Origin of the sequence: Pseudomonas sp. MYb541, assembly GCF_037479595.1 — a bacterium.
GTDB classification, from domain to species: domain Bacteria; phylum Pseudomonadota; class Gammaproteobacteria; order Pseudomonadales; family Pseudomonadaceae; genus Aquipseudomonas; species Aquipseudomonas canadensis.
Window position 1 is genome coordinate 1 of the sequence record NZ_JBBGYS010000016.1, and the last position, 55,094, is coordinate 55,094.

The following is a 55,094-nucleotide window of genomic DNA, read 5'->3' on the forward strand; positions in this document are numbered from 1 at the left end:
TGTAAGAGCGGAACCATAAGTAGCCGTTACCGAAGAAATGGATATGTACACAACCAGAAATTGCCCCCCACCCAATCCAAAATGAAGCTTTCATGACAAAAGTTCGGTAGTCCCCGGCCACTCCCGTCTCCTCTGTGTAACGCGCTTGAGCCCACCAGAACGTTGGGCTTTTCAGCCGCAAGCAGGATGCCAGGAGTGGGGCGATGGGAACTATGGAACGTTACTCGAAAGTGGGCATGCAGGAGCTCGACCAGCGCCTGTCAAAGATCGTCGAAGCGGCGCGCAAGAAGCCGGTGTCGGTCTATCGCTACGGCGCACCCTGGGTCTGGATCGTCTCCCAGGACGACTGGCAAGGCGCTCGCAAGGAAGTGTCCAGCTACATCCCGGCAGGCCACTCCCTGGTGCTGCTGCGCCCACAGATCGACGAAGTGCTCGACCAGCATCGCGACTGGCTCACCGCCGAACCCGCGATGTCGATCGCCCCGCACACCGTGCTGCAGATCCTCCTGCTGCAACTGCTGTACTCGGTGCCCAGCGAACAACAGCTGCACGAACAGCTGAACTACAACCTGTTGTTCCGCTGGTTCGTCGGCCTGGACCTCAATCAAAAGGTCTGGAGCATTCACGTACTGACCCGCGACATCGCCACGCTGCTCAACAACCCGCGTGCGGTGCAACTCATCCAGAAAATCATCGGTGACGTGTTTTGTGGCGCCTTGCTGCACATGCCGGAGTTCTCGTTGAACTTCGCCCTGTTGCACACCTGGCTGGCACGCCACGGCAGCACCTCGATCACCAGCAATTGAGCCAGCCGCACGCCGGGCGTCCGGCGATGGCGCACAAAATCAGACAGTCAGGGGGCGGTGTGGAGCATCTGTTCAAATTAACGTTGGCGCTGTGTTGCGTGACGCTGGGGAGCTTGGCGCAACCGGTGTTGGCCGAGGAGGAAGAGGGCGCGCGCAAGGTCGACGTCAACGAGTACTTCGTGCGCGGCAATACGGTGCTGGATGCGGCGACGATCGAGGAGGCGGTGTATCCGTTCCTGGGGCCGCAGAAGACCTTGGGCGATATCGAAGGCGCGCGCGATGCGTTGCAGAAGATCTACCAGTCGCGTGGCTACCAGTCGGTGTTTGTCGAGTTGCCGGAGCAGAAGGTCGATGACGGTATCGTCTATCTGCAGGTCAGCGAGACCAAGGTCGGCCGGGTGCGCGTGGTCGGTGCCAAGCACTATTCACCAGTGGAAATCCGCGAGCAGGTGCCGGCCCTGGAGGAGGGCGCGGTGCCGGACTTCGCCACGGTGCAAACCCAGTTGGCGGGCCTCAATCGCGGCGCTGGACGCCAGGTCACGCCGTTGGTACGCGAGGGCCAACGCCCCGGCACCATGGATGTGGATTTGCAGGTGGAAGACCAGAACCCCTGGCACGCCAGTATCGGCCTGAACAACGACTACAGCGCCGACACCGAAAAACTGCGCTCGGTGGCGACCCTGGGGTACGACAACCTTTGGCAACTGGGCCACAGCATTTCCCTGACCTACTTCACCGCGCCCCAGGACACCGAGAATGCCAAGGTCTGGTCGGGCTCTTACAGCGCCCCGCTCAACGAGCGCTGGACCTTGCAGTTCTCCGGTTACCAGTCCGACAGCAACATCGCCACCATCGGCGGCAGCAACGTGCTGGGCAAAGGGCATTCCTACGGCGTGTCGGCCATCTACAACCTGCCGGCGGCGGGCAACTGGGCCAACTCGTTCTCGTTTGGCGTGGACTTCAAGGACTTCGACGAACAGATGAAGTTCGGTTCCAGCAGCGACCAGGTGCCCCTCAAATATGCGCCGTTCACCTTGGGCTACAACGGCTTTCGCTATACCGAACAATCGCAATTGGGCCTGGGCTTGAACCTGGTAGTGGGCACTCGCGCCTTCTTCGGCTACGGCAGCGATGCCGAAGAGTTCGAATACAAACGCTACAAGGCCAGCGCCAGTTTTGCCGTGCTCAAGGGCGACCTGAATTACACCTACACCTTCGCCAACGACTGGCAGTCGGCAACCAAGGGCGGCTTCCAGCTGGCGTCGGGGCCGCTGGTGTCCAACGAGCAGTATTCCGCGGGCGGTGCCACGTCGGTGCGCGGCTACCTGGCGGCGGAGCGTACCGGGGATGAGGGGTACTTGCTCTCCCAGGAACTGCGCACGCCGTCCCTGGCCAAGTTCCTCGGCAGTTATGTGCAGGAGTGGCGCTTCTACGCGTTCGCCGAAGGTGCGCGCATGCGCCTGCACGATCCGCTGCCCGAGCAAGAAGATGAATACAGCCTGGCCAGTGTCGGCCTGGGCACCCGCGCCAGTTTGAGCAAATGGTTGTCCGGCAGCCTGGATTGGGGCTACCCGCTGCTTGATGGACCGAACACCCAGAAACAGGACTCGCGACTGCACTTCAGTGTGCAGGCGACTTTCTGACTTTTTCTTCCGGAGACTTCACCCATGCAACGCCTATTCCTGAGCCTGTTGATCTGCCTGGGCTTCACGCTCCCGGCCACCGCCCATGCCTGGTGGCAGGACGACTGGCACTACCGCAAACAGATTTCGGTGGACACCACCGCCCAAGGCGCCGCGATCAACCAGGCCCTGGGCCGTACCGCGTTGCTGGTGCGCTTGCACACCGGCAACTTCACCTTTGACGGGGTCAAGGATGACGGCGCCGACCTGCGTTTTGTGAGCGCCGATGACAAAACCGTGTTCAACCACCAGATCGAGAGCTTCGACCCGTTGATGGGCATGGCACTGATCTGGGTCGATGTGCCCAAGGTCGAAGGCGGTCAGCGTCAGGACCTGTGGATGTACTACGGCAACCAGAAGGCCCCGGCCACCGCCAACGGCCAACTGACGTTCGACCCGAACTACACCGCGCTCTACCATTTTGACGGGGCCAACGGCACACCCGCCCGCGACACCACGGCCTACGCCAACACCGCGTTGAACGCCACCGGTGCGAGCATCGACGGTGTGATCGGCCGTGCCTTGCAGTTTGCCGGTCAACCGCTGATGTTGCCGGCCAGCCCTTCGCTGCAACACGCTGCGGGTGGCGCGTTTACCTTCAGCGCCTGGCTGCGCCTGGATCAGGCCAGCGGCGAGCAAGTCGTTCTCGCCCGACGTGATGGCCCCCATAGCCTGCTGCTGGGGTTGAACCAAGGCATGCCGTTCGTGGACATCGACGGCCAGCGCGCCGTGTCGAACCAACCGCTGAACCCCGGCCAGTGGCAGCACCTGGCGTTCACCGCCGAAGGTGACAAGGTCACGCTGTATGTGAATGGCCGCGAGACTGCCACCCTGGCTGTTGCCTTGCCCGCGTTCAACTCCCAACTAGCCATTGGTGCCGATCTGCCGGAAGCGGGCACCACGCACCTGCCATTCGCCGGGGCCATCGATGAGTTGCGCCTGTCCAAGGTGGCGCGTCCGGCGGCACTGTTGCTGGCCGATGCCAACGCCCAGGGCGCCGAGTCGAAACTGGTGGCCTATGGCGTGGATGAAGAACAGTCCGGCTTCGGTTTCGGCAGCCTGGGCTTCTTGCTCAACGCGGTGCCGGTAGATGCCTGGGTGATCATCCTGGTGCTGGTGGCGATGATGTTCCAGTCGTGGGTCATCATGCTGCGCAAGAACCGCCAGGTCAGCCGCGTGAGCAGCGCCAATGAAGTGTTCCGCGAGCATTTCGCGCAGATTGGCACGCGACTGGAGATGTACGCAGACGACGCCCAACTGGCTGAGCGCCTGGCCCATTCTTCGCTGTGGCGCCTGTACCTGGTGGCGGTCAAAGAGATCCGCACCCGGCGTGCCCAGGGCGCCGACACCTCGTCGGTCTCGGCCGCCACCATCGAAGCCATCCGCTGCTCGATGGACGGCGTGCGCACCCGCGAAAACCAGGCGCTCAGTTCCAAGCTCTCGACCCTGTCCAACGCCATCGCCGGCGGCCCTTATATCGGCCTGCTCGGCACGGTGCTGGGGATCATGGTGGTGTTCCTCGGCACGGCCATGGCCGGTGATGTGAACATCAACGCGATTGCCCCCGGTATGGCGGCGGCATTGCTGGCCACGGCCATGGGCCTGTTTGTCGCGATCCCGGCGCTGTTTGGCTACAACCGCCTGATCACGCGCAACAAGGAAGTCAGCGCGGACATGCGTGTGTTTGTCGACGAGTTCATCACCCGCCTGGCGGAGATGCACGGCGAGAGCCAGCACAGTGAAGCCGCGCACCGTCGTGACCATCACGCCGCTGTTCCGGCCTGAGGAGATCTGCCATGGCTTCCGTAAATACCTCCCACGACGATGACGATGATGCCGCCGTCGACAGTATCAACATCACGCCCCTGGTGGACGTGCTGATGGTGGTGCTGGTGATGTTTATCCTCACCGCCACCGCTCAGGTCTCGGGCATCCAGATTCACTTGCCCAAGGCCAGCGCCTCGGTGTCGTTGTCGGAGGCCAAGACCAAGGCCATCTCCGTGAACGACGGTGGTCAGGTGTTTCTCGACGCCTACCCGGTGACCCTCGGCGAGCTGGAAGAACGCCTGCGCATCGAGAAAGCATTGAACCCGGATTTCCCGGTGATCGTGCGCGGCGATGCGATGGTGCAGTACCAGAAGGTGATCGAAGTGCTCGACCTGCTGCGTCGGCTGGAACTGTCCCAGGTCGGGTTGGTTACCGGCAAACCGAGTCAGGGCTGAGACATGACCGCACAGATCCCGATCGCGCCCTTGCCCGTTAAGAAGAAGCCGCCGTTGCGCCCGTTGAAGTGGGGCGCCGGCCTGTTGCTGGGCGCCGTGGCGGCCTGGTTCTTGTGGCAGTGGGCCAATGACATGAGTGGCGTGCGCCGTGAAGCGCCGAAGGTGCCGACGATTATCCCGCTGCCACCACCGCCACCGCCGCCGCCGGAAAAGCCCAAGGAACCTGAGCCCCAAGTCGAAGAAAAAATCCCGGAACCGGTGCCAAGCCCCGAACCCGAGGAGGTCAAGCCAGCCGAGGAAGCGCCGCCTTCGCCTAACGAAGACCTGGCCAACCCGATGCAGATCGACGGCGACGCACAGTCCGGCAACGACGGTTTCAACATCGGCGCCGGCAAGGGCGGCGGCATGGCCGGCAGTGGTGGCGGTGGGTTGGGAACGGGCACTTACAAGCAGTACCTGGCCGGCACTTATCAGCGACTGATGCGCGAAGACCCTGAACTGCGCAAGAAGGCGTTCTCGATACAGATAGACCTGTGGTTGGGCGCCGATGGCCAGGTCACCAAAGCCTTGGTGACCAAGTCCAGCGGGGATGCCGAGACCGACGCGCAGATGCTCGCCTTGATCCAGGCACCGCGTGCCACACAGAAGCCGCCGGCGTCGCTGACGCTGCCCATGCGCCTGTCGCTCAAGGGCCGGCGTCCGGATTGAACAAACCCTTTTTTACGGTTTTTTACAGGAGTTGCGTACACATGATTTCCCCCGTGAATCGACTGACCCTGGCGGTCGGCATGGTCATCGCGACCCTGGTCGGCCAGGCGGCTGCAGCCCCGGTCGCACCTTCGGAAAACGTCACCATCAACCTGATCCGCCTATTGGTGCAGCAAGGCGTGCTGACCCAGGACACCGCCAACGGCCTGATCGCCCAGGCCGAAAAAGAGGCCCAGCAGGCCCGCCAGGCCAATGCCGCGCCGGTGGTGGCCGCAGGCCCGGCCGCAGCGCCGGGTGACGTGCGTGTGCAGTACGTGCCGCAGGCGGTGAAGGATCAGATCCGTGATCAGGTCAAGGCCGAGGTCATGGCCACCGCCAAGCAGGAAAACTGGGCCCAGCCCAATACCTTCCCGGATTGGGTCTCGCGTATCAGCTTTGATGGCGATATCCGCCTGCGGGACGAGTCGCGCTATTTTTCGGGCAATAACAGCAACGAGATCGTCGACTACGCCAAGCTCAATGAAAGCGGCCCGTACGACACCAACAAAGACACCAACACCAAGCTGCCGCCGCTGCTCAACACCACCAAGGACCGCGAAAACCTGTTCCGCCTGCGCGCGCGCCTGGGCATGAAAGCCGTGCTGTCGCCGGAATGGACCGCCGGTATTCGCGTCGGCACCGGCTCCGACAACAACCCGGTGTCCACCACCCAGACCCTGGGCGGCGGCTTTGGCAAGAAAGACATCTGGCTCGATCAGGGCTACCTGAGCTGGAAGGCCACGCCGGACGTGACCCTCACTGCCGGGCGCTTCGCCAACCCGTTCTATTCCACTGACATGATGTATTCGGGCGACCTGAACTTCGACGGTATCGCCGCCAATTTCAACCATACGCTCAATAGCCAGTGGGGCCTGTTCGGCACCTTGGGTGCGTTTCCGGTGGAGTACACCTCTGACTCGGCCAGCAGCAACGGTTTCGACAAGGAAGACAGCGACACCAAGTGGCTGTTTGGTGGGCAGATCGGCGCCAACTGGAAGATCAACCGCGAAAACAGCCTGAAGGGCGCGCTGGCCTACTACCACTTTGACGATATCGAAGGTAAACGCTCCGGCGCTTGCCAGCCGTGGTCCGGCCAGCCGGCGTGTGACAGTGACGGCTCGCGCCTGGCCTTCATGCAAAAGGGCAACAGCGTGTTCCTGCTACGCGACATTACGCCGAATCCAGCCACCCCAGGCCTGACCCCGCAACCGCAGTTCGTCGGCCTGGCATCCAAGTTCGATGTGCTCGACCTGAACCTGGCCTGGGATGCCGAGCTGCCCAGCGATTTCAAGCTGCGCACCCAAGGCAACTTCATCCACAACCTGGCCTACGACAAGGGCGAGATGCTCAAGCGCAGCGAAGGCCAGATCGTCAACAACATCAACAGCAAGGGCCAGTTTGAAAGTGGCGGCAATGCGCTGATGGTGTCGTTCACCCTCGGCAGCGCGCTGGAAATGCGCAAACGCGGCGATTGGAACGTGCTGGCCGGCTACAAATACATCCAGCCTGACGCACTGCCTGACGGCTTCAACGATTCGTCGTTCCACCTGGGCGGCACTAACGCCAAGGGGTATTTCATTGGCGCCAACTACGGCATCGAAAAGAACATCTACGCCAGTGCGCGTTGGTTGAGCGCGTCCGAAGTGTATGGCGCGCCGTTCGAAGTCGATGTGATGCAACTGGAACTCAACACGCGCTTTTGATGCGCACGGAGATGCCACATGAACACGCGAATCTGCGGGCTATTGCTGCTGCTGGTCACCACCGGCGCGTCGGCTGAAGGCATGGAGGAGCGCCTGCGTACGCAACTGCGCAGCACCACCCAGCAATTGCAGGCCCTGCAAAGCGAACAGGCCCAGGCCAGCGCCGCGCGGATTGCGGCGGAAAACCAGGCCAAGCAGGCCCAGGCGCAAATCAAGCAGCTGACGACCGAACTCGCCCAGGTGCGTGGCGTGGCCGAGCAAATGGCCGGCCAGCAACAGAGCCTGCACAGTCAGGCTCAGGCCCAGGTGGCGGCCAGCAACGAGCAGATCGGCAAGTTCAAGAAGGCCTATGACGAACTGCTGGTGTTGGCCAAGGGCAAAGAGGCCGAGCGTGCACGCTTGCAGGCACAACTGAGCGAACGTGACACACAAGTGCAGCAATGTTCAGTCAAGAATCAACAGATGTACGGCGTGGCCCAGCAGTTGCTCGCGGCCTACGAAAAAATCGACGTGGCCGAGGTGATGAGTATTCGCCAGCCCTTCGCCAGCAGCGCGCGGGTCAAGTTCGAGGAACTGGCCCAGGGCTTTGGCGACGATTTGTACAAGAGCCGTTTCGATGCGCCCCAGGCAACCGCCAATCATTGATCGACAGGGAAGAAATCACCATGAACGAATTGATCTCCAGCGTCACTACCCAGAGCCTCACCGAACTGCTGCAGGAAGCCGGCTACCGCGTCAACCAGACCGAACAGAACGGCATCGTGCAATTGCTCAGCGCCAGCCAGGGCATCGGTTTTGCCGTGCGTTTCGGCAACCCGGCGGCGGAGCAGGGTAGCTATGTGGATTTCACCTACAGCTGTGCGCTGCGCATCCAGGGCGAATTGCCTGAAGGTCTGGCGCAGGTGTGGAACGCGTCGCGACGCTTTGCGCGGTTGTCGGTGCAGGGCGAGTTTTTGTTGATGGAAATGGACGTGGTGGTGGCGGGTGTCGGCGCCACGCACCTGCGCAGTCAGCTGGAGTTGTGGGATCGCCTGTTACAGGAATTTATCGTTTACCTGCGTGAATACAGCCAGCAGGCCGCGCAGTTGCAGGCTGAAGCCGAGGCGCCGGTATTGTGAAGAAACCAACCTTGATGGTCGGCGCGGGTGCGTTGGTCTTGCTGGTGGTGGCGGTGGGCTTGAGCCTGCGGCCGGGCAGTGACCCGGTGGCGGCGCAGCAACCGGCGCCGGTGATCAATCCTGTATCGGCCGGGCCGGCGGTGGCCCGCCTGGGCAATCAGCAGATCGACCTGACGGAACTGAAAACCGTGCTGGCCAGCCTGCCTGCCGAGTCCCGTGAGCAGTTGCGCGGTAACCGTGGTGCGTTGGAAACCTGGATTCGTTCACGTTTGGCGCAAAAGGCGGTGCTCGAACAGGCCGACGCCCAAGGCTGGCGCCAGCGCCCGGACGTGGAACAGCAGACCCGCGCCGCCGCCGAGCAGATCGTGTTTCGCGACTACATGCTCTCGGTCAGCCAGGTGCCGGCCGATTACCCCAGCGCGGCGGAGTTGCAGCAGGCCTACGACAGTGGCAAGGCGCAATGGGTGACGCCGCCATTGTACCGGGTGAGCCAGATTTTCCTGGCGACCAATGACCCGCAAACCGTCGACAACGTGCGCCGCCAGGCCCAGGAACTGAGCCGTCGTGCCCAGGCCGCGCCAGGTGATTTCGCGGCCCTGGCCACGCAGTTTTCCCAGGACACCGACTCCGCCGCGCGCGGCGGTGACTCGGGCATGCAACCCTTGCAACAACTGGTGCCGGAAGTGCGCAATGCCGTGTCGCGCCTCAAGGTCGGCGCCGTGTCGGACGTGGTGCAGAGCGCCGCGGGGTTTCATGTGCTCAAACTCACCGGCCAGCAACCGGCGCGTACTGCGACCCTCGACGAACTGCGCGAACGCCTGACCCAGGCCCTGCGTGTCCAGCGTCAGGAGCAGATCGCCAAGGCGTACCTCGAAGGCATGCTCAACACCGCAACCCTGAGTATCGACGGTGCCGAGCTGAACAAGGTGCTGGAGTAACCCGCGTCAACCCGCATTGGATGCACAGACCGACAAGACAGGGAGTCTCCCATGGCATTTCTAGAACCGTCCGCCCCCCAGGGACCGTCCTCTTATCGCGCCGCCACCGAGGGACGCAGCAGCTGGCTGGCCCTGGCCCATGAGATCGACCCGGAGGTGGCGCGCTACTTTCTGGTGAGCGCGCGCTGCGGTTGCTTCATGCAGGCGGCGCGCAGCTTGAATATCAAGGCGACGCTGTTGCGCAAGCGCCTGGCGCAGTTGGAAGAACATTTACGGCATTCGCTGTTCACCTACCAGGGCAATGGCCTGGTGCTCAGTCGCGATGGCCAGCAGTTGCAGGCCCAATTGATTGCCCTGGCCCATGAACGGCGCTTGCCGGTCACGGAGCAGCCGTTGATTCGGCTGGCAGTGGCCGAACCGATCCTGCACGACATCCTTGGCCGCGACCTGATCGCTTTGTTGCGCCGCAATGCCAGCGTGCGCCTGGAGATCATCTCCATCGACAGCCAGTTGTCGCTGCAAGCGGTGGATGTGGATGTGGTGCTGTGGCTGTCGGACACCGATGGCCCCGTGCCTGGTCCGAGCTTTGCCATCGAGCCGCCACAGGCCCTGGCGCGCCTACATTACTTGCCCCATATCGCCAAGCGTTATTCGCGGTTGACCACACGCCCGGACAGTGTCGAAGACCTCGACGACTACATGCTGGTGCAATGGCAGCCTGATGCGCAGGTGGGCGCGTTGCAGGCGTGGAACCGAGTGGTGCAGCAGCGCTTGGCGGCGGTGGTGCAGGTGCATGCGTATTCGCTGATGTTGGAGATGATTCGTTGCGGGGCGTGCATTGGGTTGCTGCCAGATTACATGAGCAGTTTTGACCGGGGCCTGGTGGCGTTGCCGGGGTTGTTGGCCGAGAGCATGCAGCGCCAGGTGTGGCTGGCGGTGAATGCGCAGGTGGCGGATGTGGAGGCGGTGCGGATGATTGTGGAGTTGATCATCGGCACCTTTGAAGGCCGACGCGAATGGTTTGATTAGCGTTGCAGAACGCCGCGAAAGGTCGCGCTCAAGGCACGCAATGTTTCCCGTGAGCGCACATCGGTGATGCGGCTGTGAAGTACCACCTCACTCACGGGCAAGGCGGGCAACCGGTATTGCTCACTCACTTCCACCGCACCTGCCGGCGCAACGCGATGGGCGAGGGCGGCGACGCCCAATCCGGCGCTGACGGCGGCGCCCACGGCCATGACACCGCCGCCAACGAACACTTCGGTCCAGTCGATGCGTGCCTCATCCAGTGCGCGTGTGGCCAAGTGGCGAACGCCGCAGGGCGCGGCCATTGTGGCCATGCGCAGGGGCGTGCCGGGGCTGTGTTGCCAGGTGGGGGCGGCGAACCAGCCGAAGCGTTCCACCGCCAGCACGTCGCCATCCTGGCGGTCGCCCTCGTTGCGCACGATCACGGCGTCAAGTTCGCTGCGGTCGAAGGCGGCGACCAGGTCGCGGGAGGAGGCGATGCGCACTTCAAGGATCACCAACGGATCGTAAGCGGCCAGGCGATTGAGCCAGGTCGGCAAGTCGGGGCCGGCCACGTGATCACTGATGCCGATCACCAGGCGTCGCGGCGCGTGGCTGTTCATATCGCCCAAGGCGCGTTCATGGGCATTGAGCAGGGCGCGGGCCGCTACGATGAATTGTTCGCCTTGGGGCGACAACCGCACATGGCGTGGCGTGCGCTCTAGCAGGCGATAGCCGAGGCGCTCTTCCAGGCGTTTGAGTTTGAGGCTGATCGCCGCCTGGGATGTGTCGAGGGCTTCGGCGGCGCGAGTGAAGCTGGCGAAATCGGCCACCAGCACGAAGGCCTGGACGGTGTCGATATCCAGCGGTTTGGGGACGTCAGTCATATTGGATCCTTATCGCACTTATATCGGTTGATATCTTGTTGAAATCATCGTCGCTGCGCAAGCTGAACACTCAACTTGCCCAGGAGTTTGTCCATGTTTGCCAAACAGTATTCACATCGCTTGCCTGCCGACTACGACATGGGCGTGATCCGCCGACGCGCCGCGCAATTGGGGCCGTTGTGGGATAACGCCGAGGGGTTGCTGTTCAAGGCGTTTATCGCCCAGGAGCGCGGGGGTAATGTGTATTCGTCGGTTTACCTCTGGGCCGACCCGCTGCAGGCGGCTGACTTCCTGCTGGGCGCGCGCTTTCAGAAGGTGCTCGACAGCTTTGGCCGCCCACATATCGAGAGCTGGTTGCCGTTGGACCTGCAACGTGGCCCGGCACAGGGCGCGTTGAGTTTGTATCGCGAGGAGTGGGGTTTGGCGCCAGGGGCGAATCGCGCCGCGATCTTGGCCGAGGAGAAACAGCGTAATCAGCAGGTGGCCGAGCGCAGTGACACGTTCGCAGTGTTCCTCGCGTTGGATGTGCAAGCGTGGCGGTTGGTGCGGTTTACGCTGTCCGCCAAGGCGCTGGACGCCGAATATCCTGGCGCGGGTTACGAGGTGCTTTATCTGGCACAAGGCGTTGCGCCCTAGCGAGAACTGCGCCAGTCTTGGTGGCCTCATCCTTGTCGTTGAAGCACTCTGTGATGCCGGCCACTCGTTTGACACTTATCTGCCATGCCGTGACTCTCCAGCAAAAAAAGGGGCGCTTTCCCGATGACGAGTCCGTTGCGATGGATTGGCGAAATGCGGGTTTGTCCCTTGCCGGCCGCTACAAGAAAAACCTGCGCTTATTGTGCGGTCCCGAGGCGCGTACCCGACAGACAGCAGGTATGTTCGGCACGCATCCCCAAGTCGAAAAAGCCTTGCGCGATGCTGACTTTGGTCGGTGGAAGGGCAAGGACATCGACGCAATAGATCGCAACGAGTTGATGGATTGGCTTGGCAACAGCGCCAGTGCCTCGCATGGCGGCGAATCCGTGGACCAAGTCTGCGCACGAGTAGGCCGTTGGATGAAATCCCTCGAAACCCAACCCGGCCATGTCGTGGCCATCACCCATCCCTTCGTGATCCGTGCGGCAATGCTGTACGTCATGGAATTTCCGCTCTCGATGTTCTACCTGATCGACGTCGAACCGTTGTCCGCCACTGAGCTGCGCTTCAACGACGTCTGGCGACTGCGCCTGGAAACTCACGCCTAGCCGCCCGAACATGGCAAAATCCACGCCCCGCAATGAGAGCAACCCATGAAACGCATCCTGATCATCGGCATTGGCGCCGGCAACCCTGACTACATCACGATGCAGGCCGTGAAGGCGCTCAACCGCACCGACGTGTTTTTCCTGATGGACAAGGGCCAGAGCAAAGACAAGTTGATCGACCTGCGTCGCGAGATCTGCGAGACCTACATCACCGAGCCTGGCTACCGTTTCGTCGAGGCCAGTTGCCCCGAGCGAGTGCGCGGCGAGATCGACTACACCACCGCCGTGCAGGACCTCAACCGCGACAAGCAGCAGACCTTCGAACGCATGATCAACGAAGAAATGGCTGACGGTGAAGTGGGCGCGTTCCTCGCCTGGGGCGACCCTGCGCTGTACGACAGCACCATCCGCATCTTGCAGGCGATTCTTGTCAGTGGCCGCAGTGAGTTCGAGTTCGAAGTGATCCCGGGCATTACCAGTGTGCAAGCCTTGGCTGCCCAGCACAAAGTGCCGCTGAACCGTATTGGCAAGTCCGTTGAGATCACTACCGGGCGCCGTTTGGCGGCGGGGCAGGCGAGTGATGCCGACACGTTGGTCGTAATGCTCGACGCCGAAGACTCCTACCGCAGCGTGGCGGACCAGGACTTGGAGATCTATTGGGGCGCCTACCTGGGCACGCCGGATGAGATACTGATCAGCGGCAAAGTCAGCGAAGTCGCAGAAGAAATCGAACGGGTGCGCAAGGCGGCGCGCCTGGAAAATGGCTGGATCATGGACACTTATCTTTTACGCAAACCTTGAGGTAACGTCCCATGCTCAAACTGTTTGCCCTGGCACTTACCCTCGTGGCCGGCACCGCCCATGCCGACGACACGCTGCACACCGATTTGCCGCTGTCGTATCTGGAACAAACCCAGGGCGACGCGCGCAACCAGCCGCTGGTGATTTTCCTGCACGGGTTTGGCAGTAACGAGGAGGACTTGTTCGGCATCAAGGACGCGCTGCCCTCTACCTGGACGTACCTGTCGGCTCGTGCACCTATGCCGGTGGACCCGCACGGCTATCGCTGGTTTACCAAAACGCCCGGTGACGGCGATTACGACGGCGAAACCGCCGACCTGCAACGCAGCGCCCAGTTGATCGAAGACTTTGTCGGCAAAGCCACCGCCAAATATCACACCCAGCCGGATCGGGTGTTCCTGGTGGGTTTCAGCCAGGGGGCGATCATGTCCTACGAGGTGGGCCTGCGCCGGCCGGAACTGCTGCGCGGCATTGCGGCGTTGAGCGGCAGCGTGCTGCCGGTACTCAAGGCTGAACTGAAGCCGGATGCGTCATTGGGCAAATTGGCGATTTTTATCGGCCATGGCACCTTGGACCAGGCACTGCCCTATGTGTCGGGGACGCGGGCGAATGAGGTGTTGACGGGGTTGGGGTTGAAGCCGGAGTTTCATGGGTATCCAGGCATGCCGCATACCATCAGCGAGGCGGAAGTGCAGGACCTGAAAGCCTGGCTGGAAAAAAGCCTGGACTGAACGCGGTCAAAATAGGTGGGAGCTGGCTTGCCTGCGATAGCGATTGATCAGTCGACAACCCTATTGACTGATGCACCGCTATCGCAGGCAAGCCAGCTCCCACATTAGAGTTGAGTTGCTTGGGAGATCAGGTTATTTGCCGCCGGTAATCTGCTTTACCAACGCCGCATGCCCCTTGGCATCATCCGCCCGCGAAATCGCCTGGATCACCAGCAGGTGATTACCCGAACCACCGAGGAACGTGGAGTTCAGCGTTTTGCCGCCGCCTTGAGTGGCGGTGCTGTCCACCTGGCGCAGGCCGAGGCCTTTGAACGTCAGTTTCTTCTCGCTCTGTTTCTTGAAGTCAGGCAGTGCTGCGCTCTGGTCCTTGACGAACCCGGCCACGGCGCCGTCCAGGAATTGCGCGTCGTTGTCGCTGATGGTTACTCCATCGTTACGCACGGTTTCGGCGACGATCACCACACTTTTAGTGGTCTGGTTGGCATACATCGTACCCTGGGTGTCAGCGGTGCCATCCTCGGCCTTGCCAGCCGGCAGGGTGTCGGCGGCGTAGGCTTTGGGCAGGTTGAAGGTGAACTTGCCACCCAAGGTGGAGATGGTTTGCGTGGTCGGCTTGGACGCGGCGAATGCGCTGCCGGCAGTCAATGCGAGGGCCAGCAGGACGGCAGTCTTGGTGAAAGTGGCCATGAAGCGCTCCAGGGGTGAACGAAATTGCGCCGTATTCTGTCAGAATTTTCGCAAAATCGTTCATCCATAGACTCACACCTTGTCGGACTCTTCCTCGAGTCGGTCCATCTCAAATAGCCGCGCCAGTTCTGCCCGGGCTTCCTGGGCGGTTTGCATCACTTTGGCGGCGTCGTCGTACACCGCATGTTGCGCGGCCAGCACTTGCAGGTCGTGGTTCTTGAAGCGGGTGATGCGCGCATCGGCCTGGGCCTGGCTCAAACCCAGGCCTACCAACGTGCGGCGGCTCATTTCCAGGCTGGAGTAGAAGGTCTCGCGAATCGGTGACGCGTCCAGGTCCACCAGGCGGTGCACGTGTTGGCGGTTACGTGCGCGGGCGATGATCTTCATGTGCGGGTAGAGGTTGCGCACCAGTTCGGCGGTCTTGATGTTGATCTCCGGGTCGTCCATGGCGATCACGAAGAACTCCGCCTGGTCGACTTTGGCTGCATGCAGAATCTCGGGGCGTTGCGGGTCGCCGTAGAACACCGGCATGCCGCCGAAGCTGCGGGTCAGCTCGATGGTTTCCACTGAGGTGTCCAGGGCAATGAACGAGATGTTTTGCGCGCGCAGGATCCGCGCGACGATCTGGCCCATACGGCCCATGCCGGCGATGACCACGCGGGGCGCGTCGCTTTCGATGGTGCGGTATTCCTCGGGCACTTCCACCGGCTTGACCTTGGGCTTGAACAGCTTTGGGCACACCAGCAACAGCAGCGGCGTAACAGCCATGGAGAGGGTGATGGTCAGGACCAGGATGTCGTACAGGTGCGGTTCGAACAGACCTTGATCACGGCCGATCTTGAATACCACGAAGGCGAATTCGCCACCTGCCGCCAGCACCACGCCCAGGCGCAGGGCGCTTTCGCGATTGAGGTCGCCCACCAGCCGGCCCACAGCGTAGAGCAAAGGCAGCTTCAAGCCGATCAGCAGCAGCGTCAGGCCGATCACCACCAGCGGCGAGCTGAGCAACAGGCTGAGGTTGGCACCCATGCCCACGCTGATAAAGAACAGGCCCAGCAGCAGGCCCTTGAACGGTTCGATCTGGGATTCCAGTTCGTGGCGGTATTCCGAGTCCGCCAGCAGCAGGCCGGCGAGGAAGGCGCCGAGGGCCATGGACACGCCCACCAGTTCCATCAACCAGGCCGTGCCAATCACCACCAGCAGTGCGGTGGCGGTGGACACTTCGCGCAGCCCGGTCTTGGCAACGATGCGGAACACCGGCCGCAACAGGTAGCGTCCGCCGATGATCACCACCGCGATGCTGCCGAGAATTTGCAACACATGCTGCAGGCCCTGGGCTTCGGTGGTCGGGTGATCGCTGCCGGCCAGCAGCGGCACCATGGCGATCAGCGGGATAGCAGCGATGTCCTGAAACAGCAGAATCGCAAAGGCCAGGCGGCCGTGAGGCTGGTTCAGCTCCTTGCGCTCGGCCAGGCTTTGCAGGCCAAACGCGGTGGACGACAGCGCCAGGCCCAGACCGAGCACGATCGCACTGTTCCACGACTGGCCAAACAGCCACAACGCCACCACGCCCATCACCAGGCCCGTCAGCAGCACCTGCGCCAGACCGACGCCGAACACCGCCTTGCGCATCACCCACAACCGCTTGGGCGACAGTTCGAGACCGATGATGAACAACAGCAACACCACGCCCAGCTCGGAAAATTGCGCGACGCTTTGCGGATTGCCCACCAAACCCAGCACCGACGGGCCGATAATCACACCAGCGAACAGATAGCCCAGCACCGCGCCCAGTTGCAGGCGTTTGGCCAGGGGCACGGTCAGCACGGCGGCGAGCAGGAACACCACAGCTGCTTGTAACAGGTTGCCTTCATGGGGCATTGCGAACTCCAGGATCTCTAAAACCAATCAACAGGGGGGTATTAGAGCGCTTTTTACATTTCGAAAATTGTGTTTTTGAGCGGGGTGGGTAGAGACTCAGGTAAAACGCTTTTTGACAGGTTGAATTTTTTATTCCTTTGGTGGAATATTTTGTGAGGTAGAATTCTGGTTGGGAGGGCCGTCACCATGGCTAAGAAATTCGCTGAACTGCAAGCGCGCATGACGCCGCAATCCCGTGCCGAAGCCAAGCTGTTGTTCCAGCAGCACCTGCAGGAAATGCCACTGCATGAGCTGCGCAAAGCCCAGCAGTTAAGCCAGGCGAGCCTGGCTAAAGCACTGAACATCAACCAGGCGGCCGTCTCCAAGATGGAGCGGCGCACCGACATGTACATCAGCACGTTGCGCGACTATATCCGCGCGATGGGCGGCGAGTTGGAGATTATTGCCACGTTTCCCGATGGTCAGGTCAAGATCGACAATTTCGCCTGCTGAAAGCGGTTGCAGCTATCCAGAAGGTCATCCTTGTGAACCAACTTCTCGCCATGCGTGCCTTTGTTCGCGTCGTCGAAACCAGCTCATTCAGTCGTGCATCCGACCAGTTGGCGCTGCCGCGCTCCACCGTGAGCAAGCTGATCACCGACCTTGAGAAGCACCTCGGCATCAAGCTGATGCACCGCACCACACGGGCTCTGGCGCCAACGTCCGAGGGGTTGGAGTATTACCAACATGCCCGGCGGCTGGTCGCAGAATTGGACGAAGTGGATAGCGCCATCCGCGGGCAAGTCCTCAAGCCCGGCGGGCATCTGCGGGTGGATGCGCCTGCGTCGTTTGCCAATTGCCTGCTGATTCCGGCGCTGGTGGATTTTCATCGCGAGTATCCCGATATCACCATTGCCTTGGGTATCAGTGATCGTTCGGTGAATATTGTGGGGGAAGGGGTGGACTGCGTGATCCGCGCCGGCAAGTTGGATGACATGGCGATGATCGGGCGCAAGGTGACCGACCTGGAGTATTTGACCTGCGCGGCCCCTGATTACCTGGAGCGCCGAGGTGTGCCGCTTTCCCCGGAGGATCTGGCGCACAACCATCTCAAGGCCGGCTATTTTTTTGCCGGATCCGGTAAGGCGGAGCCACTGATTTTCGAGCAGGGCGACAGGCGCATCGAAGTGGGCGATTGCGCCTATTCCACCAATGAAGGTAACGGCCTCAAGGAAATGCTGCTCGCCGGCTTGGGCGTCGGGCAGCATTTCAAAGCCATCGTTCAGTACTACGTGGACAACGGCCAATTGGTCAGTGTGCTGCCGCAGTGGTCGCGTCCAGCCACGCCGCTGCACATCCTCTATCCACCCAATCGTCACCAGAGCGCGCGGCTCAAGGTGTTTGTCGAATGGGTGATCCGCAGGTTCGGGGTCAGGGAATAATCGCGGTCACGCGGATTTCCACGCGCATGGTCGGCAGGCCCAGGGCCTCGACGCCGACTTGCGTCCAGATCGGCGCATGGTGGGGCATGTACTGGCGGTAGTGTTTGACCATCGCTTCGTTGACTTCGGGCGGGAAACCGCCGACGTGGTAGGAGTTGACGTGAGTCACGTGCTCCCAACTGGCGCCGGCAGTAGCAAGGGTGCGTTCCAGGTTGTGGAACGCCTGGGCGATCTCGTCGACCAGGGCGGCGGGGATCTTGAACTCATCGTCCCAGCCCCCTTGGCCTGAGGTTTCCACGCGATTACCGATTTTTACCGCCTGCGAGTAATGCAGGTGCTCGCGCATGTAATCGCCGTAGCCGGGAGTGACAAAAAATTCAGGCGTGCTCATGGTATTTCCTTCGGTTCAGTACAGGACTGGACCCAAGCTAAAGCACTCAATACACGAACAAAATACCGAATTTATGCCATGACTATCTATCCATGTGGACAATCGGCTGCGGTTCCACGGGCGCGAGGTTGGCTGGCCTGCGGTACAGGCCTACAGCCAGCCCGACGATGATGATCCCGATAGAAATCAGGTTCGGCGTGGAAATGCGCTCATCCAGAATCAGCATCGAACTGGTGATACCGAACACCGGAATCAACAACGACAGCGGCGCCACGGTGGATACCGGGTACAGCTTGAGCAACGAGTTCCAGCCCCAGTAGGCAAAGTGCGTGGCCAGGTACACCTGGAACAGGATCGACAAAACCGCCGTCAGGTCGAGGCTGGCCTGCAAACCTTCGAACGCGGCGCTACCGTGCATCAACCAGGCCGTGAGGAACAGTGGGATCGGCGGGATCAGGCTGGCCCACACCATGAACGAGAAGATCTCCTTCACCCCGGATTTCTTGATGATCACGTTGCCCACGCTCCAGGCCACCGCGCTGAGCACGATCAGCATGACGCCCAGCACCGCGTGGTTACCTTCCTGGGTGGAGATGATTCCCGCCAGGCCGATCAAGGCCAGCACGGCGCCGAGCATCTGCGCGCCACGGATCTTTTCCTTGAACAGCAAAAAGCCCCAGCCCATGGTGAAGAACACGCTGAGTTGAATGATCAATGAGGCAATACCGGGGCTCACGCCCACCTGGATGCCATAGTTGATCACGCCCCACATGCCCAGCCCGAAGATGAAGCCATAGGCCGCCACGTAGCTGAACTTGACGGCGGGACGCTTGATAAAGAACACCAGCGGCAGGGCGGCAAGGGCGAAGCGGATACCCGTGAGTACAAACGGGTCGATGGCGCGCAGGCCGAGTTTGGTGATGGGGAAGTTGACGCCCCATACCAGGGTGACGAGCACGGCAAGAGACAGATGTTTTTTCAGCATGGACCCTCCTTGGGTCAGGCGGCACACCGCGATCGCGAGGTGCCGCCGGGAAGTCAGTTCAAGGCGAAGCGTTTTTGCATCAGGCACAGCCCGGCGATTTCCATCAGCAGGTTGTCTGCCGAAGCGCGTTGGGCGGTGGACAAGCTTGGCAGGGTTGCCAGCAAGGCGCGTACTTTACGCGGGTCGAAGAACGGTACGTTACTCAATGCCGGGCCGCTCAACACGTCGTTGATCATTTCATACAGCTTCGATTGCGGGCTTTCGGATGCCGGCGGGGCGCGGAAGTACTGCTTCTTGCGGTCCAGCACAGCCTGGGGCACGTAAGGGCGCATGGCTTCGCGCAACGCGTATTTCTCGGTGGCGCCGCGCACTTTCATGTTCACTGGCAGGCGGCACGCGGCCTCAATCACTTGGTGATCGAGCAGCGGTGGTCGACCTTCCAGGCTGCCGGCCATTTCCATGCGGTCGCCCAGGGAGGTGAGCACCACGTTGGGCAGGCTGGACTTGGCCACCATATACAGGGAACGGTTGACCGGCTCCCAGCCGTTGAGCGCCCGTGGGCTCAGGCGATCGTAGAACTCGCGATAGGCATCGGTATTGCTGAAACGCTCACGGAAGTCATCGCTGTACAACTGCGCCAGGGGGCCGAACAGCGCCGACTGGGTTTGCAGCCAGGACACGCCATGGCCCAGTTCGTCCTGCACCCATTTCACATCATTTTTGCCGCCGGGCAGGTAGCGATCTTCGCTGGCATGCAGGCGTCGGGTGAGTTCGGCGATCGCCGTCGGGTCCTGGTTTTCGTGGTTGTACAACACCATGTCGCGACGATAGTGCGGGTAGCCGCCGAAGACTTCGTCGGCACCTTCACCAGTGAGTACGGCGCGCATGCCCTGGTTCTGCACGTATTTGCACAGCAGGTACTTGGCCACGCTGTGAGCGTTGGCGAAGGGCATTTCGGCGTGCCACAGGGCATTTTCGAAGTTGTCCGCCATGTCGGAGGAGTTCACCGACAGCACATTGAGGTGGGCACGGTTATGCCGTGCGGCCACTTCGGCGTACTGGCGTTCGTCGTAGGCCTGCTCGCCTTCGAACGACAAGTGAAACGCCTGCAATGGCTGGCCGGTCAGCTCGGTGGCGATGCCGAGCATGGCCGACGAGTCGAGACCGCCACTCAGGCACACACCGACCGGTACATCGGCATGCAGGCGCAGGCGTACGGACTCTTCGATGGTGTTGCGCAGGGACTCGATCATCTCGGCTTCACTGCGCTGTTCGGTGGCTTGGGCATCCGGGAAGTCCCAGTCCCAGTACTGTTCGGTTTGCAGGCCGCTTTCATCGGCGATGATCCAGCAACCTGGTTTCACGCTGCGAATATTGTTGAACACAGTCCGGTCGCGCAGGATGAAACCGCGGTTGGCGTAGGCTTCGTGGTCCCACTGCGCGGGTACACCGGCTGCTAGCAAGGCTTTGATTTCGGAGGCGAAGTACCAGGCACCTTCATGCTCGGTGTAGTACAGCGGCTTGACGCCCACCCGGTCACGCACGGCAAACAGCTTTTTGCGCAGCCGATCGAAGATCAGGATGGTGAACTCGCCGCGCAGTTGCTTGAGGCCGCGTACGCCATGGCGGCGGTACAGGTGCATGGCGATTTCGCTGTCGGACGAGGTCTTGAAGCGGCAACCATCGCTCTCCAGTTCGGCGCGGATGCGTTGATAGTCATAGAACTCGCCGTTGACCATCATCACCAAGTCGCCTTCGTCGGCCACGATAGGCTGGGTGCCGTTACCCAGGCCGACCAGTCCCAGGCGCACATAGCCAAAGGCGGCCTGGCCTTGGGGGTCGAACCATTGGCTGGAGCTGTCCGGGCCGCGATGATGGATTGCACGCAGGGCGGCATCGAACATGTTCGGGTTGAACGCACGAGGTTGTTTGGCAAAGACGCCAATGTATCCACACATGACAATTACTCTATTGAATTTGTATTGATCAGCAGCACGCTGGTTTCAAACGGTGGTGACCGGTTCGCTCATCGCTGGCAGCTCAGGCAGCACCGCGTCGGGGTGTATGCCAATGGAGCTGAGGATCTCGGGCATGGCCGAGTAGTCCGCTTCGCCGGTCTCGGTAAATTGAGTCGGTAGTAGCAGCGATTGGTCGCCGAACACTTCGAGCAGTTGCGGCAGGATGATTCGCCACGCCGAAATCTCGCGCATCGGGAAGATCCGGATGGAGTTGGCGATGCCGCGGGTGAACAAGGCGGTTTGCTGCGCGGTGAAGTCTCCGACCACCTGCTGCACGAACAGCGGGAAGATGTGCTTGTGCACCAGCTCGTCTTTTTTGTGCAGGGCCACCACATGGCGAAACACCGGTTGGATCTCCGGCGCGTCGCTGAGGTCGGCCAGGTAGTCGCTGATAAACGTTTCCGAGACCAGCGAGAAGGCCAGGCGGTAGATCTTGAAATCCGCTTCGGACAAGGTGGCCTGGGCCTGGTTCAGGTGGCGGGTCAGTTCCAGCTCCGGCCATTTGATGCGCATGCCACGCTGGGTAATTGCCAGCTCACACATGTTGATCGAAAACAGCGTGTGATAAGCCTCATCCGCCAGGGTTTCGGAAATCGTCGCGGCGCTGGCGGAGCTCAGGCGCGGGCCCAACTGCAGCAGGTCGATGCAGGACGGGCAAATGATTTCGGTTTCGATGGCGATGGTTTTCTGGTTATAGATCACCCAGCCGGCCGACAGGATCAGCAGTTTCAGGGCGTGGGGGTAGTGCTGGTAATGCGGATCATGGGCGAAAGGTAACAGGGCCTCGAGAAAGTCCGGCGCCTGCAGGTCAAGCTGGATATCCGGCCGTTGGGAATCGAGCTTGATCTGTGCGCGTTTGTGCCAGCTGCGTTCGATTTTGATCAATCGTTCATCGGTCGCGTCATTGCTGCGATAAAGATCGTCTTGAGTGCTGTGCTGAAACATGGTTTCACCGGGTTGATAGTGAGTTGTGAAGGCCATCCATGGTTTGCCGAGGTGCGCTCGGCAACGTTCACGACCGGGAGTTACACCGCTGGCGCGGTCTGGATCTTGTCCTTCTTGCGATCCAGGAAGTCCGCCAGGCGATCCTGTGTGCGGATGTCCGAAGACACCACGGCAGCAATCAAGGCTTCCGTCATCAGGCCGTCCTGCTGGCTTTGATCGACAATGCGCGGCAGCACGTGGGTTACCGCGTAGTTGGTCATGGGCAGGTTGCCGGCGATCTTGTGCGCCAACTCGGTGGCCTTGAGTACCGCCTGGCCGACCGGCACCAGGTACTGGGCTACGCCGCGCTCATAGCTTTCCTTGGCGTAGAGCGTGCGGCCGGTGAGCATCATGTCGGTCATCAGGGCGATGCCGGCGATGCGTGGGAAGCGCACCGAGGCGCCGACGCCGACGTACAGGCCACGCATCGCCTCGGGCAGCGAGAAGAAGGCGCTGTCATCCACCACGCGCAGGCTGCAGGCCGTGGCGATTTCCAGGCCACCACCGATGGCGGCACCGGTAATGGCGGCGACGACGGGCACCTTGCCGAACTGGATCAGTTCAAAGGTTTTGTGCCATTCGCGGAAGGCCTGGACGTTGTCGATGACCGATTGGTCGCGGATCTCCGACAAGTCCAGCCCCGTGCAGAAATGCTGGCTGGTGCTGTAGAGCACGGCGGCACCAATGCCTTCAGGCATATTGGTGAAGGTATCGCGCAGTTCGTGCATGACTTCCAGAGACATGGCGTTTCGCTTCTGCGGGCGGTTGAGACCCACCATCAGAACGGCGCCGTCTACTCGTACGTCCAAGTAGTTTTTGACACTCATTTTCCGAATATCCCTTCGAGATGAACCCAACTTGGGGAGCGACGATTCTAGGTGGCAGAGTAGTGGCCCGCTTGCTATGTCAGGTCATACTTTGACAAAATCGGGCCATGCCGCCGACCTTCACTTATTCCCCGTACGAACCCGACAGCCCCGAAGCGGTGGTGACGCTGCGCGAGTACCCGTCCGGCACGGTGTTTCCACGGCATACCCATCGCCGTGGGCAGTTCGCTTATGCGTCCACTGGTGCGCTGAAAATGTTCACTGACCTTGGTAACTGGGTCGTACCGCCGCAGCGCGCGATCTGGGTGCCAGGCGGCGTCTCCCATGAGATGCACATGCGAGGTGATGTGGTGATGCTCAATACTTACCTGGACGACGACGCGGCCCGGCGCGCAGGGTTGCAGGACTATTGCCAGGTATTTGGCGTCTCGCCGCTGTTGCGCCATCTCCTGGAAGCGGCGCTGGCGATTGGGCCATCGGCCTCGCCCAGTGTTCGCGATCGCTGCGTGCTGACCCTGTTGATCGATGAAATCGGCGCCATGCCCGAGTTGCCCCTCAGTGCGCCGTTGCCCTCCGAAGCACGTCTGGCCCGTTCTTGTCAGCGCTTTCTCGAAGCCCCGACGCAGAAGATCTCCATCTGCGAGATGGCCGACTGGTCGAGCATGAGCCGACGCACCTTCACTCGTAACTTCCGTGAATGCACGGGCATGACCTTTGTGTCCTGGCGCCAGCAGGTTTGCCTGTTGGAGGCGACGGCGCGGCTCAGTCATGGCTCGTCCATCACCGATGTGGCGTTCGAGTTGGGGTTCAGCAGTTCCAGCGCGTTCACTTCGGTATTCCGCCGCAATCTGGGCGATTCACCGGCGCGCTACCTGGCCAAGTCCAAGGCCGCCTCCCTGTTCTGAAAGGACGAAGAGGCCAATGCGGTGCATTTTCCCCCAGCGGTACGACGTTGAACCCCGCCCTTTGTTACTATCGCCGTCCCTTGTCACCAGGAGTCATTGCCCCATGCAGCACCAGTGGGATGAAATGCACCGCACCCGCAAGCCCACGTTCTTGATGTGTGGTGAGCCCCAGGGCGATGTGCTTAATCTCTATGTCCACGGTTATTCGGCGTTCTTCAACCGACAACAGCTGGGCAGCTTCAAGGCGCAGTTGGCGGGCGTCGAAGGCTCCACCAACCTGATGCTGTTCTGGCCGGCGGGGCATTTCCTGGAGAACCTGTTTGCACCGTTCAAGGATGTGATCGGCGCAATGCTTGGCGGCGGCAGCCTGGGCGCGGCGACTGTCGGGGTGGGCAAGGCAATTGCGTATTTCCTCGATCACTACAAAAGCGTCGAGGCACGGGTAGACGAGGTCGCCAGGAGCTTGCTGCCCGAATTGGCCAATTACCTGCACGGCGAGTCCCTGGCAGTCCGGCGTATCAACCTGATTGGCCATTCCCTTGGCGCACGCATTCTGGTCAAAAGCCTGCTCGCCAATCCCGAGACCGCCCGTGAACTGCCATTGGACAATCTGCTGTTGATGGGCGGGGCGATCTGCACGTCGAGTCCGTGGGATGATGTATCGGCGCCGCTCAACGGGCGCGTGATCAATTGCCACTCCAGCAAAGACTGGGCGCTGGCCCTGAAACCGGATACCGAGCGTTGCATCGGCCGCTATGCGATCCCGGTGACGCCGGCGCTCAAGGCCAAGGTCACCAACGTGCACTTGGCGACCTTCGATCATGCCGCCTACTGGCCTCAGTTGCAGACGGTGGTGCAGTACACCGACCTGTTGCACGAGCGGCGCGGCATGATCCGCTCCGACCAGCGCAGCCCGCAGGTGCGTTTTGCCGAAGAGGACGCGGAGCTGTTTCCGGCGCTGGTGCAGGCGCGGCCCGAGGAGTTGAAGTTTCTCGCTGAACTGATGGCGCAAAAGCGCAGTGCGACTATCGACGCCACAGTGCGCGAGCCGCTCAAGCTGGCCATCGAGTTGCAGCGCATGGGCGGCGATACCTTTATGAACCTGGCCCGTGGCCACGGCGTGAGTTACCGCCAGATCGCCGAAGATGTGGTGCAGCGGCTGGGTATCAAGTTCGATGAGCCGCTCAATACCGTCGAATTGGCCGACCTTGAAGCCCAGGTCGCCGAAAAGCTCATCGAGCAGTACAAGGACAAACTCAGCAACGCCGATCGCCAGGTGTTCGACGCCGAACTCAAGGCCGCCGCGCAAAAGGAGCAGGGCTTGTTCAACCGTTTCGATGTCGGCCGATCGGCGACCACCGCGTTGAGCGGCACGGCGCTCGCCGGGTTGACCGGTTTTATCCTGCGTCGTGGCGCGGCCACGGCCATCCCGGTAGTGGGCCAGGCACTGGCCGCAGCGATGCTGCTGGTGAGCGGGGTCCGGGCGTTTTCCGGCCCGGCGTATTCAATCACCACCCTGGCGGTGCTTGTGATAGGTGTGATCCGCCAGCGCATGGAGCGTGAAGCGTTGAACCAGGAGATGGACCTGGTGGTGCAAGTGGTCGAAGCGTTCGACTTGCCGCGGGAGACGGTGATGCGCACGGTCGCATCCGACTGATAAGCTGCGTCTCTATCGAGTGTGTTTGCCTGGGATACCGCGTGAAACTCAGCCTGCCAAAAATCGCTACCGCCCCGTTCTGCCCGCCGGAAGTGGCCGGTTCTGTTGCCGTTGATCCCAACGCTTCGTTTTTCAAACGCATCCTCATGTTTGCCGGGCCTGGGCTGCTGATCTCCATCGGCTACATGGACCCCGGCAATTGGGCCACGGCCATCGAGGCCGGCTCGCGCTACGGTTACAACCTGTTGTTTGTGGTGCTGCTGGCCAGCCTGGCAGGGATGGCAGTGCAGTGCCTGTGCTCGCGGTTGGGCATTGCCACCGGAAAAGACCTGGCGCAACTGTGCCGCGAGCGCTACAGCAAGCGATCCGCACGCACCCAGTGGGTGCTTGCGGAAATCTCCATCATTGCCACCGACCTCGCCGAAGTACTCGGCTGTGCCCTGGCCTTTCACCTGCTGCTCGGGGTGTCGCTGACCACCGGCATTGTCATAACCGCCTTCGACACGCTGCTGATCCTGGCCCTGCAAAATCGGGGTTTCCGCCGCCTGGAAGCGATCATGCTGGCGCTGGTAGCAACTATCGGCGTGTGTTTCTTCATCGAGCTGGTACTGATCAAACCTTACTGGCCGGACGTGTTCAGTGGTTTCACCCCGTCACTGTCGGCCATCAGCGATGCTGCACCGCTGTATTTGGCCATCGGCATCCTCGGTGCCACGGTGATGCCTCATAACCTCTACCTGCACAGCTCCATCGTGCAAACCCGCCTGATCGGCAAGGATCTGGCCAGCAAACAGGACGCGGTCAAGCTGGCGCGTATCGACACCATTGGCTCGCTAGCGCTGGCGCTGTTGGTCAACGCCGCGATCCTGGTGCTCGCTGCCGCAGCCTTCCACAAGACCGGCCACACTGACGTGGTCGAGATACAGGATGCCTACCACCTGCTTGATCCGCTGGTTGGTGGTGCCTTCGCCAGTATTCTGTTTGGCATTGCCTTGCTGGCCTCCGGGCAAAGCTCCACCTTTACCGGCACCATCGCCGGGCAGGTGATCATGGAGGGCTACCTCAACCTGCGTATTCCCTGCTGGCAGCGGCGTTTGATCACCCGTGGCCTGGCGCTGATCCCTGCGTTCCTGGGGGTATGGCTGATGGGCGACGATGCCATCGGCAAATTGCTGATCCTCAGCCAGGTGGTGCTCAGCCTGCAGTTGCCGTTCGCGCTGTATCCGCTGATCCGCATGACCGGTGACAAGCAACTGATGGGGCCGTTCGTGAATCGGTTGCCGACACGCTTGCTGGCGTGGTTTCTGTTTGCGGTGATCAGTGGGGCGAATGCCTGGTTGATTGGGCAGTGGGTGTTCTGAGTGGCAGTTCAGGTTGGGTAAAAAGACCTTCGTTCAAATGCATTCAGCGTATCCTCCGGAAGTAGTGCATCAAAGTCTTCAGGTATTACCCATTTACCTTTCATCGCGCCGATCCGCGGCTGAGGTGAGGGTTCTATGGCGATGAGCCTAGCTAGTGCAGGTCCATGCTGGGTGATCGTTATGGGTTGCCCGGCACTGGCTTGATGAACCAGGTTTGAAAAGTCTGCCTCGGCTTGATCTAGCGTGACCGTAATTTCTACGCATGTCGGTTTCATGGCTCTCTCCATCGTGGAAGTTGCCTCAGTCTGTCGCAACGCTCTGAGCGCAAAAATACTGGCCAGTAAAATCAGACCGGAACTACTTTTTGCAGTGGGAAATGCCTTCAGTGACGCGTCTGCCTAAGTCACCGATCCCAATACGGCACCCCTCCAAAACATTCCACAAAATAATCAATCACCGTCCGCACCTTCAGCGACAAGCGCCGGCTCCCCGGCCACAGTGCCGCAATCTGCTGCGGCTCCAATGTTGTCGCCACGTCGTACTCCGTCAGCACTGCCCGCAAAGCGCCCGCACGCAAACTGTCGCCGATCAACCACGACGGAAACACCACCAGCCCCAGCCCCTGCTCGGCGGCGTAGGTGAGCGTGTCGGCATGGTTGCCGGTGATCGGGCCCTTGACGCTATAAGGTGTCCAGTCGCCCTGGCCCTTGCGGAAAAACCAGCGTTGCTGGCCGGTAATGCCTTTGTAGGCCAGGCACTGGTGGTTGATCAGTTCGTCAGGATGTTGCGGTGCGCCGTGTCGGGCCAGGTAGGCCGGGCTGGCGGCGATGCGGAAGCGTTGAGGGGCGAAGATGCGCGCCTGCATGCTGGAGTCGTTGAGCACGCCGATGCGGAACAGCAGGTCGGTGCCGTCTTGCAGCGGGTCGACATAGGTGTCGGTTTGCTGGATATCCAGTTGCAGCTTCGGGTAACGCCGGCACAACTCGCCCAGCCAAGGAGAGAGATGGCGCTGGCCGAACACCATCGGCGCATTGATGCGCACCAGGCCGCTGGGTTCGCTTTCCTGTTCCTGCAGCGCCTGGCCGGCGGCTTCCAGTTGTTCCAGCATCAACCGCGCATGTCGCCCGAGCAAGCGCCCGGCTTCGGTAGGGCTGACGGCGCGGGTGTGCCGGTAGAGCAGTTGCTGGCCGAGGGCCTGTTCCATCAGCTGGATCTGCCGGGAGATAGAAGAGGGCGCCAGGCCCTCTCGGCGCGCCACTTCGGAAAAGCTGCCCAAGTCCAGTACGGCGACAAATAGGCGCAGCGCCTTGAAGCTCAGTTCATTCAAGCCTTGCATCGTGCCTCCAGGCTGTGCGTTTTGCGCAAAGGTGTTGTTGGTATGCTCCCATTTATCGCACAGGACGGCCACCGGATAATGCTCGCCATCCATTCCTTTGTTGATGTGCAGGTGGTGTATGCAAGCAAGTTCCATCGAGGGCGTGGCGTTAGCCAAGCCAAAAAAAAACGTCCTGCGGCTACTGCTTTTGCCGCTGGTGATCTTGGCTGGCATGGGTTTGTCGGTTGAAGCGGGCCTGCTCGGGCCATTGGGTGTGCAGGTGGGGCATTTGTGGGCGACGCTGAGCATCTTTGGTGTGGGCTCGGCCATCCTGTTTCTACTGCTGCTGTTCAGTGGCCCGCAAAAGGGCCCGGCGTTGTCCGAGTTGCCTCGCTGGCAGTTGATCGGCGGTTTGCTGGGGCCGATCTACGTGGTGGTGCTGACCCTGGCCACGCCACATATCGGCATTGCGATGACCATGATCGCGATTCTTTCGGGGCAAGTCGGCAAGAGCGTGCTGATCGATCATTTCGGCTGGTTTGGTGCGGCGCGCAAGCGGGTCAATGGCGAACGCTGGATTGCCCTGGCGCTGATTGTGGTGGCACTTGTTTTGATTGCGCGAGGTTAAGGCGATGAACCTGATTCTGTTACTGGTAGTGGTAGTCGCCGCAGGTGCGGTGTTGAGTGTGCAGGCTGCCATCAATGGTCGCCTGGGCCAGACGGTGGGTGTATTGCGCGGCAGCCTGGTGACCTTTGGGGTGGGCGCGATTGTCACTGCGTTGTTGATCCTGTTCTTTGAACCCGCCCAGGCGGTGAGCTTGCTGGATGTGCCGAAATGGCAACTCACGGGGGCCTTGTTCGGTGTGGTGTATATGATGGTGATGGTCGGCGCGGTGCCTGTCGTCGGCACGGCGGTGGCGACGGTGGCGGTGATCGTCGGGCAATTGGGCATGGGCATGCTGATCGACAACTTCGGTTGGCTGGGCAATCCGGCGATTGAATTGTCGGGTGCGCGGATTGTAGCGATGGTCTGCCTGGCCCTGGCGCTGGTGTTCATGTACCGCAGCAATACCCGCGCCGACTGACGGTTTGAACCATCGCTGACGGGCCGCAGTCACTCATTAAGGTGCCGGCGCCCGCCGCACCGGGACGACCAAGAAAAAGGAGTCTGACCATGCCAGATAAGACCTGTGCCTGCCCACACTGCAAGTGTGTGCTGGGAGCTGACGCGGTAATGAAGGACGGCAAGGGCTATTGCTGTCAGGGCTGTGCGGAGCACCATGCGCATGGTGAGCCGTGTGCGGCGGCTACCGGGTGCGAGTGCGCCAAATCCGCCAAAGGTTGACGTGTTTGCGGGAGCCGGCCAGCCGGCTCCTATTGGCGTTCGAGTTCGAGCCGCAGGCTATGGTCGGCCAGGTGTCGACGATGCTTCACCACGCCACGGGTACGTCGTCCCTCCAGCGCAAACACCACTGTCTGCGCATCACGTAGATCCTCCGGCAACGGTTGAAACACTTTCAGTACCGTCCCACCCGCTTGGTGTTGCAAGCTCATTTGGCATTCGACATGCCGGGTAACCGGCCCGAACAGGGTGTCTTGGGTGTAATCGATCCGTGCCATGCCGTTGATCGATGGTGTTGAATTCATCGTCTCTCTCCTTGATCAAGCCTGTAGCGCACGCTTCCGAGCTGCGCCGGTATAAGCCAATGATCTCCGTGGCCCGCAAAAATTCACTCGGATTGTCGAACGGTGGTCATTACCATGGCTTCTCACCCTTGATTGATGTGTACATCATGGCCCTGGCTGCGCCTCCCGACCTCAGTGATCACGCCGTCCCCGTGCAGCCCTTGGCGCGTACCTATCCGCGTGGACTGTACGTTGAGCCCCATAGCCATGACTGGGGCCAATTGCTCTACGCCATGAGCGGCGTGATGTGGGTCGAGACGCCGCGCGAAGCCTTGGTGGTGCCGCCGCAGCGTGCCGTCTGGCTGCCGCCCGGGGTGGAACACGGGATTCGCGTGGTGTCGGATTTGCAGATGCGCAATATCTACTTGCGTCCGGCACTGGCGGCCACATTGGACAGCCAGGTGCAGGTGATCGAGGTCGGTGGGTTGCTGCGTGAACTGATCGTCACACTGGTGGAGCAGGGCGATAACGGCGATGCAGCGTATTACGACGCCGTGGTCAGCCTGGCCTTGCTGGAATTGCAGCGGGCGCGCCGCTCGCAGATCCGCATCGCGATGCCGGTGGATGCCGACCGTCGACTGATCAGTGCGTGCCAGGCGGTCATGGCTGCGCCATCGCTGGAGATTGCTTTCGAACAGCATGCCGAAGCCGCCGGGGCCAGTGTGCGTACCTTGTCGCGGCTGTTCCAGAACAACCTGGGCATGGGCTTTGCCGAATGGCGCCGCCAGGTGCAACTGGCCACGGCGGTGGCGGAGTTGATCCAGGGCCAGCCGGTCAGTGCCATCGCGCGTTCCCTTGGCTATTCCCCCAGCAGTTTCAGCGACATGTTCCGCCGCGAACTCGGTATAGCGCCTTCGCAGTACGTCGGCTGAGGAGTTGGCCGAAATTCTGAAGCACTTGGCCGATGCTCCAGGAGCGTGCTCTCTACACTGGGCGCATCCATCCACAAGGCGCTACCCCCATGAACTACCTGATTTCCCTCGCCATCGGCCTGTTTGTCGGCGTGATCTATGGCGCCTTGGATTTCCGTTCGCCCGCACCGCCGGCCATCGCCCTGGTGGGCCTGATGGGCATGCTGCTGGGTGAAAAGCTCTGGCCCATGGGGCGACACCTGGTGGGCACTTGGTTCTCCTGATCTCTTTTTTCACTTCGATGGATATTGGCCATGAAAGCACTGCAATTTTCCGCCACCGGCGACCTCGCCGCCCTGCGCTTCGTTGATGTCGCCACCCCGTTGCCGGCCCCCGGTGACGTACTGGTGCAGGTCAAGGCCGCCGGCCTTAACCCCAGTGACGTCAAAAACGTGCTTGGTCGCTTTCCCTACACCACTTTGCCGCGCATTCCCGGTCGTGATTTTGCCGGTGTGGTGGTGGAGGGGCCGCAGGAACTGCTGGGCCAAGAGGTTTGGGGCACTGGCCGTGACCTGGGTTTTTTTGCCGACGGTTCCCACGCCCAGTACCTCACTGTGCCGGCCAAGGGCGTGGCGCATAAGCCCAGCCATTTGAGTTTTGCCCAGGCCGCCAGCCTCGGTGTGCCCTATACCACCGCCTGGGACGCCCTCGAGCGCAGTGGTGTGACCCAAGGCACGCGTCTGTTGGTGATCGGTGCCAATGGCGCGGTGGGCAGCGCCACCCTGGCCCTGGCAAAAATCCGTGGCGCCCAGGTGCTGGCCGCTGTACGTCGGCCAGAGCAGGTCGAGGTATTACAGGCGCAAGGTTGTGAAGCGATTACCTTAGGCAAACCGGAAGAGCTCGGTGCGCAGGTCAATGCGGTATTCAAGGGCGGCGCTGATGTGATCTTCGACACCACCGGTTTCTGGCTGCCGGCGGCCGTTGCAGGTTTGGCGCCGTTCGGTCGCATCGCGATCATCGCCGCGCCGGTGGACGGTCATGTACAACTGCCGGCCCTGGCGCTGTATCGCAAAGGCGGCTCGGTGGTGGGGATCAATTCGTTGCTCTACAACTGCGAGCAATGCGCGGTGATGCTGGAGCAGTTCGGGCGTTTCTTTGATGAGGGCTTGTTGCCGTTGCCCACCGGCCTGCGTGAAGTGACGCTGGCCGATGGGGTGCAGTGCTATGAAGCCGTGAATCAAGGCAGCGCAGACAAAATCATCTTCCTGCCTTGATCCTGACGGTCAGGCCTCGGGAACACCGTTCTCCCACGCCGACCAATTCTTGAGGATCGCCTGTACCAACGGGTTGCCCGTGCGGTACAGGTTTTCCAGCGCCGGCACAAAACCGCCCTGATCCGCGTACTTCAGCAGGTTGTCCACTTCGCTGTAGCCAGGGTACGGACGGTCGAAGTCCGAGCCTGCACGTACCACCGCCAGGCGCTGGATATCCACCAGACCTTCGCGACTGGCGCGCAGCAGGGCTTCGTAGGTGGAGTTGTCTTCCTGTTGGGTGGTGCAGTATTCGCCTTTGTTGTCGGTCAGCAACTTGGTCCAGACTTCGGCGCGTTCGCTCAGGCGTGTACCGGAAAACCAGGTGTTGCCCGCCAGGGTGTCGCAGCGGGTGACTTGCGGCGGTTGATTGGCCGGGGCGGCGGGGTAGTGTTTACGCCAGGCGGCGGACTCCTTGCTTTCGGTCAGCTCCACTTTTTGTGACAAGGCAAACGCCTTGGCCTGCAACTTGGGGTTCAGCTCAAACACTTCGGTCTTGTAGTCCAACGGTGGTTTTTCGTTGGGACCTTTGGTGTTGATGCCGATATAGCCCGTCGGCCAATCCTTGGGCGCATCCCGTGAATCCAGCTCCCACTGGGTGCCGAATTCCACCAGATAATGGGCCCAGGCTGCGGTGCCGATGGTGCCGTGCTTGGGGCTGATGCCGGCGATCCCGGCGATCAGGAAATAGCTCTTGCGCAGGTCGAATTTGGGCGACAAGGCCAAGGCCAGCGTGGACGCGGCGGCGTTGGTCTGGCCCATGCCAGTGACCAGCAGGCACACGTCCTGGGTGTTGCAGCGGATCACCGGGTATTCGGCGGACAGCCCTGGCACGCGGACTTCCTGCTTGAGTTCCAGGCGATCGATCCAGGTTTGCGCCTCAGGGGCGAACATGGTGATCAGCATCACCTTGGGTTTGATCGGTGCGGTATCGGCCAGCACCACGTGGGGCAGCAGCGCCAGGCCGACCGCCATGGAGAAACGTGTAAACGCGTTCATCTAAAGCTCCTCTATCAGAATTGGTAGCCCACGCCGGCGTAGTAACCCCAGCCGTCGGAACGGGCGCGGAAGTTGCCTTCGCCGAAATTCAGCTCACTGCCGTCTTCCCAGTTGCCGCCGTTATGGAAGTAACGGCCGACCAGGGTGAAACGCAGGTGGGTGAACGAGTACAGCAGCACATTGGTCGCGACCAGCGAGTTGGCGGTGCGCGCCGGGTTGTCCTTGTGCAGGTCGGAGCCGAAATCGTAGTTGGTGAAGCCGATGTAGGTCAGCGAGGCGCCGTTATCGAATTTGCCGATGGGCACGATGTACTTCATCTGCGCACGGTAGCCATCCCATGAATATTCATTGCTGGCGCCGTAGTTTTCCCACTGGTAGCGCCCGTAGAAGTTGGCCGACAGGTTCACCCGCGAATGGGTGTCGATGTCGGTGCCGAGGCCGCTGTATAAGGTGTTGGCGCGGTTTTCCTTGCGGCTGCCATGGTCGTAGATCCAGTCGAACGCTACATACCATTCCTTGAACGGGCCGAAGGCCAGGCTACGGCCCGCCAGGTAGTCGATGGAGATACGCGGTTCGTGCTCCATGAACACCGGCGAGCCATGGTCCCACACGCCTTTGTCATTACTGTTACCGATGGTGAGGATCTTCGGCACGTCGACATAGCCGTACAACTCGAACGGCCCTTTGCGGCCGAAGTACTCGTATTCCAGGTAGACATCATCCTGTGGCTTGGGGCCGAAGCTGATGTCTTTGCTGCCAATCAATGTCAGGTCCTGGTTGAACCATTCCGACAGGTACGCGCCTTTTTTCGCCGGGCTGGCTTCCGGGCTGAGGGTTTCGCCCTGTGCTGAGTCATCCACGGGTTTTTCCTGCGCCAAAATGGGGGCGCTGAGTACTCCCGTAACGGCGGCCAGTAGCAAGGAAACACCAAAGGAGGCAGGACGCCTTGAGGTGGAGTGCATTGAAAATCCCTATTCGTACGCGGTTTGAACCCGATTCTCCGGGCAAGGGTGAACTTGGCAGGCAAGTTCGTACCGCAAACGTTTGCACAGGCTGTACCAAGTTTGCTCAATGGGTTGATCAAATTGAAAAAAACGGGATTTAGTCGACCTTTTGGTCAGAATTGATTGGGTGTCATTTTTTCAATGCGTTGGAACAGGTGCATCGCTGTTTCCCGTCGATAGTCACTCGGCGTCTGGTGCATTTCGATACGGAAGTGCCGGTTGAAATTCGACAGGTTGGCGTAGCCCACTTCAAAGCAGATGTCCGCCACCGACATGTCGCTTTGCAACAGCAGTCGGCAGGCGCGCTGCACACGGAACTTGCGCATCAGGTCGATGAAGCCATGGCCGGTGTTGCGCTTGAAGAAGCGTGAGAAGCCCGGCTCGCTCATCTCCAACTGTTGCGCGATCACCGACAGGCGTACATCGCCGGTCAGCTCGCGCATCAGATAGTCGAACGCCTTGTTGATGCGTTCGGCGCTGCGTGCATCCAACGTCGGTGCATAGCACGGGCTGGCCAGGGCCTTGGCCTGTTGTGTCGGGGCGTTCTTCAGGGTGTCGAGCAGTTGCAGGAACAGGATCAAGCGCTGCAGGCCGTGGGCGGCGCCGATGGCTTCCATCAAGTGCGCAGCCTGCAACGCGGTGTCGCCGGTGAATTCCAGCCCGCGCCGGGCACGCTCGAACAGCGGTTGCAGGTCACCGAGTTCCGGCAGGGTCTTGCGCAGGGCGAGGAGGGCGGCACCGTCGAATTGCAACACCACATCGCGCCCGCTCAGGTATTCGCCGGGGGCGAGTTCACCGATCCAGTCGTGGGGCAGGTCGGGGCCAATCAGGGCCACATGCCCGGCACTGAACGCACCAATGTAGTCGCCCGCGACCAGTTTGCCGCTGCCTTGGCGGATCAGATGGATTTCAAATTCGGGATGGTGGTTCCAGCGCGCCAGGTCGTAGGGGTAGTCATGTTCGAACCATCGGAAGCAGTGGTCCGGCTCGGGCAGGATCACTTCGAGTTCGGCGGGGCGGTGCTCGAACAGCTTGGCGCGGCTGATGGGCATGGCGGGATTCTTATGATTCTTGGAATCGCTCCAAAATACGCGCCTCAGTCATGGGCGCGCTACCCCTGGTTTTGCCTGGCACTGATACTTTTTTAACTTTCATATCCAGGTTAAAAAAGTATCAGTCGCCCATCCTCCAGGCGTTTGTGGGGGCTTGGCCAAGCTGCTGTAATCGGCCCTCAACAACAAAAACAACAGGTAGAAACCGCTATGTCCAAGCTCCCGCAAGCGTTGTTCCTGCTTTCCAGCCTGACGCTGGCCATGCCCAGCCACGCCGCCGACACCGTGACCATCGCCACGGTCAACAACAGCGACATGATCCGCATGCAGCGCCTGTCCAAGGTGTTCGAAGCGCAGCACCCGGACATCAAGCTCAACTGGGTGGTGCTGGAAGAAAACGTGCTGCGCCAGCGCCTCACCACCGATATCGCTACCCAAGGCGGGCAGTTCGACGTGCTGACCATCGGCACCTACGAAACCCCACTCTGGGGCGCCAAGCACTGGCTGGAACCCCTGACCCAACTGCCGGCCGATTATGACGCCGACGATATCTTCCCCTCGGTACGCCAGGGCCTGTCGGTCAACAACACCCTGTACGCCTTGCCGTTCTACGGCGAAAGCACCGTCACCTACTACCGCACCGACCTGTTCAAGCAGGCCGGGTTGAGCATGCCCGCGCATCCTACCTGGACGCAGCTCGGCGAGTTCGCCGCCAAGCTTACCGTCAAGGACAAGGGCCAATACGGCATGTGCCTGCGCGGCAAGGCCGGTTGGGGCGAGAACATCGCCTTGCTGAGCACCATGGCCAATGCCTTTGGTGCACGCTGGTTCGACGAGCAGTGGAAGCCCGAGCTGACCAGCCCCGAGTGGACGGCGGCCGCCAACTTCTATGTCAACACCCTCAAGCAATACGGCCCGCCGGGTGTGTCCAGCAATGGTTTCAACGAAACCCTGGCGCTGTTCAACAGCGGCAAATGCGCGATCTGGGTCGATGCCAGCGTCGCCGGTTCCTTCACCACCGACAAAAGCCAGAGCAAGGTCGCCGACAGCGTCGGTTTCGCTGCCGCGCCTACCGAAGTCACCGATAAAGGTTCTTCGTGGCTGTATGCCTGGTCCCTGGCAATTCCGGCCACGTCCAAGCACAAGGACGCTGCCAAGGCCTTCATTAGTTGGGCGACGTCCAAGGAGTACATCCAACTGGTCGCTGATAAAGAAGGCATCACCAACGTACCGCCAGGCACTCGACAATCTACCTACAGCGAGGCGTACTTGAAGGCTGCCCCATTCGCCCAGGTGACCCTTGAAATGATGAAGCACGCCGATCCCGCGCACCCTTCGGCCAAGCCGGTGCCGTACGTGGGCATCCAGTACGTGACCATTCCCGAGTTCCAGGCCATTGGCACTTCGGTCGGCAAGCTGTTCTCTGCGGCGCTGACCGGTGGCATGTCGGTTGACCAGGCCCTGCTGGAAGCCCAGTCCACCACCGAGCGCGAAATGAAACGCGCCGGCTACCCGAAATAACTTCAACAGGACTATTTCATGAAACGACTTGAAGGCAAGAGCGCGCTGATCACCGGATCGGCGCGTGGCATCGGCCGCGCCTTTGCCCAGGCCTACATCGCCGAGGGCGCCACCGTGGCCATCGCCGACATCGACCTGCAACGGGCTCAGGCCACCGCGGCTGAGCTGGGCCCACAGGCGTATGCCGTCGCCATGGATGTCACCGACCAGGCGTCCATCGACGGCGCGATTGCCGCTGTGGTCGCCCAGGTTGGCAAGCTGGATATCCTTGTCAACAACGCCGCGCTGTTCGACCTGGCGCCCATTGTCGACATCACCCGCGACAGCTACGAACGGCTGTTTTCGATTAATGTCGCCGGCACGCTCTTCACCTTGCAGGCCGCCGCGCGGCAGATGATCAGCCAGGGCCACGGCGGCAAGATCATCAACATGGCCAGCCAGGCCGGACGCCGCGGCGAGCCGTTGGTGGCGATCTACTGCGCGACCAAGGCGGCGGTGATCAGTTTGACGCAATCGGCGGGGTTGAATTTGATCAAGCACGGGATCAACGTCAACGCCATCGCACCGGGTGTGGTGGATGGCGAGCATTGGGATGGGGTGGACGCATTGTTTGCCAAGCATGAGGGGTTGGCGCCTGGCGAGAAGAAAAAGCGGGTCGGGGGCGAAGTACCTTTTGGGCGGATGGGTACGGCGGAGGACTTGACCGGGATGGCGGTGTTCCTGGCCTCGAAAGAGTCCGACTACGTGGTGGCCCAGACTTACAACGTCGATGGCGGCAACTGGATGAGTTAAGCCATGCACCGATCAAAATGTGGGAGCAGGCAAGCCAGCACCCACATTTGATTTTCTTCGTTTCTTGAATAGAGGCTATTCGGCAAAACTGCGGTCGAAGAAGTAGATTTCTCCAGGTTTTAGAACCGCCACCGTCGCCTGGGGCCTGCCGCCTTCACCATTTTTCTTGCGCCCCGTCTCGCGCAGGTACCCCGCCTCAGTCAGCTTCAGCAAGCGCTGGCGAATACTGGTCTTCAATACCGGCCGCGCCAGCACCAGGGAAAAGATCATGGTCGCTTCCGGCGCGCTGAACTCATCGCCCAGGAACATCAGCGGCAAGCTGCTGTACAGCGATTTGGAAAACAAGCGTTCCTGCACGGCGGCCACGATGCTGTTGTGATCGAACGGCAGCTTGATGCTGCCATCCGCCACCCCCGCCAGTGAAAACCAGGCCTGATGCTCACCCAGCTCTACCTCATCCGCCACGATCGCCAGGTAGTAAGTGGACGATGACCAGCAGCGCGGATCACGAAACGCATCCCCCACCGTGCCCACTTGCTCGCTCCAGGCCAGATCAAGTCCTACCTTGTCACTCGCGCGCAAGCGCTCCACCGCGTCCTTGAGGCTCAGATCTTGCACGCCGCCATTCACCACCACGCCCGGCAGCGCCCAGTGCCCGGCGAAGGGCTCGGCGTCGCGTTTGTTCAGCAGCAATTTCAATTCCCCGGAGGCGCGGCAATAAAACAATACGCACAGGTCGACGGTGTGGAGGTAGGGGCTCAGGGGCATGTTGACGTCCTTCTAGACAGCGATGACGCACAGTCTAACGAATCGAGCAGATATGTCATGGACTTGCTCCAGGATAGATAACCAGATGTTTCTTGCAATGAAAGTACATGACGTGTACTTTTGTTTCCAGGCCACAGGAGAACCACCATGACCCTCTCGATATCCGCCATCGCTTCATTCGACGTAGACGCCCAGAAAAGCTTCACGCCGCTGTGCCCCAACGAATTGCCTGTGGCCGGCGGCGACCAGATTGGTGCCGAGCTCAACTACATGGCGAGTCTGGCCGGCCATCGCGTCGGCAGCAAAGACGCTCACACCCCGCATGCACCCTGGGTGGTGTCGCAGCACAGCGAGATGCTGCAAGCCACCGGCCTGACCCACGCCGATGTGACCTGGGTCAGCCATTGCGTACCCGGCACCGAGGGTTTCACCTTGCTCGACGAATTGCCTACGCCTTATGACTACGACTACTTCATCTGGAAAGGCGTCGAACCCGACCTGCACCCCTACGGCGCCTGCTACCACGACCTGCACGACAAACTGTCTACCGGCGTGATCGAGTACCTGAAAGCCCAGGGCGTGACCCGCGTGATCGTCGGCGGCCTGGCTTTGGACTACTGCGTCAAGACCACCGCATTGCAACTGCTCAAGGCTGGCCTGGAAGTGGTTCTGCACTTGCCGGCGTGCAGAGGCATTACGCAGGAGGGCGGTGTACAGGCGGTCAACGAGTTGCTCAAGGCCGGTGCCGTCATCAGCAGCACCCGCGAAGAACTGGCCGCGATGGCCGCGCGTTAAGGAGACATACCATGGAAAGTGCCTACGACTACGAAACGCCCGTTATCCAGGGGTTGCTCGACACCGACTACTACACCTTCACCATGATGCAGGCCGTGTTGCACCAGTACCCCAATGTCGATGTGGAGTACAACTTCATCGTGCGGTCCAAGGAAAAGCTCGGCCACCTGATTCCCGAAATCCGTGCCGAGTTGGAGCAACTCGCCAGCCTGCGTATGCGCGAAGGTGAGCTGCGCTTTCTGTTCAATCCACGCTTTCGCGAATACCTCACCCCGGACTACGAGCGATTCCTCGGTCTGTTCCGCTTCAATCTGCGCTACATCCACGTCAGCGAAATCGACGGCCAACTCAACATCCGCGTGGTCGGCCCGATGCTGCACTGCATCATGTTCGAACAGCCGGTCCTGGCCCTGGTCAGTGAGCTGCGCAACCGCAACAAATACCCCGACGTGACCCTGGAAGATGTCACCCGCAAGCTCTATCAGAAATTCGACTGGCTGCAGAAAAACCTCAGCCGCGAAGAACTCGCCGACCTGCGAGTGTCTGACTTTTCCACCCGGCGCCGCCTGTCGTTCAAGGCCCAGCGCGAAGTGGTCGACATCATGCGCCGCGACTTTCCCGGCCAGTTCGTCGGCACCAGCAATGCGCACCTGGCCTACGAATTCGACCTGCCGCTGATCGGCACCATGGCGCACCAATGGCTGATGGTGCACCAGCAACTGGGCCGCCTGCGCGAAAGCCAGAACGCCGCGCTGGAAAACTGGGTGCGCGAATACCGTGGCCGTCTCGGCATCGCCTTGACTGACTGCATCAGCACCGACTTTTTCCTCAAGGACTTCGATCTTTACTTCGCCAAACTGTATGACGGCCTGCGCCAGGACTCCGGTGACCCCATCGTCTGGGCTGACAAGGTGCTGGCGCGCTACAAGCAGCTGGGCATCGACCCGATGACCAAGGACTTGATGTTCTCCGACGGCCTGAACTTCGAAAAATGCCTGCCGATCCTGCGTCACGTGCGTGGCAAGGCCAAATTCGGCTTTGGCATGGGTACCAGCCTGGCCTGCGATGTGGAGGGCGTCGAACCGCTGAGCATCGTGATGAAACTGGTGCGGGTGCACGGCGAACCGGTGGTGAAATTCTCGGATGACCCGATCAAGAACGTCTGCGAAGACGCCTCGTTTTTGCAGTATGCAGCACAAGTGTTCAATGTCGGCAGCGTGGAGGTGTGACATGCAAGAACGTATCGCACAGGAACTGAACATCAATCGGCAACTGGTCAAAGGCGGTGAGTCGAAGGAAATCCAACGGCGCATAGATTTCATCAAGACCACCTTGCTCGGCTCCGGCAGCAAGGCGTTGGTACTGGGCATCAGCGGTGGCGTTGACTCCCTCACGGCTGGCCGTTTGTGCCAGTTGGCCGTAGAGCAACTGCGCGACGAAGACTACGCCGCGCGCTTCATCGCCATGCGCCTGCCCTACAAAATCCAAGCCGACGAAAGCGATGCCCAGGCCTCCCTGGACTTCATCACCCCGGACCAGATCGACACCCTCAACATCGCCGCCAGCGTCGACGGACTCATGGCCAGCCTGACAGCCACCGAAGCCAGCGCCACCCATGTCGATTTCATCAAGGGCAACGTCAAGGCACGCGCACGGATGATCGCCCAGTACGCCGTGGCCAACCTGCACAACGGCCTGGTGGTCGGCACCGACCACGGCGCCGAGGCGTTGATGGGGTTTTTCACCAAGTTCGGTGACGGCGCCTGCGACCTGGCACCGCTGTCGGGCCTGACCAAAACCCAGGTGCGCCTGCTCGCCACGGCCCTCGGCGCCCCCGACAAGTTGGTGCACAAACACCCGACTGCCGACCTGGAAGAGCTTGTGCCGGGCAAGCTGGATGAACACGCTTACGGCTGCACTTACGCAGAGATCGACGCCTACCTGATGGGCGAACCGGTGAGCGAGCGGGTGAGAACCGTAGTCGAGGGCGCGTACAGCAAGACAGCGCACAAACGCGCGCTGCCGATTACACCTTGATTTTTGCAATGCATTTTTGACACCTCTATCGCCAGGGATTGGGAGGAGGCGTGTTTGCTTGGACTTATCTACAAATGGTTTCAAACGGGGGGATGGAGGATGATTGTAGAGTGGCTGCGACCAGAGGGAGCTGCGACAGCAGCCAGATTATTTCTGTTGCGTCGGCAACCGCCCAGTCCATCTCTTCTACAAGCGCCCTGGCAGAGTATTTGTAGCATCCAGGCAGGGTTCGTCGCGAAGTAACTTGGCACGCCAGCCGGGTATGTCGTCGGCATCCACATCCAAGCGCTTGAGCCACTGGTCAGCCGACCAGTCCACCAGCCGCAACTCGCCATCATGAGAGCCGCCATGCAATGAACCCACCGTCTCGTAACGGATGCCCTTGAGTACATGGTTCAGTAACACGTAAGCAGCCGGTTTCGGATCATTAGCATCACCGGCAAGGTACGGGTGCGCGCCAGCCTGGATCACCACACCGTTACCGTAGTCATAAAAGGCAAAATGGCTGGAAGGTAGCTGCGCACGTAGCCCCTCAAGACCGCCAACAAGATCCAGTCGCGCTTGGTCGAGCAGGGTCAGCCAACTGACCGTCTTGATTTTTGTAGGTTTGAACTCGGGGATATTGACCAGCAGACCTGCTGTTCCTACATCCAATCCAGGCATGCGCGCCGCCATAAAGGCTTCGGTAGGCTCGTTGCCATCCCGGTTGGTGACGGAAAGGTTGAAGGCATGTCCCGCGTAGCCCTGTTCTGGAGCCAATCGGCGTGCTGAGTCAAGGAACAAACGCAGGAAATTGAGTGGGTTCTGCTCTTGGTACAGAAGCGGTATTGAGAACTCCAGAGCGCTAAGCTCATCCCCCATCTTCGCCGCCCATCCCTGCATCCCAAAAATATCGAAGAGCCAAGCACTAGCGTCGTTGGATTGCTTGCCGCTGGTGTAGTAGAAGCTGAGGTAGTCGTCTTCATCCATTGCGCCCAGCATTTCACGCAGTGACTTTGCCTCACCATACGCTGACAGTGGTTGACCCTGTCTAGGCTCCTCACGCCAGAGCCAGGTGAGATGGGGCTCGGCTAGACGCTTGAAGTCGTCGAAGCAATTGCATAACGCTTCGCGCACTAAGGGGGTATGGGCCTCCTTGAAATACAATGTTCCTCGCAGGCAGAGTACCGCGCCGATATAGTTCTGGGCCCCGCCCTTCATCAACAGGTGGCCGGGTATTTCCAGCAGGTGTGGTTGCTTGGCAAGTTCTTCGGCTACATTGAATTCCGGTTCCATGGGTGTTCCTCCGAATCAGTAAGCGGGGATCATTGGCCGAGGGGAGCGGCCACGCGTCAGGATAAACATCACGCCACCAGCGATGGCTGCGGCCCACCCGAGCTGTTCCACCGGCACATTGGATTGCTGATGTTCCTGACCGCAGTCGCATTCAGTGGATGTCATCTCAACGACCTTGTTTTTGTTGCCGGCAATTTTTGCATAATCCTGCGCCTGCTCCACTTTCGGTGGGTCAGGTGGAAACTTCATCTCGACAACTTGTTTGATGGTGGTGTTGTCGCTGTCGGAGTTGGTCATCCTCGCCTTGGTCAACGGCCACGGGTCCCAGGCCACGGCGGCCTATGGGGCGGTGACGCAGATCGTCAGCGACCTGGCGCCGCTGTCGGGCCTGACCAAGACCCAGGTGCGCCTGTTGGCCAGTGCCCTTGGAGCCCCGACGAACCTGGTGCACAAGCAGCCCACTGCCGACCTCGAAGAGCTGGCGCCGGGCAAGCTGGATGAACAGGCCTATGGCTGCACGTACGAAGAGATCGATGCGTACCTGATGGGCGAGCCGGTGAGTGAGCGGGTGCGGGCGATTGTCGAGGGGGCATACAGCAAGACAGCGCACAAGCGGGCGCTGCCGATTACTCCTTGATTTCAGCAATGCATTCTATATCTACAAGCGCCCTGGCAGAGTGTTTGTAGCATCCAGGCAGGGTTCGTCGCGAAGTAACTTGGCACGCCAGCCGGGTATGTCGTCTGCATCCACATCCAAGCGCTTGAGCCACTGGTCAGCCGACCAGTCCACCAGCCGCAACTCGCCATCATGAGAGCCGCCATGCAATGAACCTACCGTCTCGTAGCGAATGCCCTTGAGTACATGGTTCAGTAATACGTAGGCCGCCGGCTTCGGATCATCGGCATCACCGCCAAGATAGGGGTATGCGCCGGCCTGGATCACTACGCCGTTACCGTAGTCATAGAAGGCAAAATGGCTGGAGGGTAGCTGCGCACGTAGCTCCTCCAGACCGCCAACAAGATCCAGGCGAGCTTGGTCGAGCAAGGTCAGCCAACTGACCGTCTTGATTTTTGTAGGTTTGAACTCGCGGATATTCGCCAGCAGAGCGGCTGTTCCCGCATCCAAACCAGGCATGCGCGCCGCCATAAAGGCTTCAGTAGGCTCGTTGCCGTCCCGGTTGGTTACAGAAAGATTGAAGGCATGCCCCGCGTAGCCCTGCTCTGGAGCCAACCGGCGTGCTGAGTCAAGGAACAAGCGCAGGAAACTGAGTGGGTTCTGCTCTTGGTACAAAAGTGGTACTGAGAACTCCAGAACGCTAAGCTCATCCCCCATCTTTGCCTTCCATCCCCGCATACCAAAAGCATCGAAGAGCCAAGCGCTGGCGTCATTTGATTGCTTGCCACTGAGGTAGTAGAAGCTGAGAAGGTCGTCTTCATCCATTGCTTCGACCATATCGCGTAATGGCTTTGCGTCAGCATAAGCTGACAATGGTTTACCCTGAGGAGGTTCTTCGCGCCAGACCCAAGTGAGATAGGGCTCGGCCAAACGCTTGAAATCGTCGAAGCACTGGCATAGTGCCTCGCGCACCAAGCGTGTGTGGGCGTCCTTGAAATAAAGCGTCCCGCGCAGGCAGAGCACTGCACCGATATAGTTCTGGCGCCCCCCCTTCATTAGCAAGTGGCCGGGTATCTCCAGCAGGTGTGGTTGCTTGGCAAGTTCTTCGGCCACATTGAATTCCGGTTCCATGGATATTCCTACGAATCAGTAAGCGGGGATCATTGGCCGAGGGGAGCGGCCACGCGTCAGGATAAACATCACACTCCCAGCGATGGCCGCGGCCCACCCGAGCTGCTCCACTGGCACATTGGACTGCTGATTATCCTGGCTACAATCGCATTCGGTGGATGTCATCTCAACAACCTTGTTTTTGTTGCCAGCAATGTTTGCATAATCCTGCGCCTGCTCCACTTTCGGTGGGTCAGGTGGAAACTTCATCTCGACCACTTGCTTGATGTTGTCCTGAGTTGGCGGCTTGCTGGCGTCCTTGACGATCACGACATCGGGCCGGCGAATCATCCCTTTCCCGGGCTTGAACGGTGGGTGCTCTGGGTCTTCATTCCAGTACTTGTTGATCCAACCCGGTATCCAGCCATGAGGGCTGTTCCCTGTTTGGTTGTCGAGGATTGGCTGTGGTGGATTCTTGGTCATGTCGTAACTGACCTCGGGCTTATACGGACTACGGTTCTGGAGAATCTCGTCAAGCTCCCCAAGGCGCTGGGCTACACAGCCCTGTTTGAGATTCTTGCCATCTTGGCTGATGTTGGGTGTGCTGCTGCAATAGCAAATTGCCGAGCACAGTACTTTCTTGTCCTGGGGATCGAGCTTCGGCTTCAGGATGCCCACGGGGTTAGTCTTTCCTTCGGGGCTCATGCCACCCTGAGACAAGCCGGATTGGTCATTCATTCTTTCCCTCCCTGCACCAGGTCAATATGGATAGACTCCGACGCATCGTGCTTAACCCACGATGTCATGCCCTCGGTATTTGTGGTGTCGAGCGCGCTCCAGCCGGCACTAGACCAGACCTTTACTTTGCGGCCAACGATGGGTTTGCCGGTTTCCTGATCTATGAGTTGAAAGCGTCCGGAGTAAGGGGCAGTGGAACTGCTCAATGGCACGATGGGGGTGAACGGGGTCGGTGTGAACATGTCGCCGATGATCACGGTTCCCGATCCACCGATGATCACGTTGCCATGTTCACCGACACTGCCGAGCGTTGCGGCAGGTTTTCCGTTGATGAAAACCGTCGATGACACGGCAGAGCTGATCGGGCTCCCGCAAGCAGATACATCACCTTGGCGCGCTGCGGGCAAGCCATCAAAGAAGACGTCAGGAGAACCTTCGATGATAGGGTTGGTGCCGTGCTCCGGCATTGGACATGCCGTAGGGTCAGTAACGCGGGCGGCGGGCTTTCCACTCATAATGCCTACCTTGCAAAAGTGGTTGGAGGTCAAGGAAACGTGCTGAGTTAACGAGTTGCTTCAAAAACATATCAATTGCCATGCTCGTTCCTGGTCTGATCGTTCGCCGGTAGTGGCGCATGGCGCACTTTTCCTATTCCTCCGATTAACTACAAGACGCTTAGCCGAGAGCGGGAAGTACCTGTCAAGAAAAAGGGAAACCTCCTACGTTGTTGCGGGATATTGAGTCTTTACGCTCTGCGCTCTTATGCGTTCGGGAGTAAAGGAATGGCAGTTGGCATATTCAAGAATGTTTCCCCGGCACTCATCTCACTACTCGTGAGTGCATTGAAGGCAATATAAATCTGTGTCGGCTGTTTGCTTCCATCAATGCCGATCCGGCGATTGCCGGGCCAGGGGGGATTTGCCAAAGAGGTTCGCCCAAGTCGAGCTGCGACAAGCCACTCTTGTTCAAAACAAGGATGTGGTGGGGCTCACTGGCCGCGATAGGCAGCGCCCAGCGCCAACGGGGTCTGCGCCAGACGCGGTTATAACTTTTTTATCGCTCGATCGACCGACTCCACCGCGCATTCCACTCCGGCCGCGCCTGGTTGACCTGGTCCCAATCAATCGAAATAGCGGTCTGCAAATAACCTTGCATCGCTTCTACCCGGGCGCGGGTCTTGTCGGTGGTCGGCGTGGTCGGGTTCGACGGGATCTGGTCGCCTTCTTCCAGCGCCGGGGCCTGGGCTTCGGCGGTCAGCAAAAACGCGGCGAGCTTCTGCGCCAGTTCCGGCTGGTCGTTGCGGGCAATCACACACTCAGCCACGTTCAGCACCACCGCACCCTCCTTGGGTTGCGCATATTCCATGGGCACGCCGAGCAGTTTCTGGGTGGCGACTTGGGTCGGGGTGAGCGGGAAGATTGCGGCTTCGTAGGTCTGCACCATTTCGGAGATCTTCGCGGAGCTGGCGATGTATTCCAGCACGTTGGGGCCGACGGTTTTTGGCCAGGCCTTGAAGCCCGGGTCTACGTTGGTTTCGTCACCGCCCTGGAGGCGGTTGAACATCAGGAAGCCATGCAGGCCGAAGGTGGAGGAGGCCAGGGACTGGAACACCACTTTGTCCTTGAAACGCGGGTCGGCCAGGTCCATCCAGGAGGTGGGCGCGGCCCAGCCTTTTTCCTTGAACATCTTGGCGTTGTAGCCCAGGCCGGTGACGCCGAGGGTCACGGCCACGGCTTGTTCCTTGATCTTCGCCTTGGCAGGGATCTGCTCCAGGGTCGGGCTTGGCGCCAGCTTGTCGCACAACCCCATGGAAATCGCGCGGTACATGATGCCGTCGTCAAGGAACATCACGTGCATCTGCGGGTTGTCTTTGTTGGCCTGGACCTTGGCAAGGATGTCCGACGAGGTGCCGGGTACGATCACCACCTTGACGTTATTGGCCTTTTCGAACGCGGGCAGCACCTTGTCGGCGTAGACCCGTTCCATGGTGCCGCCGTTCATGCCCAGGTACAGCGTGGGCGCGGCGTGCGCCGTTGAGGCGAGCAGGGCGAGGGACAAGCAGGACAGCGCAATACGTGGGTTCATGGATGTTTTTCCTCTCAGGCTTGGAAACGACGGATGGAAAACGCTTCGATAGGTTGGCGGCTGGCACCGGTGCAGACGATCTCTGCCAGGGCTTCACCGACGGCGGGACCGAGCTGGAACCCGGCGCCGGCAAAGCCGAAACCGTGGAGCAAGCCGGGTTGGGTGCTGCTGGGGCCGATCACCGGTTCATGATCGGGGAGGTAACCTTCGGTGCCACTCCAGGTGCGGATGGCCTGGGCACCCTTGAGAAACGGGTAAAGCTCGCCGGCATTGCGCAGAATCTCCAGCACCGCGGCTTGCCCTGGTCGCGCTTGCTGCGGGCCAAGGGCAAAGCCGCGACCGCCGCCGAGGATGCAATTGCCCCGGGCAACCTGTCGCGCATAGATCCCGCCGCCTTCGACGCCCGTGCTCACGTCCATCACCACCGGCAAGGGCTCAGTGACCAGCATCGCCGGGTGTGCCGAGGTCATAGGCACCGCTTCGCCAAACTGTTCGGCCACCGCACCTGCCCACGCCCCGGCGCAGTTGAGCAGCCACGGTGCTTGCAGATGCAGACCGTTGGCGCAGTGCACCTGGAAGTCCTGGCCGTCATGCTCGATACGCGTGACCAGCGACTGTTCATACAGGTGAGCGCCGCGTTGTTTCGCCGCGCGGGCAAAGGCGGGCGACACCAGGCGGGGGTTGGCGTGGCCGTCTTCCGGGCACAGCGAGGCACCGACGGCGATGTCACCGACCCAGGGGAATCGCGCGCGCAGCTCGGCGTAATCCAGCAACTGCAAACCCAAGTCAAATTCTTGTGTCTGCTCGGCATACGCTTGTAAGGCGCCGAAATCTGCGTGACTGCGCGCCAGTTTCAAATGCCCGGAACGCACGTATTCGCCGTCGATACCGATTAATCCCGGCAAGTCTGCCCACAGTTGGTGGGCACGCTGCGACAGTGGCAACTGGTGCAAGGGCCGACCCTGGCGCCGCACGCCGCCGTAGTTGACGCCGCTGGAGTGTGAGCCGCAGAAATCCCGCTCCACCAGCGCCACGCGCTGGCCTTTCTGCGCCAGCATCAACGCGGCCGACGCGCCGACAATCCCGCCGCCCAATACGATGACATCAATCACGGCTGCACCTCCACGCCAAACGGCAGCGGCTTGATTGGTGCCTGGCCCCGCAAGCGGCCGACGTTTTCGATGGCCCGGCCACTGCGCTCGGCGACAATTTCCGCCGCCGCCAACCCGCACATCCGGCCTTGGCAGCGGCCCATGCCGACGCGACAGTGGGCCTTGACGCGATTGATCTCCCAGTGGCCCTCATCCACCACCGCGCGCACGTCGCCGACGCTGACTTCTTCGCAGCGACAGAGGATCAATTTATCTGGGGCTTCGACTGCCCAGTTCTCCGGAAAAGGGAACGCGGTTTCCAAACCATGACGAAAGCGTTGGATGGCCGCCAATTGTTGCTCCAGCACAGCAGCGCGGCGCTGATCGATGGCAACACCCGAGTCCTCGAGCACCGCCAGAGCTGCACGTTCACCGGCCATTTGCGCGGCGTCCGCGCCCATGATCCCGGCCCCATCGCCCGCCAGGTACACGCCGTTGACGCTGCTGCGTCCGGCGCTGTCCCGTTGTGGCAGCCACGCGCGGTTAAGGGCATTCCAGGTGAATTCACAGCCAAGCAAGTCCGCCAGTTGGGTCTCGCTGCGCAGGGCATGGGCGAAAGCCACTGCGTCGCACGGCAGGGTCTGATCACCCCATTGAATGCCGCTGACCCGTTGCGTTCCGTCGATCTGTTTAAGCGTGACGCCCTGATGCACGGGAATCCCATGGGCCATCAGCCAGGCGCGGTAATACAAGCCTTTGGCCAAGGTCGTCGGTTGTCCGAGCAACGCTGGCAATGCACGGCATTGGGCACTGAACGGCGCGCTGTCGAGCACCGCCACCACTTTGGCCCCAGCCTTGGCGTATTGATAGGCGACCAGATAGAGCAACGGCCCGCTGCCACAAAACGCCACGCGCTCACCGATGGCGCAGCCCTGGTACTTCAAAGCGATTTGCGCCGCGCCAAGGCTGTACACGCCCGGCAGGGTCCAGCCCGGTACGGGCAGGATGCGGTCAGTGGCGCCTGTGGCGACGATGAGGTGCGCGTACTCGATGCTTTCTGCGCGGCCGTTGTTGAGCATATCCAGGCGCCCGTCCTCGGCATTCCACACCAGGGTTTCCGGGCGGTAGTCGATCAGCGGTGCCAGCTCATCCATTGTGCGGTGCACGGCCTCGGCCTTGCGTGCTTCAAATCCGTAAAGCTGCTTGGCGGTGCGTTGAAATCCCTGTGGCTGACGCCGATAAATCTGCCCGCCGCCGCGCAGGCTTTCATCCACCAGGTAAGGTCTGACTCCATGGTCGAGCAACGTGCGCGCCGCGCTGATCCCGGCCGGGCCTGCGCCCACAATCACCACAGGCTTCATGACTGGCGCCCCGGATCGCGGCGGATGACCTGGCCTTCTTCCAATAGCGTCGAACAGGCGCGCACGCGACGCCCGTCTTCAAGTCGCACCCAACAATCCTGGCACGCGCCCATCAGGCAGAAACCGGCCCGTCGTTCGGCGCTGAAATCACTGCCGCGCAGGTGTTCGGCGCAGGTCAGCACGGCGGTCAACAAGGTGTCACCGAGCAAACCGCTGGCGGGTTGCCCATCCAGGGTGAAGGCCAGGGCAGGGCGTTGGGTTTCGGCCAGGCGTTTGAACAGGGCCATCAATGTTTCCCCACCAGCACGCGGTCCAGGCCATAGACCCGGTCCAACAGGATCATGGTGGCCGCCGTGAGTGCAATCACCAGCGCCGACACCGCCGCCATCATCGGGTCGATGGATTCGGTGGCATACACATACATGCGCACCGGCAGGGTCTGAGTCGCTGGCGAGCTGACGAAGATCGACAACGTCACCTCATCGAAACTGTTGATGAACGCCAGCAACCAACCGCCCGCCACCCCCGGCAGGATCATCGGCAGGGTGATCTGGCGAAACAACGTAAAGCGACTGGCGCCCAGGGACTCGGCGGCCTGCTCGGCGCTGCGATCAATCCCAATCGCCGCGGCCAACACCAGGCGCAGTACATACGGCGTGATGATCACCACGTGAGCCAGCATCAGCCAGGTGAAGCTGCCGTTCACGCCCATCAGTGCGAACAGGCGCAACATCGCCACGCCGAGCACCAGGTGCGGAATGATGATCGGTGACAGGAACAGCGCACTGAAAAAATTGCGCCCCGGAAACTGATAGCGACTGATCGCCAAGGCGGCCGGCACCGCAATCAAGGTCGCCAGGCTCGCGGCGGTAAACGCCAGGATCAGGCTGTTGTAGAACGCCTGGATAAAGTCAGCGCGCTCGAACACCGCACGGAACCAGCGCAGGGAGAAGCCCGAGGTGGGCAGGCTCAAGGTGTTTTCCGGGGTGAACGCCACCAGGCACACCACCACCAGCGGCGCCATCATGAACAGCACCACCAGCGTGTGAAAGCCGAGGGCCAAAGGACCGTTTCTGGACATGCGCTTAAACCCCCAGGGACTTTTTGTAGCGGCCTTCGACCATGCGGTTCCAACTCAGCATGATCAGCAGATTGACCAACAGCAGCACTACCGCGATGGTCGCGCCCATGGGCCAGTTAAGTTCCGAGAGGTACTGGTCGTACACCACGGTCGCGACCATTTTCAGCCGGCGTCCGCCGAGCAGGCCGGGGATCGCAAAGGAACTGGCGGCCAGGCCGAACACGATCAGCGTGCCGGACAGCACGCCGGGCATCACCTGCGGCAATACAATCCTGCGCATTACCGTGGTTTGGCTGGCGCCGAGGGACAACGCCGCCTGTTCCGCCGACGGGTCGAGTTTCTGTAGAGAGGTCCACACCGGGATGATCATGAACGGCAGCATCACGTGCACAAGGGCGATGATCACCGCGAACGGCGTATACAACAGCTTCACCGGGCGCCCGCCAAGGAATTGGATGACTTGGTTCACCAGCCCGTCCGCGCCGAGCAGCAGGCTCCAGCCAAAAGCGCGCACCACCACCGAAATCAGCAGCGGCGTGAGGATCAGGATCAGGAAAATCGAGCGCCACGGGGTGCCCATGCGGCTGAGGATGTACGCCTCGGGCACGCCGATCACCACGCAGAGCAGGGTTACCAGCGCGCTGATCCAAAACGTGCGCCAGAAGATTTCGTAGAAGTACGCATCGCTGAACAACGACAGGTAATGCGCGAAGGTCCATTCATCCGCCTTCACGCCCACCTGGTAATCGAACACGTTGAACGACAACACCAGCGTCAGGCCCAGCGGCAGAATCAGCAACCCGACAAACAGCACCAGGGCGGGTAACGACAACAGGTAGCCCCGGCTCATGCGCGCACCTCATCCGCTGCCAACACGCGCAGCAGGCTGGCTTGCCAGTCCAGGCCCACCGCCGCACCACAACTCAGCGGCGCGCTGCCGTCATTGCTGCGCACCACGGTGATTTCGCCAAGGCTGGTGTGGATGCGATACAGCCATTGGCTGCCGAAAAAGTAGCTGTCGAGGACCTTGCCTTGCAGTCGGCCGTTGCCAGCGTCCACCAACTGGATTTTTTCCGGACGCAGGCTCAGGGTCAGCTCACCGTCACCGCTTTCGTGACGCACTTGTGGGCTTCCCAACGGGTCATAGTCTCCCGGCAACAGGTTGGCCTTGCCGACAAAGTCCGAGATGAAGCGTGTGCGTGGATGTTCGTAGAGCTTGTACGGCGCGTCGATCTGGGTCACACGCCCGGCCTGCATCACCACCACGCGGTCGCTGATGGACAGCGCCTCGGCCTGGTCGTGGGTGACCATCAAGGTGGTGATGCCCACGGCGCACTGGATGCGGCGGATTTCGAACTGCATTTCTTCACGCAGGTTGGCGTCGAGGTTGGACAGCGGCTCATCCAGCAGCAACACCGGCGGCTCGATCACCAGGGCGCGGGCCAGGGCCACACGTTGGCGCTGGCCGCCGGACAGCTCACGTGGGTATCGGTCGGCGTGCGGCGCCAGGCGTACCAGTTCCAATACCGTCTTAACCTTGCTGGCGATCTCGGCGGTCGGCACTTTGCGCATCTTCAGGCCGAAGGCAACGTTGTCGCGCACCGTCATGTGCGGGAACAGCGCGTAGCTTTGGAACACCACGCCCAGGCCACGGCTGGCGGGCTTGGCATGGGTGATATCGCGGCCGTCGAGCAGGATCTGCCCGCCGCTCACATCAACGAAGCCGGCGATCATTTGCAGGGTGGTGGTCTTGCCGCAGCCCGACGGGCCGAGCAGGGAAACGAACTCGCCTTTTTCCACCGCAAGGTCGGTGGCGACCACCGCATCGACGGCGCCGTAGCGTTTGCTCAAGGCGTTGAGTTGGAGAAATGCCATGTCTGCGTTCCACCTTTTTTGAGTCGCGTCGAAACGCGCTTTTTTGTTTTGGGCAGATGCGAATGAAGTATTGCCGGTGCGTTGGCGCTCGATCTTGAGTCGGCTGCCGTTAGTTGTTCATGTCGCCCCTGTGGACGCAGATTAGGACGAAGACTAGGATGGGCGGAAGATGGTATTTCACTGAATGGAGTATTATTTTCATATTTATTCATTCAACGGAATTTAGTAAGGGATTGTTTGTTATGGATTCCACTGATCGAAATGAAATCGCCAAAGAAGTCGGCCCCGGTGGGGTGTCTCGACTGTTCGCGCTGCTGCGCACCCTGGGTGACGTGCCGGAGGGCGGCGAACGCGTGACCCAGCTCGCTCAACAGGTCGGCTTGTCCCAACCGACCACCCACCGCCTGCTGCGCAGCCTGATGGACGAAGGCATGGTCGAGCAGGACGCGCGCAGCAAGCGCTATCGCCTGAGCCTGGAGTTCTTCGCTCTCGCGGCGAATGCGGGCAAGACCGGCAACCTGCGTGATCTGGTGCGGCCGAGCATGTTGCGCCTGAGTGCGTCATTGGGTGATTCGCTGTTCTTGCTCGCGCGCTCAGGCTTCGACGCGATCTGCCTGGACCGCAGCGAAGGTCCATACCCGATCCGTACCTTCACCGGGGACATCGGCGGGCGTGTGGCATTGGGCGTGGGGCAGGGCAGCCTGGCGATCCTGGCGTTCTTGCCGGAGGAAGAGCGCGAGACGGTGATCCGCTACAACCTGCCACGGCTCAAGGACTTCCACTTGTATGACGAAGTGCTGTTGCGCTCGGAAGTTGAGAATGTGCGCAATCTTGGGTATGCGGCACGCAATACCGGGGTGCTGGAAGGCATGGCGGGGTTGGCGGTGCCGATCCTCAATCGCGACGGGCATGCAGTGGCGGCGCTGAGTGTGGCAACTATCAGTGATCGGCTGGGGCCGAGCCGCTTGCCGATGGTGGTGGAGTTGCTCAAGCGTGAAGCGGCTGCGATCGGGCCGCGGATCAATCCGTTTGATCCGACGTTGCGCAGGCCTTCGCAGACCTTTGGTGGGTAGTTCAGATGGCGGCCCACGTTACCGACCTGGCCGCCGTACTGCACATACACAGGTTCCATTCAATGCTCTGTCATCCCTCATCGCCGGCACCATCGGCTGGCGTGTGGAATGGGTAACGATCAGGCGCTTACTTAGGCAGTACTAGACTTTCTGGGTGCGTGTTAGTTATCCAGAAAATAATTTTTTTGTTCATGTTTAACGGAACTGTCCTTTTACAAACTGCCACAGATGGCTGTTGATTCAACGCTGACTTGGGCGTTGGTCAGCCTAATTGCATCAACTATCTGAGGTGTTTTAATGATAAATACTCCTTTCGGTCAGCCCACACAAACTTACTACCCGCAATCTTGCCCGTCGGAAGGTCGCGCCAGGTTTGGTTATCAGCCCGCAATGAGTAACTCAATGGAGGTCTCTCGGCCAGTCCCCAATTCGTTAGTTGCGCGAAACTTTGTCAACGCCTTCCCTTATTTCCAGGGAAAATCCGGTTTCGTCACGAAGGAAACGCTTCAACATGCTGCCAATCGTCCGCTGATCGGTGATCCGTTTCACGATCAAATGACAATGCTGGCAAGGGAGATTCTTGGCCGTCCAGGAATGATTAACTTACTCGATGGTATCAACCATGGCGGCCGTGAAGATAGTCTGATCAGCCAGGGTGATGCGCAACAGGCGGTCTATGAGTACGAGGCTCAGGAGGCAGCGTACATGCAGGGTGGACCAGCAGGGTATAACGGTGGCATGCAGGGTGGACCAGCAGGGTATAACGGTGACATGCAGGGTGGACCGGCAAGGTATAACGGTGGCATGCAACGCAGTCGTGTTGAAAATGGATATGGCGACTACGGTGCACGCAATTATCAACCGGCAGGGAACGGCATGAGCCCGCAGAATGCTGAGGTCGCGAATAATTTCAAACAGGCCAAAGACTCAGATTTAACGACGGAGTTGGGTAATAATTTTGACTACTTCAATCCCAACGAGCATGGCAAGATAACCCAGCAATCGCTTCGTGAAGTCGCAGGTCAGCCTTTGACTGGCAACCCCGTAGACGACCGGATGACCCTGTTGGCCAACGAGATCCTCAGTCGGCCGCAGGTCAATAGCAAACTGGATTCTGACCACGATGCTGACAAAGGTGACGGGTTGATTGGGCGCGATACTATTGAGCGGGTGTCCCGCCAACCTGCTGCACCGAATTATGAAACTATGAGTGACGTGGACTTGCTTGGGGCCCTTAAAGATAAATTCAAACAGTATTGGGGCAAAGATGACTACATCAGCTTCGATAGTCTTAAAGAAGCGGCTGCGGCGTCTCCTCCCACTGATAAATCTCGACTCGCGGCTGAACTTCTCCGTCGTCCGGGTCTGATGAAAGAAGTTGATGTCGGTACTGATGGTAAAGGTGGCAGGGGCGCAGAAGATGAAAGGTTTGATAGGCTCAATGTCGACCACATAATCAAAGAGAAGCAGGCGAACTAGTTGCTTGGTTGAGCGTGCTGGTTAAGATGCAGCTCATGCCGTGGGCTGCATCTTCAGCCTTGCATTGCCAGTTATGACCCTTTCTCCCAGTTGGCTCAGCCCGGGGCTGATCCTCTTTTCCGGTCGCATCACGGCTTCGGTGACGATCAGGTCCTGGGTTATGTCGAAGTTCTTGCGCA

Annotated in this window: 60 protein-coding genes and 1 pseudogene (1 of these 61 running past the window's edge); 33 read left to right on the plus strand and 28 right to left on the minus strand. The window is 60.5% G+C overall.

What is annotated here, in order from left to right; genetic code table 11:
• Positions 1-212: 212 nt before the first annotated feature.
• From WH299_RS11880 to WH299_RS11925, 10 genes are read left to right on the plus strand one after another with little or no spacing between them, the layout of a single operon-like run.
• Positions 213-806, plus strand: coding sequence for a transposase (locus tag WH299_RS11880; RefSeq protein WP_122726335.1), 594 nt, complete (start codon positions 213-215; stop codon positions 804-806).
• A 59-nt stretch (positions 807-865) separates the two neighbouring features.
• Positions 866-2,449, plus strand: coding sequence for a ShlB/FhaC/HecB family hemolysin secretion/activation protein (locus tag WH299_RS11885; RefSeq protein WP_122726337.1), 1,584 nt, complete (start codon positions 866-868; stop codon positions 2,447-2,449).
• Positions 2,450-2,473: 24 nt separating this feature from the next.
• Positions 2,474-4,273, plus strand: coding sequence for a DUF2341 domain-containing protein (locus tag WH299_RS11890; protein WP_323625479.1), 1,800 nt, complete (start codon positions 2,474-2,476; stop codon positions 4,271-4,273).
• 11 nt (positions 4,274-4,284) lie between these two features.
• Positions 4,285-4,710 (plus strand): ExbD/TolR family protein, encoded by a 426-nt coding sequence (locus WH299_RS11895; protein ID WP_016980095.1) that lies wholly within the window; start codon positions 4,285-4,287, stop codon positions 4,708-4,710.
• Between the two features lie 3 nt (positions 4,711-4,713).
• Positions 4,714-5,418: an energy transducer TonB family protein gene (locus WH299_RS11900; RefSeq protein WP_339550332.1), complete on the plus strand. Its 705-nt coding sequence runs from the start codon at positions 4,714-4,716 to the stop codon at positions 5,416-5,418.
• A gap of 41 nt (positions 5,419-5,459) precedes the next feature.
• Positions 5,460-7,160, plus strand: a complete 1,701-nt coding sequence (locus WH299_RS11905) for a putative porin (protein ID WP_339550333.1) — start codon at positions 5,460-5,462, stop codon at positions 7,158-7,160.
• 18 nt (positions 7,161-7,178) lie between these two features.
• A complete protein-coding gene (locus WH299_RS11910) occupies positions 7,179-7,805 on the plus strand; it encodes a hypothetical protein (RefSeq protein ID WP_028619781.1) in 627 nt (208 codons plus the stop codon).
• Between the two features lie 20 nt (positions 7,806-7,825).
• Positions 7,826-8,278: a YbjN domain-containing protein gene (locus WH299_RS11915; protein ID WP_339550334.1), complete on the plus strand. Its 453-nt coding sequence runs from the start codon at positions 7,826-7,828 to the stop codon at positions 8,276-8,278.
• The gene (locus WH299_RS11920; RefSeq protein ID WP_122726324.1) at positions 8,275-9,216 is read left to right on the plus strand and encodes a peptidylprolyl isomerase; all 942 of its coding nucleotides are present in this window, start codon (positions 8,275-8,277) and stop codon (positions 9,214-9,216) included. The genes WH299_RS11915 and WH299_RS11920 overlap by 4 nt, the downstream gene beginning before the upstream one ends.
• 51 nt (positions 9,217-9,267) lie before the next feature.
• A complete protein-coding gene (locus tag WH299_RS11925) occupies positions 9,268-10,245 on the plus strand; it encodes a LysR family transcriptional regulator (RefSeq protein WP_339550335.1) in 978 nt (325 codons plus the stop codon).
• Here the strand turns inward: WH299_RS11925 and WH299_RS11930 are convergent.
• Entirely contained in the window at positions 10,242-11,108 is an 867-nt protein-coding gene (locus tag WH299_RS11930) for a LysR family transcriptional regulator (RefSeq protein WP_339550336.1), read from the minus strand. The genes WH299_RS11925 and WH299_RS11930 overlap by 4 nt on opposite strands.
• Positions 11,109-11,201: 93 nt before the next feature.
• Here WH299_RS11930 and WH299_RS11935 point away from each other — a divergent pair, with 93 nt between their 5' ends.
• The 4 genes from WH299_RS11935 to WH299_RS11950 are packed head-to-tail and all read left to right on the plus strand — an operon-like array spanning position 11,202 to position 13,884.
• Positions 11,202-11,744, plus strand: coding sequence for a DUF4865 family protein (locus WH299_RS11935; protein ID WP_122726317.1), 543 nt, complete (start codon positions 11,202-11,204; stop codon positions 11,742-11,744).
• Positions 11,745-11,797: 53 nt separating this feature from the next.
• Positions 11,798-12,352 carry a histidine phosphatase family protein gene (locus WH299_RS11940; RefSeq protein ID WP_339550339.1) on the plus strand — a complete coding sequence of 185 codons (555 nt, stop codon included), beginning with the start codon at positions 11,798-11,800 and terminating at the stop codon, positions 12,350-12,352.
• Between the two features lie 45 nt (positions 12,353-12,397).
• The gene (gene cobF / locus WH299_RS11945) at positions 12,398-13,153 is read left to right on the plus strand and encodes a precorrin-6A synthase (deacetylating) (RefSeq protein ID WP_339550340.1); all 756 of its coding nucleotides are present in this window, start codon (positions 12,398-12,400) and stop codon (positions 13,151-13,153) included.
• Positions 13,154-13,164: 11 nt separating this feature from the next.
• Positions 13,165-13,884 (plus strand): alpha/beta hydrolase, encoded by a 720-nt coding sequence (locus WH299_RS11950; RefSeq protein WP_339550342.1) that lies wholly within the window; start codon positions 13,165-13,167, stop codon positions 13,882-13,884.
• Positions 13,885-14,016: 132 nt separating this feature from the next.
• On the opposite strand, the gene WH299_RS11955 is transcribed toward WH299_RS11950, so the two are convergent.
• Both WH299_RS11955 and WH299_RS11960 read right to left on the minus strand, forming a co-directional pair.
• The gene (locus tag WH299_RS11955) at positions 14,017-14,571 is read right to left on the minus strand and encodes a hypothetical protein (RefSeq protein WP_339550344.1); all 555 of its coding nucleotides are present in this window, start codon (positions 14,569-14,571) and stop codon (positions 14,017-14,019) included.
• Between the two features lie 72 nt (positions 14,572-14,643).
• Entirely contained in the window at positions 14,644-16,452 is a 1,809-nt protein-coding gene (locus tag WH299_RS11960; protein ID WP_122726307.1) for a monovalent cation:proton antiporter-2 (CPA2) family protein, read from the minus strand.
• Between the two features lie 186 nt (positions 16,453-16,638).
• Between WH299_RS11960 and WH299_RS11965 the strand changes: the two genes are divergently transcribed.
• Together WH299_RS11965 and WH299_RS11970 are read left to right on the plus strand one after the other, a co-directional pair.
• Positions 16,639-16,944 carry an XRE family transcriptional regulator gene (locus WH299_RS11965; protein WP_122726305.1) on the plus strand — a complete coding sequence of 102 codons (306 nt, stop codon included), beginning with the start codon at positions 16,639-16,641 and terminating at the stop codon, positions 16,942-16,944.
• A 32-nt stretch (positions 16,945-16,976) separates the two neighbouring features.
• On the plus strand, positions 16,977-17,873 hold the full coding sequence (locus WH299_RS11970; protein WP_323625471.1) for a LysR family transcriptional regulator: 897 nt from the start codon (positions 16,977-16,979) through the stop codon (positions 17,871-17,873).
• Here WH299_RS11970 and WH299_RS11975 read toward each other — a convergent pair.
• The 5 genes from WH299_RS11975 to WH299_RS11995 all read right to left on the minus strand — a co-directional run bounded on the left by WH299_RS11975 (position 17,863) and on the right by WH299_RS11995 (position 23,078).
• Entirely contained in the window at positions 17,863-18,264 is a 402-nt protein-coding gene (locus WH299_RS11975) for a RidA family protein (RefSeq protein ID WP_122726303.1), read from the minus strand. The two genes, WH299_RS11970 and WH299_RS11975, sit on opposite strands and share 11 nt — an antisense overlap.
• A gap of 82 nt (positions 18,265-18,346) precedes the next feature.
• Positions 18,347-19,249: an EamA family transporter gene (locus WH299_RS11980; RefSeq protein WP_028619795.1), complete on the minus strand. Its 903-nt coding sequence runs from the start codon at positions 19,247-19,249 to the stop codon at positions 18,347-18,349.
• A gap of 53 nt (positions 19,250-19,302) precedes the next feature.
• A complete protein-coding gene (asnB, locus tag WH299_RS11985) occupies positions 19,303-21,207 on the minus strand; it encodes an asparagine synthase (glutamine-hydrolyzing) (protein ID WP_339499994.1) in 1,905 nt (634 codons plus the stop codon).
• 45 nt (positions 21,208-21,252) lie between these two features.
• Entirely contained in the window at positions 21,253-22,212 is a 960-nt protein-coding gene (locus WH299_RS11990; RefSeq protein WP_122726299.1) for a diiron oxygenase, read from the minus strand.
• Positions 22,213-22,292: 80 nt separating this feature from the next.
• Complete coding sequence (locus WH299_RS11995; RefSeq protein ID WP_016977256.1) at positions 22,293-23,078, minus strand: crotonase/enoyl-CoA hydratase family protein; 786 nt, start codon at positions 23,076-23,078, stop codon at positions 22,293-22,295.
• 107 nt (positions 23,079-23,185) lie between these two features.
• Between WH299_RS11995 and WH299_RS12000 the strand changes: the two genes are divergently transcribed.
• The 3 genes from WH299_RS12000 to WH299_RS12010 all read left to right on the plus strand — a co-directional run bounded on the left by WH299_RS12000 (position 23,186) and on the right by WH299_RS12010 (position 27,001).
• Entirely contained in the window at positions 23,186-23,983 is a 798-nt protein-coding gene (locus WH299_RS12000) for an AraC family transcriptional regulator (protein WP_028619798.1), read from the plus strand.
• 103 nt (positions 23,984-24,086) lie between these two features.
• Positions 24,087-25,640 (plus strand): DUF726 domain-containing protein, encoded by a 1,554-nt coding sequence (locus tag WH299_RS12005; protein ID WP_339550345.1) that lies wholly within the window; start codon positions 24,087-24,089, stop codon positions 25,638-25,640.
• Between the two features lie 41 nt (positions 25,641-25,681).
• Entirely contained in the window at positions 25,682-27,001 is a 1,320-nt protein-coding gene (locus WH299_RS12010; protein ID WP_339550346.1) for an Nramp family divalent metal transporter, read from the plus strand.
• Between the two features lie 8 nt (positions 27,002-27,009).
• Here WH299_RS12010 and WH299_RS12015 read toward each other — a convergent pair whose 3' ends face one another.
• Together WH299_RS12015 and WH299_RS12020 are read right to left on the minus strand one after the other, a co-directional pair.
• Positions 27,010-27,276: a type II toxin-antitoxin system Phd/YefM family antitoxin gene (locus WH299_RS12015; protein WP_339550347.1), complete on the minus strand. Its 267-nt coding sequence runs from the start codon at positions 27,274-27,276 to the stop codon at positions 27,010-27,012.
• A 128-nt stretch (positions 27,277-27,404) separates the two neighbouring features.
• Positions 27,405-28,337 (minus strand): LysR family transcriptional regulator, encoded by a 933-nt coding sequence (locus WH299_RS12020; RefSeq protein ID WP_028619803.1) that lies wholly within the window; start codon positions 28,335-28,337, stop codon positions 27,405-27,407.
• A 118-nt stretch (positions 28,338-28,455) separates the two neighbouring features.
• Here WH299_RS12020 and WH299_RS12025 point away from each other — a divergent pair, with 118 nt between their 5' ends.
• The 3 genes from WH299_RS12025 (at position 28,456) to WH299_RS12035 (ending at position 29,661) form a co-directional block, all read left to right on the plus strand.
• The gene (locus WH299_RS12025; RefSeq protein ID WP_122726290.1) at positions 28,456-28,944 is read left to right on the plus strand and encodes a DMT family transporter; all 489 of its coding nucleotides are present in this window, start codon (positions 28,456-28,458) and stop codon (positions 28,942-28,944) included.
• Positions 28,945-28,948: 4 nt separating this feature from the next.
• Positions 28,949-29,401, plus strand: coding sequence for a DMT family transporter (locus tag WH299_RS12030; protein WP_028619805.1), 453 nt, complete (start codon positions 28,949-28,951; stop codon positions 29,399-29,401).
• Positions 29,402-29,490: 89 nt separating this feature from the next.
• Positions 29,491-29,661: a metallothionein gene (locus WH299_RS12035; RefSeq protein ID WP_016977247.1), complete on the plus strand. Its 171-nt coding sequence runs from the start codon at positions 29,491-29,493 to the stop codon at positions 29,659-29,661.
• Positions 29,662-29,690: 29 nt separating this feature from the next.
• Here the strand turns inward: WH299_RS12035 and WH299_RS12040 are convergent, their stop codons facing one another.
• Positions 29,691-29,963, minus strand: a complete 273-nt coding sequence (locus WH299_RS12040; protein ID WP_339550349.1) for a hypothetical protein — start codon at positions 29,961-29,963, stop codon at positions 29,691-29,693.
• Positions 29,964-30,109: 146 nt separating this feature from the next.
• Here WH299_RS12040 and WH299_RS12045 point away from each other — a divergent pair, with 146 nt between their 5' ends.
• From WH299_RS12045 to WH299_RS12055, 3 genes are all read left to right on the plus strand, one after another.
• A complete protein-coding gene (locus WH299_RS12045; RefSeq protein ID WP_123476794.1) occupies positions 30,110-30,874 on the plus strand; it encodes an AraC family transcriptional regulator in 765 nt (254 codons plus the stop codon).
• Positions 30,875-30,963: 89 nt separating this feature from the next.
• Entirely contained in the window at positions 30,964-31,137 is a 174-nt protein-coding gene (locus tag WH299_RS12050) for a DUF1427 family protein (RefSeq protein ID WP_123476614.1), read from the plus strand.
• A gap of 30 nt (positions 31,138-31,167) precedes the next feature.
• Complete coding sequence (locus tag WH299_RS12055) at positions 31,168-32,127, plus strand: quinone oxidoreductase family protein (RefSeq protein WP_339550351.1); 960 nt, start codon at positions 31,168-31,170, stop codon at positions 32,125-32,127.
• Positions 32,128-32,136: 9 nt separating this feature from the next.
• On the opposite strand, the gene WH299_RS12060 is transcribed toward WH299_RS12055, so the two are convergent.
• From WH299_RS12060 to WH299_RS12070, 3 genes are all read right to left on the minus strand, one after another.
• Positions 32,137-33,162 carry a purine-nucleoside phosphorylase gene (locus WH299_RS12060; RefSeq protein ID WP_339550352.1) on the minus strand — a complete coding sequence of 342 codons (1,026 nt, stop codon included), beginning with the start codon at positions 33,160-33,162 and terminating at the stop codon, positions 32,137-32,139.
• A gap of 14 nt (positions 33,163-33,176) precedes the next feature.
• The gene (locus tag WH299_RS12065) at positions 33,177-34,124 is read right to left on the minus strand and encodes a nucleoside-specific channel-forming protein Tsx (protein WP_122726284.1); all 948 of its coding nucleotides are present in this window, start codon (positions 34,122-34,124) and stop codon (positions 33,177-33,179) included.
• Between the two features lie 155 nt (positions 34,125-34,279).
• Entirely contained in the window at positions 34,280-35,218 is a 939-nt protein-coding gene (locus tag WH299_RS12070) for an AraC family transcriptional regulator (protein ID WP_123476620.1), read from the minus strand.
• Positions 35,219-35,479: 261 nt separating this feature from the next.
• Between WH299_RS12070 and WH299_RS12075 the strand changes: the two genes are divergently transcribed.
• Together WH299_RS12075 and WH299_RS12080 are read left to right on the plus strand one after the other, a co-directional pair.
• A complete protein-coding gene (locus WH299_RS12075) occupies positions 35,480-36,739 on the plus strand; it encodes an ABC transporter substrate-binding protein (RefSeq protein ID WP_236318746.1) in 1,260 nt (419 codons plus the stop codon).
• Between the two features lie 18 nt (positions 36,740-36,757).
• On the plus strand, positions 36,758-37,531 hold the full coding sequence (locus WH299_RS12080; protein WP_122726280.1) for an L-iditol 2-dehydrogenase: 774 nt from the start codon (positions 36,758-36,760) through the stop codon (positions 37,529-37,531).
• 75 nt (positions 37,532-37,606) lie between these two features.
• Here the strand turns inward: WH299_RS12080 and WH299_RS12085 are convergent, their stop codons facing one another.
• Positions 37,607-38,299 (minus strand): NUDIX hydrolase, encoded by a 693-nt coding sequence (locus WH299_RS12085; protein ID WP_122726278.1) that lies wholly within the window; start codon positions 38,297-38,299, stop codon positions 37,607-37,609.
• A 147-nt stretch (positions 38,300-38,446) separates the two neighbouring features.
• On the opposite strand from WH299_RS12085, the gene WH299_RS12090 reads away from it, so the two are divergent.
• Genes WH299_RS12090 through nadE (WH299_RS12100) form a run of 3 tightly spaced genes read left to right on the plus strand, consistent with a single transcriptional unit; the run spans position 38,447 to position 41,131 of the window.
• Complete coding sequence (locus WH299_RS12090) at positions 38,447-39,094, plus strand: nicotinamidase (RefSeq protein ID WP_028619815.1); 648 nt, start codon at positions 38,447-38,449, stop codon at positions 39,092-39,094.
• Positions 39,095-39,105: 11 nt separating this feature from the next.
• A complete protein-coding gene (gene pncB, locus WH299_RS12095; protein WP_123476629.1) occupies positions 39,106-40,323 on the plus strand; it encodes a nicotinate phosphoribosyltransferase in 1,218 nt (405 codons plus the stop codon).
• A gap of 1 nt (position 40,324) precedes the next feature.
• On the plus strand, positions 40,325-41,131 hold the full coding sequence (nadE, locus tag WH299_RS12100) for an ammonia-dependent NAD(+) synthetase (RefSeq protein WP_122726272.1): 807 nt from the start codon (positions 40,325-40,327) through the stop codon (positions 41,129-41,131).
• A gap of 186 nt (positions 41,132-41,317) precedes the next feature.
• Here the strand turns inward: nadE (WH299_RS12100) and WH299_RS12105 are convergent, their stop codons facing one another.
• Both WH299_RS12105 and WH299_RS12110 read right to left on the minus strand, forming a co-directional pair.
• Positions 41,318-42,406 (minus strand): DUF3396 domain-containing protein, encoded by a 1,089-nt coding sequence (locus WH299_RS12105; protein WP_339550354.1) that lies wholly within the window; start codon positions 42,404-42,406, stop codon positions 41,318-41,320.
• Between the two features lie 15 nt (positions 42,407-42,421).
• Positions 42,422-42,703 (minus strand): hypothetical protein, encoded by a 282-nt coding sequence (locus tag WH299_RS12110; protein ID WP_240037329.1) that lies wholly within the window; start codon positions 42,701-42,703, stop codon positions 42,422-42,424.
• A gap of 7 nt (positions 42,704-42,710) precedes the next feature.
• Here WH299_RS12110 and nadE (WH299_RS12115) point away from each other — a divergent pair.
• Positions 42,711-43,043: pseudogene (gene nadE / locus WH299_RS12115) on the plus strand (NAD(+) synthase); the annotation flags it as partial.
• Between the two features lie 21 nt (positions 43,044-43,064).
• Here nadE (WH299_RS12115) and WH299_RS12120 read toward each other — a convergent pair.
• The 10 genes from WH299_RS12120 to WH299_RS12165 form a co-directional block, all read right to left on the minus strand.
• Complete coding sequence (locus WH299_RS12120) at positions 43,065-44,153, minus strand: DUF3396 domain-containing protein (RefSeq protein ID WP_122726268.1); 1,089 nt, start codon at positions 44,151-44,153, stop codon at positions 43,065-43,067.
• A gap of 15 nt (positions 44,154-44,168) precedes the next feature.
• Complete coding sequence (locus WH299_RS12125; protein WP_339550355.1) at positions 44,169-44,870, minus strand: VRR-NUC domain-containing protein; 702 nt, start codon at positions 44,868-44,870, stop codon at positions 44,169-44,171.
• Entirely contained in the window at positions 44,867-45,385 is a 519-nt protein-coding gene (locus WH299_RS12130) for a PAAR domain-containing protein (RefSeq protein ID WP_339550356.1), read from the minus strand. The genes WH299_RS12125 and WH299_RS12130 overlap by 4 nt, the downstream gene beginning before the upstream one ends.
• A 538-nt stretch (positions 45,386-45,923) precedes the next feature.
• A complete protein-coding gene (locus WH299_RS12135; protein ID WP_339550357.1) occupies positions 45,924-46,955 on the minus strand; it encodes an ABC transporter substrate-binding protein in 1,032 nt (343 codons plus the stop codon).
• A 14-nt stretch (positions 46,956-46,969) separates the two neighbouring features.
• On the minus strand, positions 46,970-48,067 hold the full coding sequence (locus WH299_RS12140) for an NAD(P)/FAD-dependent oxidoreductase (protein ID WP_339550359.1): 1,098 nt from the start codon (positions 48,065-48,067) through the stop codon (positions 46,970-46,972).
• Complete coding sequence (locus WH299_RS12145) at positions 48,064-49,407, minus strand: FAD/NAD(P)-dependent oxidoreductase (RefSeq protein ID WP_339550361.1); 1,344 nt, start codon at positions 49,405-49,407, stop codon at positions 48,064-48,066. The genes WH299_RS12140 and WH299_RS12145 overlap by 4 nt, the downstream gene beginning before the upstream one ends.
• Entirely contained in the window at positions 49,404-49,694 is a 291-nt protein-coding gene (locus WH299_RS12150) for a (2Fe-2S)-binding protein (RefSeq protein WP_122726256.1), read from the minus strand. The genes WH299_RS12145 and WH299_RS12150 overlap by 4 nt, the downstream gene beginning before the upstream one ends.
• Entirely contained in the window at positions 49,694-50,488 is a 795-nt protein-coding gene (locus WH299_RS12155; RefSeq protein WP_028619822.1) for an ABC transporter permease, read from the minus strand. Before WH299_RS12155 ends, WH299_RS12150 begins: the two co-directional genes overlap by 1 nt.
• A gap of 4 nt (positions 50,489-50,492) precedes the next feature.
• The gene (locus WH299_RS12160; protein ID WP_028619823.1) at positions 50,493-51,338 is read right to left on the minus strand and encodes an ABC transporter permease; all 846 of its coding nucleotides are present in this window, start codon (positions 51,336-51,338) and stop codon (positions 50,493-50,495) included.
• Positions 51,335-52,363 (minus strand): ABC transporter ATP-binding protein, encoded by a 1,029-nt coding sequence (locus tag WH299_RS12165; RefSeq protein WP_339550363.1) that lies wholly within the window; start codon positions 52,361-52,363, stop codon positions 51,335-51,337. Before WH299_RS12165 ends, WH299_RS12160 begins: the two co-directional genes overlap by 4 nt.
• 242 nt (positions 52,364-52,605) lie before the next feature.
• Between WH299_RS12165 and WH299_RS12170 the strand changes: the two genes are divergently transcribed.
• Together WH299_RS12170 and WH299_RS12175 are read left to right on the plus strand one after the other, a co-directional pair.
• On the plus strand, positions 52,606-53,436 hold the full coding sequence (locus tag WH299_RS12170) for an IclR family transcriptional regulator (protein ID WP_122726252.1): 831 nt from the start codon (positions 52,606-52,608) through the stop codon (positions 53,434-53,436).
• A 402-nt stretch (positions 53,437-53,838) separates the two neighbouring features.
• Positions 53,839-54,915 (plus strand): hypothetical protein, encoded by a 1,077-nt coding sequence (locus tag WH299_RS12175; protein WP_122726250.1) that lies wholly within the window; start codon positions 53,839-53,841, stop codon positions 54,913-54,915.
• Between the two features lie 33 nt (positions 54,916-54,948).
• Here WH299_RS12175 and WH299_RS12180 read toward each other — a convergent pair whose 3' ends face one another.
• Positions 54,949-55,094, minus strand: partial view of a hypothetical protein gene (locus tag WH299_RS12180; protein WP_339550365.1) — the 3' portion only. It continues 34 nt past the right edge of the window; the window shows 146 of its 180 coding nt (coding positions 35-180); the start codon falls outside the window, past its right edge; its stop codon occupies positions 54,949-54,951.

Coding starts and splice junctions, on each gene's coding strand:
- WH299_RS11880 (WP_122726335.1), top strand. CDS start 213: ATGGAACGTTACTCGAAAGTGGGCATGCAGGAGCTCGACCAGCGCCTG.
- WH299_RS11890 (WP_323625479.1), top strand. CDS start 2,474: ATGCAACGCCTATTCCTGAGCCTGTTGATCTGCCTGGGCTTCACGCTC.
- WH299_RS11895 (WP_016980095.1), top strand. CDS start 4,285: ATGGCTTCCGTAAATACCTCCCACGACGATGACGATGATGCCGCCGTC.
- WH299_RS11900 (WP_339550332.1), top strand. CDS start 4,714: ATGACCGCACAGATCCCGATCGCGCCCTTGCCCGTTAAGAAGAAGCCG.
- WH299_RS11905 (WP_339550333.1), top strand. CDS start 5,460: ATGATTTCCCCCGTGAATCGACTGACCCTGGCGGTCGGCATGGTCATC.
- WH299_RS11910 (WP_028619781.1), top strand. CDS start 7,179: ATGAACACGCGAATCTGCGGGCTATTGCTGCTGCTGGTCACCACCGGC.
- WH299_RS11915 (WP_339550334.1), top strand. CDS start 7,826: ATGAACGAATTGATCTCCAGCGTCACTACCCAGAGCCTCACCGAACTG.
- WH299_RS11925 (WP_339550335.1), top strand. CDS start 9,268: ATGGCATTTCTAGAACCGTCCGCCCCCCAGGGACCGTCCTCTTATCGC.
- WH299_RS11930 (WP_339550336.1), bottom strand. CDS start 11,108: ATGACTGACGTCCCCAAACCGCTGGATATCGACACCGTCCAGGCCTTC.
- WH299_RS11935 (WP_122726317.1), top strand. CDS start 11,202: ATGTTTGCCAAACAGTATTCACATCGCTTGCCTGCCGACTACGACATG.
- WH299_RS11940 (WP_339550339.1), top strand. CDS start 11,798: ATGCCGGCCACTCGTTTGACACTTATCTGCCATGCCGTGACTCTCCAG.
- cobF (WP_339550340.1), top strand. CDS start 12,398: ATGAAACGCATCCTGATCATCGGCATTGGCGCCGGCAACCCTGACTAC.
- WH299_RS11950 (WP_339550342.1), top strand. CDS start 13,165: ATGCTCAAACTGTTTGCCCTGGCACTTACCCTCGTGGCCGGCACCGCC.
- WH299_RS11955 (WP_339550344.1), bottom strand. CDS start 14,571: ATGGCCACTTTCACCAAGACTGCCGTCCTGCTGGCCCTCGCATTGACT.
- WH299_RS11960 (WP_122726307.1), bottom strand. CDS start 16,452: ATGCCCCATGAAGGCAACCTGTTACAAGCAGCTGTGGTGTTCCTGCTC.
- WH299_RS11965 (WP_122726305.1), top strand. CDS start 16,639: ATGGCTAAGAAATTCGCTGAACTGCAAGCGCGCATGACGCCGCAATCC.
- WH299_RS11975 (WP_122726303.1), bottom strand. CDS start 18,264: ATGAGCACGCCTGAATTTTTTGTCACTCCCGGCTACGGCGATTACATG.
- WH299_RS11980 (WP_028619795.1), bottom strand. CDS start 19,249: ATGCTGAAAAAACATCTGTCTCTTGCCGTGCTCGTCACCCTGGTATGG.
- asnB (WP_339499994.1), bottom strand. CDS start 21,207: ATGTGTGGATACATTGGCGTCTTTGCCAAACAACCTCGTGCGTTCAAC.
- WH299_RS11990 (WP_122726299.1), bottom strand. CDS start 22,212: ATGTTTCAGCACAGCACTCAAGACGATCTTTATCGCAGCAATGACGCG.
- WH299_RS11995 (WP_016977256.1), bottom strand. CDS start 23,078: ATGAGTGTCAAAAACTACTTGGACGTACGAGTAGACGGCGCCGTTCTG.
- WH299_RS12000 (WP_028619798.1), top strand. CDS start 23,186: ATGCCGCCGACCTTCACTTATTCCCCGTACGAACCCGACAGCCCCGAA.
- WH299_RS12005 (WP_339550345.1), top strand. CDS start 24,087: ATGCAGCACCAGTGGGATGAAATGCACCGCACCCGCAAGCCCACGTTC.
- WH299_RS12015 (WP_339550347.1), bottom strand. CDS start 27,276: ATGAAACCGACATGCGTAGAAATTACGGTCACGCTAGATCAAGCCGAG.
- WH299_RS12020 (WP_028619803.1), bottom strand. CDS start 28,337: ATGCAAGGCTTGAATGAACTGAGCTTCAAGGCGCTGCGCCTATTTGTC.
- WH299_RS12025 (WP_122726290.1), top strand. CDS start 28,456: ATGCAAGCAAGTTCCATCGAGGGCGTGGCGTTAGCCAAGCCAAAAAAA.
- WH299_RS12030 (WP_028619805.1), top strand. CDS start 28,949: ATGAACCTGATTCTGTTACTGGTAGTGGTAGTCGCCGCAGGTGCGGTG.
- WH299_RS12035 (WP_016977247.1), top strand. CDS start 29,491: ATGCCAGATAAGACCTGTGCCTGCCCACACTGCAAGTGTGTGCTGGGA.
- WH299_RS12040 (WP_339550349.1), bottom strand. CDS start 29,963: ATGAATTCAACACCATCGATCAACGGCATGGCACGGATCGATTACACC.
- WH299_RS12045 (WP_123476794.1), top strand. CDS start 30,110: ATGGCCCTGGCTGCGCCTCCCGACCTCAGTGATCACGCCGTCCCCGTG.
- WH299_RS12050 (WP_123476614.1), top strand. CDS start 30,964: ATGAACTACCTGATTTCCCTCGCCATCGGCCTGTTTGTCGGCGTGATC.
- WH299_RS12055 (WP_339550351.1), top strand. CDS start 31,168: ATGAAAGCACTGCAATTTTCCGCCACCGGCGACCTCGCCGCCCTGCGC.
- WH299_RS12060 (WP_339550352.1), bottom strand. CDS start 33,162: ATGAACGCGTTTACACGTTTCTCCATGGCGGTCGGCCTGGCGCTGCTG.
- WH299_RS12065 (WP_122726284.1), bottom strand. CDS start 34,124: ATGCACTCCACCTCAAGGCGTCCTGCCTCCTTTGGTGTTTCCTTGCTA.
- WH299_RS12070 (WP_123476620.1), bottom strand. CDS start 35,218: ATGCCCATCAGCCGCGCCAAGCTGTTCGAGCACCGCCCCGCCGAACTC.
- WH299_RS12075 (WP_236318746.1), top strand. CDS start 35,480: ATGCCCAGCCACGCCGCCGACACCGTGACCATCGCCACGGTCAACAAC.
- WH299_RS12080 (WP_122726280.1), top strand. CDS start 36,758: ATGAAACGACTTGAAGGCAAGAGCGCGCTGATCACCGGATCGGCGCGT.
- WH299_RS12085 (WP_122726278.1), bottom strand. CDS start 38,299: ATGCCCCTGAGCCCCTACCTCCACACCGTCGACCTGTGCGTATTGTTT.
- WH299_RS12090 (WP_028619815.1), top strand. CDS start 38,447: ATGACCCTCTCGATATCCGCCATCGCTTCATTCGACGTAGACGCCCAG.
- pncB (WP_123476629.1), top strand. CDS start 39,106: ATGGAAAGTGCCTACGACTACGAAACGCCCGTTATCCAGGGGTTGCTC.
- nadE (WP_122726272.1), top strand. CDS start 40,325: ATGCAAGAACGTATCGCACAGGAACTGAACATCAATCGGCAACTGGTC.
- WH299_RS12105 (WP_339550354.1), bottom strand. CDS start 42,406: ATGGAACCGGAATTCAATGTAGCCGAAGAACTTGCCAAGCAACCACAC.
- WH299_RS12110 (WP_240037329.1), bottom strand. CDS start 42,703: ATGACCAACTCCGACAGCGACAACACCACCATCAAACAAGTTGTCGAG.
- WH299_RS12120 (WP_122726268.1), bottom strand. CDS start 44,153: ATGGAACCGGAATTCAATGTGGCCGAAGAACTTGCCAAGCAACCACAC.
- WH299_RS12125 (WP_339550355.1), bottom strand. CDS start 44,870: ATGAATGACCAATCCGGCTTGTCTCAGGGTGGCATGAGCCCCGAAGGA.
- WH299_RS12130 (WP_339550356.1), bottom strand. CDS start 45,385: ATGAGTGGAAAGCCCGCCGCCCGCGTTACTGACCCTACGGCATGTCCA.
- WH299_RS12135 (WP_339550357.1), bottom strand. CDS start 46,955: ATGAACCCACGTATTGCGCTGTCCTGCTTGTCCCTCGCCCTGCTCGCC.
- WH299_RS12145 (WP_339550361.1), bottom strand. CDS start 49,407: ATGAAGCCTGTGGTGATTGTGGGCGCAGGCCCGGCCGGGATCAGCGCG.
- WH299_RS12150 (WP_122726256.1), bottom strand. CDS start 49,694: ATGGCCCTGTTCAAACGCCTGGCCGAAACCCAACGCCCTGCCCTGGCC.
- WH299_RS12155 (WP_028619822.1), bottom strand. CDS start 50,488: ATGTCCAGAAACGGTCCTTTGGCCCTCGGCTTTCACACGCTGGTGGTG.
- WH299_RS12160 (WP_028619823.1), bottom strand. CDS start 51,338: ATGAGCCGGGGCTACCTGTTGTCGTTACCCGCCCTGGTGCTGTTTGTC.
- WH299_RS12165 (WP_339550363.1), bottom strand. CDS start 52,363: ATGGCATTTCTCCAACTCAACGCCTTGAGCAAACGCTACGGCGCCGTC.
- WH299_RS12170 (WP_122726252.1), top strand. CDS start 52,606: ATGGATTCCACTGATCGAAATGAAATCGCCAAAGAAGTCGGCCCCGGT.
- WH299_RS12175 (WP_122726250.1), top strand. CDS start 53,839: ATGGAGGTCTCTCGGCCAGTCCCCAATTCGTTAGTTGCGCGAAACTTT.